Annotated in this window: 55 protein-coding genes and 1 tRNA gene (2 of these 56 cut by a window edge); 17 read left to right on the top strand and 39 right to left on the bottom strand. The window is 66.6% G+C overall.

Going from position 1 to position 56,203, the window contains the following annotated elements:
* The 4 genes from RI03_RS24010 to RI03_RS22625 form a co-directional block, all read left to right on the top strand.
* A protein-coding gene (locus RI03_RS24010) for a hypothetical protein (RefSeq protein WP_157136909.1) crosses the window boundary here: on the top strand, positions 1 to 43 show its final stretch. It extends 101 nt beyond the left edge of the window; 43 of the gene's 144 nt are visible here — the last part of the coding sequence; its start codon lies beyond the left edge, outside the window; it ends in the stop codon at positions 41 to 43.
* A gap of 94 nt (positions 44 to 137) precedes the next feature.
* Positions 138 to 596 carry a hypothetical protein gene (locus tag RI03_RS05965; RefSeq protein WP_238542288.1) on the top strand — a complete coding sequence of 153 codons (459 nt, stop codon included), beginning with the start codon at positions 138 to 140 and terminating at the stop codon, positions 594 to 596.
* A gap of 100 nt (positions 597 to 696) precedes the next feature.
* Positions 697 to 2,175, top strand: a complete 1,479-nt coding sequence (locus tag RI03_RS05960) for a DEAD/DEAH box helicase (protein ID WP_010215906.1) — start codon at positions 697 to 699, stop codon at positions 2,173 to 2,175.
* A 10-nt stretch (positions 2,176 to 2,185) separates the two neighbouring features.
* A complete protein-coding gene (locus RI03_RS22625; RefSeq protein WP_010215904.1) occupies positions 2,186 to 2,407 on the top strand; it encodes a DUF1289 domain-containing protein in 222 nt (73 codons plus the stop codon).
* A 75-nt stretch (positions 2,408 to 2,482) separates the two neighbouring features.
* Here RI03_RS22625 and RI03_RS05955 read toward each other — a convergent pair whose 3' ends face one another.
* From RI03_RS05955 to RI03_RS05910, 10 genes are all read right to left on the bottom strand, one after another.
* On the bottom strand, positions 2,483 to 3,115 hold the full coding sequence (locus RI03_RS05955; protein WP_010215901.1) for a glutathione S-transferase family protein: 633 nt from the start codon (positions 3,113 to 3,115) through the stop codon (positions 2,483 to 2,485).
* An 83-nt stretch (positions 3,116 to 3,198) separates the two neighbouring features.
* Complete coding sequence (locus RI03_RS05950; protein WP_010215899.1) at positions 3,199 to 4,071, bottom strand: dienelactone hydrolase family protein; 873 nt, start codon at positions 4,069 to 4,071, stop codon at positions 3,199 to 3,201.
* Between the two features lie 47 nt (positions 4,072 to 4,118).
* Positions 4,119 to 5,210, bottom strand: a complete 1,092-nt coding sequence (locus tag RI03_RS05945) for an MBL fold metallo-hydrolase (RefSeq protein ID WP_010215897.1) — start codon at positions 5,208 to 5,210, stop codon at positions 4,119 to 4,121.
* Between the two features lie 32 nt (positions 5,211 to 5,242).
* A complete protein-coding gene (locus tag RI03_RS05940; protein ID WP_010215896.1) occupies positions 5,243 to 5,902 on the bottom strand; it encodes an HAD hydrolase-like protein in 660 nt (219 codons plus the stop codon).
* Between the two features lie 54 nt (positions 5,903 to 5,956).
* The gene (locus tag RI03_RS05935) at positions 5,957 to 6,457 is read right to left on the bottom strand and encodes a calcium-binding protein (protein WP_010215894.1); all 501 of its coding nucleotides are present in this window, start codon (positions 6,455 to 6,457) and stop codon (positions 5,957 to 5,959) included.
* 2 nt (positions 6,458 to 6,459) lie between these two features.
* Entirely contained in the window at positions 6,460 to 7,494 is a 1,035-nt protein-coding gene (queA, locus tag RI03_RS05930) for a tRNA preQ1(34) S-adenosylmethionine ribosyltransferase-isomerase QueA (RefSeq protein ID WP_010215892.1), read from the bottom strand.
* A 34-nt stretch (positions 7,495 to 7,528) separates the two neighbouring features.
* Entirely contained in the window at positions 7,529 to 8,278 is a 750-nt protein-coding gene (locus RI03_RS05925) for a peptidylprolyl isomerase (RefSeq protein WP_026046490.1), read from the bottom strand.
* Between the two features lie 131 nt (positions 8,279 to 8,409).
* Complete coding sequence (coaD, locus tag RI03_RS05920) at positions 8,410 to 8,934, bottom strand: pantetheine-phosphate adenylyltransferase (RefSeq protein ID WP_010162878.1); 525 nt, start codon at positions 8,932 to 8,934, stop codon at positions 8,410 to 8,412.
* The gene (locus RI03_RS05915; protein ID WP_010215888.1) at positions 8,931 to 9,830 is read right to left on the bottom strand and encodes a polyprenyl synthetase family protein; all 900 of its coding nucleotides are present in this window, start codon (positions 9,828 to 9,830) and stop codon (positions 8,931 to 8,933) included. The genes coaD and RI03_RS05915 overlap by 4 nt, the downstream gene beginning before the upstream one ends.
* 4 nt (positions 9,831 to 9,834) lie before the next feature.
* Positions 9,835 to 10,074, bottom strand: coding sequence for an exodeoxyribonuclease VII small subunit (locus tag RI03_RS05910; RefSeq protein WP_010162875.1), 240 nt, complete (start codon positions 10,072 to 10,074; stop codon positions 9,835 to 9,837).
* Positions 10,075 to 10,182: 108 nt separating this feature from the next.
* On the opposite strand from RI03_RS05910, the gene RI03_RS05905 reads away from it, so the two are divergent.
* Positions 10,183 to 11,529: an NAD-dependent succinate-semialdehyde dehydrogenase gene (locus tag RI03_RS05905; RefSeq protein ID WP_010215886.1), complete on the top strand. Its 1,347-nt coding sequence runs from the start codon at positions 10,183 to 10,185 to the stop codon at positions 11,527 to 11,529.
* A gap of 127 nt (positions 11,530 to 11,656) precedes the next feature.
* On the opposite strand, the gene leuB is transcribed toward RI03_RS05905, so the two are convergent.
* The 7 genes from leuB to RI03_RS05870 all read right to left on the bottom strand — a co-directional run bounded on the left by leuB (position 11,657) and on the right by RI03_RS05870 (position 19,640).
* On the bottom strand, positions 11,657 to 12,709 hold the full coding sequence (gene leuB / locus RI03_RS05900) for a 3-isopropylmalate dehydrogenase (RefSeq protein ID WP_010215884.1): 1,053 nt from the start codon (positions 12,707 to 12,709) through the stop codon (positions 11,657 to 11,659).
* A 52-nt stretch (positions 12,710 to 12,761) separates the two neighbouring features.
* Complete coding sequence (recO, locus tag RI03_RS05895) at positions 12,762 to 13,388, bottom strand: DNA repair protein RecO (protein ID WP_010215882.1); 627 nt, start codon at positions 13,386 to 13,388, stop codon at positions 12,762 to 12,764.
* A gap of 226 nt (positions 13,389 to 13,614) precedes the next feature.
* The gene (locus tag RI03_RS05890; protein ID WP_010215880.1) at positions 13,615 to 14,559 is read right to left on the bottom strand and encodes a polysaccharide deacetylase family protein; all 945 of its coding nucleotides are present in this window, start codon (positions 14,557 to 14,559) and stop codon (positions 13,615 to 13,617) included.
* 82 nt (positions 14,560 to 14,641) lie between these two features.
* The gene (locus RI03_RS05885) at positions 14,642 to 16,045 is read right to left on the bottom strand and encodes an NAD(P)H-dependent flavin oxidoreductase (protein WP_010215879.1); all 1,404 of its coding nucleotides are present in this window, start codon (positions 16,043 to 16,045) and stop codon (positions 14,642 to 14,644) included.
* A 67-nt stretch (positions 16,046 to 16,112) separates the two neighbouring features.
* Complete coding sequence (locus RI03_RS05880; RefSeq protein ID WP_010215878.1) at positions 16,113 to 17,249, bottom strand: glycosyltransferase family 4 protein; 1,137 nt, start codon at positions 17,247 to 17,249, stop codon at positions 16,113 to 16,115.
* Positions 17,250 to 17,512: 263 nt separating this feature from the next.
* On the bottom strand, positions 17,513 to 18,640 hold the full coding sequence (locus tag RI03_RS05875; RefSeq protein WP_010215877.1) for a glycosidase: 1,128 nt from the start codon (positions 18,638 to 18,640) through the stop codon (positions 17,513 to 17,515).
* 124 nt (positions 18,641 to 18,764) lie between these two features.
* Positions 18,765 to 19,640 carry an alpha/beta fold hydrolase gene (locus tag RI03_RS05870; RefSeq protein ID WP_010215876.1) on the bottom strand — a complete coding sequence of 292 codons (876 nt, stop codon included), beginning with the start codon at positions 19,638 to 19,640 and terminating at the stop codon, positions 18,765 to 18,767.
* A 37-nt stretch (positions 19,641 to 19,677) separates the two neighbouring features.
* On the opposite strand from RI03_RS05870, the gene RI03_RS05865 reads away from it, so the two are divergent.
* The 5 genes from RI03_RS05865 (at position 19,678) to RI03_RS05845 (ending at position 24,999) form a co-directional block, all read left to right on the top strand.
* Positions 19,678 to 21,039, top strand: coding sequence for a protein adenylyltransferase SelO family protein (locus RI03_RS05865; protein WP_010215875.1), 1,362 nt, complete (start codon positions 19,678 to 19,680; stop codon positions 21,037 to 21,039).
* A 50-nt stretch (positions 21,040 to 21,089) separates the two neighbouring features.
* On the top strand, positions 21,090 to 22,502 hold the full coding sequence (gene astD / locus RI03_RS05860; protein WP_026046488.1) for a succinylglutamate-semialdehyde dehydrogenase: 1,413 nt from the start codon (positions 21,090 to 21,092) through the stop codon (positions 22,500 to 22,502).
* Between the two features lie 102 nt (positions 22,503 to 22,604).
* Entirely contained in the window at positions 22,605 to 22,985 is a 381-nt protein-coding gene (locus RI03_RS05855; protein WP_026046487.1) for a hypothetical protein, read from the top strand.
* Positions 22,986 to 23,143: 158 nt separating this feature from the next.
* Positions 23,144 to 24,094, top strand: coding sequence for an alpha/beta hydrolase (locus RI03_RS05850; RefSeq protein WP_010215870.1), 951 nt, complete (start codon positions 23,144 to 23,146; stop codon positions 24,092 to 24,094).
* 62 nt (positions 24,095 to 24,156) lie between these two features.
* Complete coding sequence (locus RI03_RS05845; protein WP_010215869.1) at positions 24,157 to 24,999, top strand: fumarylacetoacetate hydrolase family protein; 843 nt, start codon at positions 24,157 to 24,159, stop codon at positions 24,997 to 24,999.
* 96 nt (positions 25,000 to 25,095) lie between these two features.
* Here the strand turns inward: RI03_RS05845 and RI03_RS24005 are convergent, their stop codons facing one another.
* A complete protein-coding gene (locus RI03_RS24005; protein ID WP_157136908.1) occupies positions 25,096 to 25,257 on the bottom strand; it encodes a hypothetical protein in 162 nt (53 codons plus the stop codon).
* Positions 25,258 to 25,406: 149 nt separating this feature from the next.
* Positions 25,407 to 25,829 carry a TonB-dependent receptor gene (locus RI03_RS05840; protein ID WP_010215867.1) on the bottom strand — a complete coding sequence of 141 codons (423 nt, stop codon included), beginning with the start codon at positions 25,827 to 25,829 and terminating at the stop codon, positions 25,407 to 25,409.
* Between the two features lie 50 nt (positions 25,830 to 25,879).
* Between RI03_RS05840 and RI03_RS05835 the strand changes: the two genes are divergently transcribed.
* On the top strand, positions 25,880 to 26,812 hold the full coding sequence (locus tag RI03_RS05835; RefSeq protein WP_026046485.1) for an IS5 family transposase: 933 nt from the start codon (positions 25,880 to 25,882) through the stop codon (positions 26,810 to 26,812).
* A 204-nt stretch (positions 26,813 to 27,016) separates the two neighbouring features.
* Here the strand turns inward: RI03_RS05835 and RI03_RS05830 are convergent, their stop codons facing one another.
* Positions 27,017 to 28,681, bottom strand: coding sequence for a DUF5597 domain-containing protein (locus RI03_RS05830; RefSeq protein WP_010215862.1), 1,665 nt, complete (start codon positions 28,679 to 28,681; stop codon positions 27,017 to 27,019).
* Positions 28,682 to 28,725: 44 nt separating this feature from the next.
* On the bottom strand, positions 28,726 to 30,297 hold the full coding sequence (locus RI03_RS05825) for a GH39 family glycosyl hydrolase (RefSeq protein WP_443208546.1): 1,572 nt from the start codon (positions 30,295 to 30,297) through the stop codon (positions 28,726 to 28,728).
* Between the two features lie 94 nt (positions 30,298 to 30,391).
* On the opposite strand from RI03_RS05825, the gene RI03_RS05820 reads away from it, so the two are divergent.
* Entirely contained in the window at positions 30,392 to 31,924 is a 1,533-nt protein-coding gene (locus RI03_RS05820) for an alpha-L-fucosidase (protein ID WP_010215856.1), read from the top strand.
* A 41-nt stretch (positions 31,925 to 31,965) separates the two neighbouring features.
* Entirely contained in the window at positions 31,966 to 34,044 is a 2,079-nt protein-coding gene (locus tag RI03_RS05815) for a beta-galactosidase (protein ID WP_010215854.1), read from the top strand.
* Between the two features lie 20 nt (positions 34,045 to 34,064).
* Here the strand turns inward: RI03_RS05815 and RI03_RS05810 are convergent, their stop codons facing one another.
* Together RI03_RS05810 and RI03_RS05805 are read right to left on the bottom strand one after the other, a co-directional pair.
* Positions 34,065 to 34,886, bottom strand: coding sequence for an amidohydrolase family protein (locus tag RI03_RS05810; RefSeq protein WP_010215853.1), 822 nt, complete (start codon positions 34,884 to 34,886; stop codon positions 34,065 to 34,067).
* On the bottom strand, positions 34,877 to 35,239 hold the full coding sequence (locus RI03_RS05805) for an L-rhamnose mutarotase (protein ID WP_010215850.1): 363 nt from the start codon (positions 35,237 to 35,239) through the stop codon (positions 34,877 to 34,879). Before RI03_RS05805 ends, RI03_RS05810 begins: the two co-directional genes overlap by 10 nt.
* Before the next feature lie 119 nt (positions 35,240 to 35,358).
* On the opposite strand from RI03_RS05805, the gene RI03_RS05800 reads away from it, so the two are divergent.
* Positions 35,359 to 36,153 (top strand): IclR family transcriptional regulator, encoded by a 795-nt coding sequence (locus RI03_RS05800; protein WP_010215848.1) that lies wholly within the window; start codon positions 35,359 to 35,361, stop codon positions 36,151 to 36,153.
* A gap of 49 nt (positions 36,154 to 36,202) precedes the next feature.
* On the opposite strand, the gene RI03_RS05795 is transcribed toward RI03_RS05800, so the two are convergent.
* The 4 genes from RI03_RS05795 to RI03_RS05785 all read right to left on the bottom strand — a co-directional run bounded on the left by RI03_RS05795 (position 36,203) and on the right by RI03_RS05785 (position 40,547).
* Entirely contained in the window at positions 36,203 to 36,868 is a 666-nt protein-coding gene (locus RI03_RS05795; RefSeq protein WP_010215847.1) for a zinc-binding dehydrogenase, read from the bottom strand.
* 9 nt (positions 36,869 to 36,877) lie between these two features.
* A complete protein-coding gene (locus tag RI03_RS24550; protein ID WP_238542287.1) occupies positions 36,878 to 37,201 on the bottom strand; it encodes an alcohol dehydrogenase catalytic domain-containing protein in 324 nt (107 codons plus the stop codon).
* Positions 37,202 to 37,323: 122 nt separating this feature from the next.
* On the bottom strand, positions 37,324 to 38,103 hold the full coding sequence (locus RI03_RS05790) for an IclR family transcriptional regulator (RefSeq protein WP_010215845.1): 780 nt from the start codon (positions 38,101 to 38,103) through the stop codon (positions 37,324 to 37,326).
* Positions 38,104 to 38,192: 89 nt separating this feature from the next.
* Complete coding sequence (locus tag RI03_RS05785; RefSeq protein WP_010215843.1) at positions 38,193 to 40,547, bottom strand: glycoside hydrolase family 31 protein; 2,355 nt, start codon at positions 40,545 to 40,547, stop codon at positions 38,193 to 38,195.
* 259 nt (positions 40,548 to 40,806) lie between these two features.
* Between RI03_RS05785 and RI03_RS05780 the strand changes: the two genes are divergently transcribed.
* On the top strand, positions 40,807 to 42,420 hold the full coding sequence (locus RI03_RS05780) for a DUF5597 domain-containing protein (RefSeq protein ID WP_026046484.1): 1,614 nt from the start codon (positions 40,807 to 40,809) through the stop codon (positions 42,418 to 42,420).
* A 56-nt stretch (positions 42,421 to 42,476) separates the two neighbouring features.
* Here RI03_RS05780 and RI03_RS05775 read toward each other — a convergent pair whose 3' ends face one another.
* On the bottom strand, positions 42,477 to 43,490 hold the full coding sequence (locus tag RI03_RS05775) for an acyltransferase (protein WP_010215841.1): 1,014 nt from the start codon (positions 43,488 to 43,490) through the stop codon (positions 42,477 to 42,479).
* A 448-nt stretch (positions 43,491 to 43,938) separates the two neighbouring features.
* Here RI03_RS05775 and RI03_RS05770 point away from each other — a divergent pair, with 448 nt between their 5' ends.
* Positions 43,939 to 46,779, top strand: a complete 2,841-nt coding sequence (locus tag RI03_RS05770) for a TonB-dependent receptor (protein ID WP_010215840.1) — start codon at positions 43,939 to 43,941, stop codon at positions 46,777 to 46,779.
* A 93-nt stretch (positions 46,780 to 46,872) separates the two neighbouring features.
* On the opposite strand, the gene RI03_RS05765 is transcribed toward RI03_RS05770, so the two are convergent.
* The 9 genes from RI03_RS05765 to cpdR form a co-directional block, all read right to left on the bottom strand.
* Positions 46,873 to 48,072, bottom strand: a complete 1,200-nt coding sequence (locus RI03_RS05765; RefSeq protein ID WP_010215839.1) for a UxaA family hydrolase — start codon at positions 48,070 to 48,072, stop codon at positions 46,873 to 46,875.
* Positions 48,069 to 48,365, bottom strand: a complete 297-nt coding sequence (locus RI03_RS05760) for a UxaA family hydrolase (RefSeq protein WP_010162844.1) — start codon at positions 48,363 to 48,365, stop codon at positions 48,069 to 48,071. Before RI03_RS05760 ends, RI03_RS05765 begins: the two co-directional genes overlap by 4 nt.
* Entirely contained in the window at positions 48,362 to 49,321 is a 960-nt protein-coding gene (locus RI03_RS05755; protein WP_010215838.1) for an aldo/keto reductase, read from the bottom strand. The genes RI03_RS05760 and RI03_RS05755 overlap by 4 nt, the downstream gene beginning before the upstream one ends.
* Complete coding sequence (locus RI03_RS25235) at positions 49,318 to 49,959, bottom strand: hypothetical protein (protein WP_010215837.1); 642 nt, start codon at positions 49,957 to 49,959, stop codon at positions 49,318 to 49,320. The genes RI03_RS05755 and RI03_RS25235 overlap by 4 nt, the downstream gene beginning before the upstream one ends.
* 3 nt (positions 49,960 to 49,962) lie before the next feature.
* Positions 49,963 to 50,547 (bottom strand): MFS transporter, encoded by a 585-nt coding sequence (locus RI03_RS25230; protein WP_010215836.1) that lies wholly within the window; start codon positions 50,545 to 50,547, stop codon positions 49,963 to 49,965.
* Positions 50,544 to 52,172 (bottom strand): alpha-L-fucosidase, encoded by a 1,629-nt coding sequence (locus RI03_RS05745; protein WP_010215835.1) that lies wholly within the window; start codon positions 52,170 to 52,172, stop codon positions 50,544 to 50,546. The genes RI03_RS25230 and RI03_RS05745 overlap by 4 nt, the downstream gene beginning before the upstream one ends.
* Positions 52,169 to 52,972: an SGNH/GDSL hydrolase family protein gene (locus tag RI03_RS05740; protein ID WP_010215834.1), complete on the bottom strand. Its 804-nt coding sequence runs from the start codon at positions 52,970 to 52,972 to the stop codon at positions 52,169 to 52,171. Before RI03_RS05740 ends, RI03_RS05745 begins: the two co-directional genes overlap by 4 nt.
* Before the next feature lie 193 nt (positions 52,973 to 53,165).
* Positions 53,166 to 53,240, bottom strand: a tRNA-Val gene (locus RI03_RS05735).
* Positions 53,241 to 53,318: 78 nt separating this feature from the next.
* Positions 53,319 to 53,696: a cell cycle two-component system response regulator CpdR gene (gene cpdR, locus RI03_RS05730; RefSeq protein WP_010162838.1), complete on the bottom strand. Its 378-nt coding sequence runs from the start codon at positions 53,694 to 53,696 to the stop codon at positions 53,319 to 53,321.
* Between the two features lie 110 nt (positions 53,697 to 53,806).
* Here cpdR and RI03_RS05725 point away from each other — a divergent pair, with 110 nt between their 5' ends.
* Positions 53,807 to 54,661, top strand: a complete 855-nt coding sequence (locus RI03_RS05725; protein ID WP_010215832.1) for an N-formylglutamate amidohydrolase — start codon at positions 53,807 to 53,809, stop codon at positions 54,659 to 54,661.
* 227 nt (positions 54,662 to 54,888) lie between these two features.
* Here RI03_RS05725 and RI03_RS05720 read toward each other — a convergent pair whose 3' ends face one another.
* Together RI03_RS05720 and RI03_RS05715 are read right to left on the bottom strand one after the other, a co-directional pair.
* A complete protein-coding gene (locus RI03_RS05720; RefSeq protein ID WP_026046483.1) occupies positions 54,889 to 55,659 on the bottom strand; it encodes a SapC family protein in 771 nt (256 codons plus the stop codon).
* 58 nt (positions 55,660 to 55,717) lie between these two features.
* Positions 55,718 to 56,203 carry the 3' end of an FAD-binding oxidoreductase gene (locus tag RI03_RS05715; RefSeq protein WP_170318348.1) on the bottom strand. The gene runs 978 nt beyond the window's last position, so only the last 486 of its 1,464 coding nucleotides appear in the window; its start codon lies off the right edge, out of view; its stop codon occupies positions 55,718 to 55,720.

Here is a 56,203-nt window from a genome sequence, read left to right as displayed (position 1 = left end):
GTTGATGTGGGCAGTTATCGTGCTGGTCGCCATCGCGATCTGATAATCGTCGCACGCGCCCATCATAAGGGATTCCCGTTTGCTTTTCTGCCAGTTCAGCAACGGTTCAATCCGGTAGGGTAACGCAGTCGTTACCCATGCCTAATGCCGTCTTGCCCCTTTTCCTCATGCTCGCCCTCGTGCCGTCTGCTTCGGCAGACGTGCCGGTGTTCGATCGTCTCGAACTGGCACAGATGACGATCCACCAGCGGATCATCATCCGGATCCCGCGCGTCCTCGGCGGTCATCCAACGCAGCCCTTGCAGAGCGATCGTGCCATCCGCTGGACCGCGAAGAAGGGGCCGAAATGCATTTCCGCGGATCTGCTCGAAGGGGCGATCATCACTGGCGCGGACAGCGTGGATTTGCTGATCGCGGACGGTAGCCGCCTGCGCGCCGAACTCGACGATCAATGTCCCGCGCTCGACTTCTATTCCGGCCTGTATCTCAAGCAGACCAGCGACGGCCTGGTGTGCGCCGACCGCGATTCGATCCGCGCACGATCGGGCAGTGTGTGCCGGATTGACGGGTTCAAGCGGCTGGAAGCACGCCGCTGACCGTCAAAAGTGCCCTTTATCTTGACAATTGCGCCCCGATCCGCAAGCGCTTGACGCCGTTTACGGGCGCTCTCGCCCGGACGATCATTCCGGACACCGCATGACCTTTGCCGATCTCGGCCTTTCCGACGAACTCCAGCGCGCCGTCAACGAGTCCGGCTATACCGAGCCGACTCCGATCCAGGCGAGCGCGATCCCGTCGATCCTGATGGGCAAGGACCTCGTCGCCGTCGCACAGACCGGAACCGGCAAGACCGCCGCGTTCGTTCTGCCCATGATCGACATTCTCGGCGAAGGCCGTTCGCGCGCGCGGATGCCGCGTTCGCTGATCCTCGAGCCGACGCGCGAACTCGCCGCGCAGGTCGCGGAGAACTTCGAAAAGTACGGCAAATATCACAAGCTCTCGATGGCGTTGCTGATCGGCGGCGTGTCGATGGGCGACCAGACCGCCGCGCTCGAAAAGGGCGTTGACGTGCTGATCGCGACCCCCGGTCGTCTGATGGACCTGTTCGGGCGCGGCAAGATCCTGCTGACCGGCTGTTCGATGCTGGTGATCGACGAGGCGGACCGGATGCTCGACATGGGGTTCATCCCCGATATCGAGGAAATCTGCACCAAGTTGCCCAAGACCCGGCAGACGCTGTTGTTCTCTGCGACGATGCCGCCGCCGATCAAGAAGCTCGCGGACAAGTTCCTCGACAATCCCAAGACGATCGAGGTCGCGCGGCCCGCGACCGCCAACGTCAACATCAAGCAATGGCTCGTCCCCGTCACCGCCGCCAAGAAGCGCGACACGCTGATGAAGCTGTTGCGCTCGGAAGACGTGCAGACCGGGATCATCTTCTCGAACCGCAAGACGACCGTGCGCGAGCTCAACAAGGCGCTGCAGCGCGCGGGCTTCGCCTCGAGCGAAATCCATGGCGACATGGAACAGTCGCAGCGGATCGCCGAGCTCGACCGGTTCAAGAAGGGCGAGGTCAAGATCCTCGTCGCGTCCGACGTCGCCGCACGCGGGATCGACATCAAGGGCGTCAGCCACGTCTTCAATTTCGATGCACCCTGGCATCCCGACGATTACGTCCACCGGATCGGTCGGACCGGCCGTGCGGGCGCGACCGGAATCGCGTTCACCTTTGCGACGCCGGACGATGCCGAGAATATCCAGAACATCGAAAAGCTGACCGGGCTCAAGATCGAGCGCTACACCACGGGCGATCCCGCGCCGGTCGCGAAAGAAGCGCCGGTTGCCGAGGCCACCCCGACCGCGCCGAAAAAGCGCCGGACCCGGAGCAAGGCCAAGACCGACGGACCGTCGGTCGAGACGGCAGCCGTCGAGCCCGACGCGCCAACGGTCGATACCGCCGAGCCGGAGGACGTTCCGGTCGACGTCGCGCCCGCGACGCGCAGGGAACGCGCACCCCGCCGCGAGCGCGCGCCCGCTCGTGTCGAAGCCGCCACCCCTGCCCCTGCTCCTACCCCCGCGGCTCGACCGGAGCGCCGCGAAGATCCCGTTTCCACCGATGACAATGGTTGGAACGGCCCCGTCCCCGACTTCCTGCACGCGCGATTGACCTACTGAGTCCCGTTCGATGGATCGGCCCGCAGACCGCGCCGCTGGCCCGTCCATCGTAAGCCCCTGCGTGGCGCAGTGCCGGATCGATCCCGCGAACACCCTGTGTACCGGCTGCGGCCGCACGCTGGATGAGATCGTGCGCTGGTCGACAGGCACGGACACGTGGCGTGCCGAGGTAATGGCAGGGCTTGCGAAGCGGCTGAGCGGTACCGGAGAGGGAAACCCGGGAGCCCTTTGACGAGTAACACTTACCGGCTGATTGTAATCGGGATCAGCGTGACAGCCGTGTTGCCCGCCCCGGCCCCGGAGGTTTCTATTCCACCGCCTCCGCCACCGGCGCAGCAATCAACGCGTCGTCGATTTCACTCGCGCGACGATACGCCGGACGGTCCTTCACCCGCGCCGCATAGTCCTCGAACACCGCATTGGCTGGAATCGACCCGAACTGGAGCCCCCAGATCACCTGCGATCCGGCATAGACATCGACCGCACTGAACCGGTCCCCGCCAAAATATGGGTTGACCGTGATCGCCTTGGCAAACGTCTCGATCGTCAGGTCGAACGTGCCATAGCCCGCCATCCGTTGCTGCTGCGGCTCGTTGGTCGTGACGCCGAGCGACCGGTTGGTCACCGCCTGTTCGACCGGACCCGCCGCGAAGAACAGCCAGCGGTAATAGTCCGCCCGGTCAGCCAGCGGCGGCGCGAGCCCGGCCTCGGGGAACACGTCCGCGAGATACGCGCAGATCGCGGCGCATTCCGCGACGACGTGCCCGTCATGGACGATCGCCGGGACCTTCCCCATCGGGTTGATCGCTAGGAACGGCTCGCCCTTCATGCCCGAGGCATAGTCGAGCACGACCGTCTCATACGGCGTCCCGACTTCCTCGAGCATCCACCGCGCGATCCGCCCGCGCGACATCGGGTTGGTATACAGCGTGACCGACATGGTTTTTCTCCCGACTCGAAGATCAGAACAGGAGTAGAACATGGCGGCGATAGGCGGTCAACGCGATTTCGTTACGGCATCGTTTAGAGCGTCCGCCCGAACAGCGTGAGCATCCGACCCCACGCCTTGTCCGCCTGCGCCGCATCGTACACGCGGCTGTCGGGCGGGCACCAGCCGTGCTTGGTCCCGGCATAGACATCGATCTCGGCAGGCAGTTTCGCCGCCGCAAAATCCGCGCGCAGCGTGTCCTTGTCGCTCGGCGCGCGCTGGTCGTCATTCTCGGCGATCGCGATCAGATACGATGCCTTCATCCGCGGGATGAGCTTGTCGGGCGAATCCGCCTCGGTGCCGACGAGCCCGCCGCCGTGGAAGGTCGCGCCGGCCTTGATCCGGCCGGGGTTGGCCGCCGCGGTGCGCATCACCATCGGGCCGCCCATGCAATAACCGCTCGACGCCATCCCGCGCTTGCGGTCGACCTGTGGCTGCGCATCGAGGAACGCGACGAACGCGGTCGCATCGCGCACCGTTCCCGCCGGGTTCAACGCCTTGGTGAACGGCATGATCTTCGCGCGCACTTCGGGCTGGTCGTACGATTCGCCCGGTGCGAGGAACGGCGCCTTGGTGGAACGGTAGAATTGATTGACCACGAGCACGGCGTAGCCCGATTGCGCAAGCCGGTCCGCCATCTGCCGGAACGCCGGGCGCAACCCCATGATGTCGGGCCACATCAGCACTGCCGGATGCTTGCCCGTGGCAGGCGCGACGAAATAGGCGTCGGCGGTGCCGTCGGGGGTCTTCACGGTCACGTCGCGGCCCTTGATCGGCGCGGCATTGGCAGGCGCGGGCAGCAGCAGCGCCAGCCCGGCCGCCCCGCCCAGTGCGGCGAACTGTCGGCGCGAGATCGCGCCATCGCCGAGAAACGCGTCGTTATCGGCTGCGGTATGCTCGTCGCACATAATGGCCTCTCCTGATTCGTCCGAAGTCGTTGACCAAGGCTAGCGAATCACGCTGCCCGATACCACCGGACACCGTCGATCGTTTCGTGGACCGCACGCCGTTCGACCTCGAGCCGCCGCAGATGCGCGAGCGCCTCGCCCGTCGCCATGCCGAGCATGTCCGGCCCGATCGCGCGCCGGAACAGCCGCCCGAAACAATCGATCGCGCGCCGCGGTTCGGCGAGGAAGGCGTGGAGCTCGTCGAGCCGCTCCCGATGCTCGCGGTCCATCGCGTCGAGCCGCGGGTGCAGCCCCGTGAACGGGTCGCCATGTCCCGGCAGCACGAGCAGGTCGTCGGGCAACTGCCTGAGTCGCGCGATCGATTCGAACCATTCCCCCAGCGGGTCCGCCTCGGGTTCGGTCACGCCGAGCGAAACGTTGGGGCTGATCCGCGGAAGCACCTGGTCCCCCGCGATCAACACCTTGCCGATCGGGTCATACAGGCAGGCATGTTCCGGACTGTGCCCCGATCCGACCACGACCTGCCACGCGACGCCACCAATCGTGAGCGTGTCGCCATGCGCGATGCGGGTATAGCCGAGCGGCAGCGGCGTCACGATCCGACGGAACCCCGCCCAGCCGCGCGCCTCGGCGTGCGCGATCTGCGCCTCGTCCCACCCTGCCCCACGCCAGAAGGCAAGCATCTCCTCGGGCACCGCATCGCGCGCATCCGCGATCAGCATCCGCGCGGTCAGCCATTCACCGCGCGTCATCACCAGCGGCGCGGCGTGCCGGTCGCACATCCACCCGGCAAGCCCGATATGATCGGGGTGGAAATGCGTGCCGATCATCCGCGTCACGCGCACGCCCGACAGTTCGCCGCGCCACAGCGTCTTCCATGCATCGCGCGCGTCGGTCGTGTTCATGCCGGTGTCGATCAGCGCCACGCCATCGCCGCGCGGATCGGTATCGTCGAGCAGCCAGCAATTGACGTGCCGCAGCGGTCCCGGAATGTGCAGCCGGACCCATCGGATCCCCGCGGCAACCGGCATGGCGGTCCCCGGCGCGGGTTCGCGACCGCCGAACGGGTAGACGAGCCCCTTGTGGGTGGTCGGTTCGGGGGCCTGCTCCAGCAGGGCGGCGTCGGGCGCATCGGACATAAGTTGCAAGTAACAACGCGATAAGCGCGAAGTCACGCGCTATGTGCGACCACGGTTCCGCCGAGCACCAGCGCCGCAATCTGTGCCGGGGTCTCGAACGCGAGATCCGGCCGCATGGCCAGCAGCGCGTCGGGGCGCGCATAGCCCCACAGGACCGACCCCGCGACGATCCCGACCTTGCGCGCCGCGACGATATCGCGCGTCTCGTCGCCGATCGACAGCACCTCGCCGCGCAGCATCCCGCTCCGCCGCAAGACACGACGATAGCAGCGCGCCTTGCCGAACAGCGATGCGCCGCATTCGAGCCAGTCGAACGCCGCCACCGTCGGGCCGAGGATCGCGCGGGCATTATGCTCGGCGTTGGACGTGACGAGCGCCAGCCGTACGCCGCCGTCGCGCAATTCGTCCAGCAACGGAACGATCCCGTCGAACAACGCGATCCGGTCGGTCTGCTGCGCCAGCAAAGCATGAAGATAGCGCGCCATCGCCGGGAGCTTCCAGCGCGGGATGCCGAGCAGGCGGATCACCTCGCGCGTGCTCTTCCCGCGCAAGGACTCGACCTCGTCCGCGGACACCCGGCGGAACTTGAACCGGTCGGCGAGATGATCGACCGTCGACAGGAACCAGTCGCCGCTATCCGCCAGCGTCCCGTCGAAATCGAAGATCACCAGACGATAGCGCGGATCCCCCATGATGCCGTGCTCCTGCGATGGCTGACGACGTCCGGGAGCACCGCCTCCCGTTCGTTACGGTTTACGCTTCCGCTTGCCCGTGTCCACCGGGCGTAATCCGCTGCGGATCGTCAGCAACTCGGCGCGGGTGACCATGCCGTCGCGGTCGAGATCGAACCGCGCGAACAGTCGGCCAAACTCCTCCTGCAATTCCAGCATCGTAATGCGGTTGTCCTGGTTGGCATCGACTCCGAACGGGCTCGGCAGCGCGTTGCGATCGCCAAGCCACAGCAGCGCCCAGTCGGCGTAGCCGATATAACCGATCGTCCCGCTGTTTGCGGTGTCGATCCGCGCGAAGCTCCGCGCGACGCACGCATCGAGCTCGGCGCGGGTGGTTCGGCCGTCGCCATTCTGGTCGCAGGCGGCGATGAACAGGGCGGCGGGTTCGGCGACGATCGTCGCGGTGGGTTGCGCAGGCGCGACCGGCGCGGCGATGGCGGGCGGCGCGGTCTGCGCGCCGGCGCTTCCCCCGGCGAGGACGCCCAATCCCAATATCGCGGCAACGACCAGACGCATTCTCAGTCCTTCGACGGCAGCAGCAGACTGGCATCGCCATAGCTGTAGAAACGATACCCGTCTTCTATCGCGTGTGCGTAAGCGGCCTGCATCCGCTCGATCCCCATCAGCGCGCTGACGAGCATGAACAGCGTCGAGCGGGGAAGATGGAAATTGGTCATCAACCCGTCGATTCCCTTGAACCGATACCCGGGCGTGATGAAGATCGCGGTGTCCCCCTCGAACGCGCGGATCTGCCCGGATGCATCGGCGGCGCTCTCGATCAGGCGCAGGCTGGTCGTGCCGACCGCGATCACCCGCCCGCCGTTCGCGCGGACCGCGTTGAGCCGGTCGGCGGTGGCGGCGTCGATCCGACCCCATTCGGCGTGCATCCGGTGCCGCGTGGTGTCGTCCGCCTTGACCGGCAGGAACGTCCCCGCGCCGACATGCAGCGTCAGCGTGGCGTGATCGACCCCCGCCGCCGCAAGTCGTGCGAGCAGCTCGGGCGTGAAGTGGAGCGCGGCGGTCGGTGCGGCGACCGCGCCTTTCTCCGCCGCGAACATCGTCTGATAGTCGTCCTGGTCCTGCGCGTCGGCGGGGCGGCGCGCGGCGATATAGGGCGGGAGTGGCATCCGCCCCGCGCGCTCGAGCAGGAGTTCGACCGGCTCGTCGCCTTCGAAATCGAGCGCGAAGCTGCCGTCATCGCCGCGGTCACGCGCACGGGCGATCACGCCCGCGCCGAAATCGATCGCGTCGTCCTGCTTGAGCCGCCGCGCATTGCGGATGAACGCACGCCAGCGGCGCGGCCCCTCGCGCTTGTGGAGCGTCGCGCCGATCTTCGAATCGCCCCGGCGTCCCTCGAGTTGCGCCGGGATCACGCGGGTGTCGTTGAACACGAGCAGATCGCCCGCCCGCAACATCCCCGGCAGATCCGCGACCGACAGGTCGCGCGTGTCGGCCCCGTCGAGCAACAGCAGCCGGGCGCTGTCGCGGGGCACGGCCGGCCGCAGCGCGATCCGCTCGGGCGGTAGCGCGAAATCGAACAGGTCGACCTTCATGACGCTCCTCTTCCGCGCCGCAATCGCTGGCGGATTATGCCGCCTTCTTGTGCGGGGCCGCGACCGGCTTCGCGCGCGGTGCGAGCTTCAGCGTCGGCACGGGCGTCGGCAGCGCGACGGGGGCCGGCGGCGCAGGGACATAGGCAGGTGGATTATCGGTGCCGAGATAGGCGTGGAGGATCCGCGACGGGGCCGTCGGCGGCTCGCCGCGCGCGACCGCGTCGACATATTCCATCCCCGAGATCACGCGACCGAACACGGTATACTTCTTGTCGAGCTTCATCGTGGGGTTGAAGACGATGAAGAACTGGCTGTTCGCACTGTTCTCGGCTTTGGTGACGGCCTCGACCGTCGCGCCCTCGGCCGCGCCTTCACGCGCCGCCGACACTGCGCCGCGCACATGCGGCAGCCAGTTGAACTCGGCGGGAACGTTGGGAAGGGTCGAGCCGCCGGTGCCGTCGCCCTTGGGGTCGCCGGTCTGTGCCATGAATCCCTCGATCACGCGGTGGAACAGCAGCCCATCATAAAAATGCTGGCTGGTGAGCAGCTTGACGCGCTCGACCATCTTGGGCGCCGCATCGGGGCGCAGCCAGATGACGACTCGGCCACCGGTCGACAGGTCGAGATACCACAGGTTCGCGGGGTCGGTCACCGACGGTACGGCCGGCCGGTTGCTGGTCACGACCTTGGCGTCCTTGACCTCGACCTTCTCCTTCTTGGCGGCGAAGGCGGGGCCGGAAACCAGCGCGAGGATGAAGGCAAGAAGGGTGGCAACGAAACGCATCATGTCCCCGCGGAAAAGCTCGGTGGAAGGTCGCTTAGACCAAGTCGTCGCTTGCGCCAACGTGAACGTCGGTGCGGCAGTGCTGTGGTGGATGCCGGGGGAAAGCGACCATAATAGGGCCGCCCCATATTTCAGGGCCTGGCGCGATGCGCCTCGCCCTTGCGCCCGATCTTGTCGACCCGCTCGGCCACTTCAACGGCGACCGCAGGCGTGACGAACCGGTTGATCGGCCCGCCGTAGAGCGCGATTTCCTTGACCAGACGGCTCGCGATCGGCTGGAGCGAGACATCCGCCATCAGGAAAACCGTCTCGACCCGCGGATTGATCTGCTGGTTCATGCCGGCCATCTGATACTCATATTCGAAGTCGGCGACCGCGCGCAGCCCGCGGACGATGACCTTCGCCCCCTCGCGCTCGGCGAAATCCATCAGCAGCGAATCGAAGCTGACGACGTGGATCTCGCCCTCGACCCCCTCGACCTCGCGCTGGACCATCGCCATCCGCTCGTCGATCGTGAACATCGGCGACTTGGACGGGTTGGTCGTCACGCCGATGACCAGCCGGTCGACCAGCTTCGCGCCGCGCCGGATGATGTCCATGTGTCCGAGCGTCACCGGATCGAACGTGCCGGGATAGACCCCGGTGCGGATCGTCACCGATCGCGCTCGAGCGTGAAGCGCGCGATTTCGCGGAGCAGGTCGGCCTCGGAGCCGTAATGCTTGAGATGGTCGATCGCCTGGTCGACCAGCATCCGTGCCTGTTCGCGCGCCCGCGGCAGGCCGAGCAGCGACAGGAAGGTCTCCTTCCCCGCGCCCGCATCCTTGTGCAACTTCTTGCCGACCGCCGCCTCGTCGCCTTCGACGTCGAGGATGTCGTCGGCGATCTGGAACGCAAGCCCGAGGTCGCGCGCATACCCGCGAAGCCCCGTGCGCCCCTCCGACGGCAGCTTGCCGAGGATCGCACCCGCCTCGACCGAACAGGCAATCAGCGCGCCGGTCTTCATCGCCTGCAACCGGGTGACGGTCGGCAGGTCGAAGGTCGATTTCTCCGCCTCGAGGTCCATCGCCTGCCCGCCTGCCATCCCCGCCGGGCCAGCGGCGCGCGCGAGGTCGAGCACGAGCTCGCTGCGCACGAACGGGTCGGCGTGCGTCGCGGGATCGGCGAGGATCTCGAAGGCGAGCGCGTGGAGGCAATCGCCGGCGAGGATCGCGGTTGCTTCGTCGAACGCCTTGTGGACGGTCGGCTTGCCGCGCCGCATGTCGTCATTGTCCATTGCGGGCAGATCGTCGTGGATCAGCGAATAAACGTGGACGCACTCGATCGCCATGCCCGCGCGTCCCACGCAATCGCGATCGACCGCGAACAGCCGCCCGGTTGCCGCGACCAGCAACGGACGCAGGCGCTTGCCCCCGCCGATCGCGGCGTGGCGCATCGCGCGGTACAGCGGGGCCCGCGCATCATCGGGGATCGCGATCAGCGAATCGAGACGGGTATCGATGTCGGTGCCGACGTCGACAAGGGCGTCGGCGAGCGACAAAGGCGCGATGCTCATCGGGTCAGACTGCCGCAAAGGGCTGCGTGCCGATGGCCCGCCCCTCGCTGTCGGTCCGGATCGCCTCGATCCGTGCCTGCGCCGCATTGAGACGGTCGTCGCAGCGACGCCGCAGCTTGTCGCCACGTTCGTAGAGCGCGATCGCCTGATCCAGCGGCGCGTCGCCGCTTTCGAGCCTCGACACGATCCCCTCCAGTTCCTTCAACGCCGCTTCGAACGTCAGCTCTTCGATCGGTATATCCATGAGCAACCTATGCGGCAGGCATGCGACGGGGGTCAAGGATACGTCGCCAAGACTTTGCGTTTGATGGTCGCAATCCCATCTCTGGGCTTCCCCGCAGGAGCGATTTCCATGTTTACCAGTATCAACCCCGCCACCGGAGCCCCCGGTGAGAGCTATCCCGAGCTGACCGGGGACGAGATCGAGACCAAGGTGGCGCGCGCCGAAGCGACGTTCCGCGAGTGGCGGCTGACCGATGTTGCGACGCGCGCCGCGCTGCTCGAGAAGATCGCCGAGCAGTTCGATGCCAATGCGCACCGGCTCGCGGAGATCGCGACGCGCGAAATGGGCAAGACGCTCGCCTCCGCGCTGTCCGAGGTCGAGAAATGCGCCGCCGCCTTCCGTCACTATGCGCAGGAGGGCCCTGCGATGCTCGAACCCCGCGCCTTCCCGAACGCGACCGCGACGTGGCATCCGATGGGTCCGGTGCTCGCGGTGATGCCGTGGAACTTCCCGTACTGGCAGGTGGTGCGCTTCATGGCGCCGACGATCCTCGCGGGGAACGTCGGGCTGCTCAAGCATGCGTCGAACGTCCAGGGCTGCGGCGCTGCGCTCGAGGAGATGGTGATCGCGGCGGGCGGCCCGGCTGGGTTGTTCCAGAACCTCGCGATCAAGTCGGACAAGGTCGCCGCGCTGATCGCCGACGACCGGATCGTCGCGGTGACGCTGACCGGGAGCGAAGGCGCTGGCATGAAGGTTGCCGAGGCGGCGGGGCGCGCGCTCAAGAAGGTCGTGCTCGAACTCGGCGGGTCCGATCCGTTCATCGTGATGCCCTCGGCGGACCTCGACGAGGCGGTCAAGCAGGCGGTGACCGCGCGGGTGCAGAACACCGGCCAGTCGTGCATCTGCGCCAAGCGGATGATCGTCCATGCCGATATCTACGACACGTTCCTCGAGAAGTTCTCGGCGGGGATGCAGGCGGTGGTCGCGGGCGACCCGCTCGATGCCGACAGCACGATGGGCCCGCTGTCGAGCGAGGAGCAGCGTCAGACCGTGCTCGGCCAGTTGAAGCTGTTCGAACAGGCGGGTGCCAAGCTGCTGTTCGGCGGCGAGGCGCTTCCCGGCAAGGGGGCGTATATGTCCGCAGGGATCCTGGTCGACGTCCCGCTCGACGATGCGGTCGCGCATGAGGAACTGTTCGGGCCGATCGCGATGCTGTTCAAGGCGGACGATCTCGATTCGGCGATCGCGCTGGCCAATGCGGTGCCGTTCGGGCTCGGCTCGTCGGTGTGGACGAACAATGCGGACGAACGCGCGCGGTTCGAGCGCGATATCGAGGCGGGGATGATCGCGGTCAACGCGATGCTCGCGTCGTCGCCGGAAGCGCCGTTCGGTGGCGTGAAGCGCTCGGGCCACGGGCGCGAGCTCGGGCCGTACGGGTTGCATGAGTTCATGAACCTGAAGACCGTGATCGGGTAATTCTTACCTGAAGCCCCTCCCCTTCAGGGGAGGGGTTGGGGTGGGGAAGTCCAGCAGAGCGAGTTCTCGGTGAGACACTGCCCCACCCCCAACCCCTCCCCTGAAGGGGAGGGGCTTCAGGAAGTGGTCACTTCAGCGCCGCGAGCACCGCATCCCCCATTTGCGCGGTCGTCAGCGCGCCGCCCAGATCCACCGTCCGCGCACCACCAGCGATCGCAGCCTTCACCGCATTCTCGATCCGCTCCGCCGAAGCGTAATCCGACAGCGAATGCCGCAGCAGCAGCGCCGCCGACAGGATCGCCGCACACGGGTTCGCCTTGCCCTGCCCCGCAATGTCCGGCGCCGATCCGTGGATCGGCTCGTACAGCCCGCACGATCCCTGCCAGTCATTAAGCGACGCCGAGGGCAGCATGCCGATCGACCCGACGCACATGCTCGCCTGATCGGACAGGATGTCGCCGAACAGGTTGCTCGTCACGATCACGTCGAACGCGCCGGGGTTGCGCACCAGCTGCATCGCGGCATTGTCGACATACATGTGCGTCAGCTTGACCTCCGCATAGTCGCGCGCGATCTCGTTGACGATCTCGCGCCATAGCTGCGACGTCTCGAGGACGTTCGCCTTGTCGACCGACGTCAGCTTCCGGCTGCGCCGCGCCGCCATCTCGAACCCGACCCGCACGATCCGCGCGATCTCGACCTCGTCGTAGCGCATCATGTCATGCGCCTCGCGGAGGCCAGTGTGCGTAAAGCCACGGCTCTTTTCGCCGAAATAAACGTCGCCGGTCAGCTCGCGGACGATCACCATGTCGATCGCGCGGGCGATTTCGGGGCGCAGCGCGGACGAATCCTCGAGCCCCGGCAGCATCGTCGCAGGCCGGATGTTGGCGAACAGGCCGAGTTCCTTGCGCAGGCCCAGGATCGCCTGCTCGGGCCGCACCGACCGTTCCAGCCCGTCCATGTCGGGATCGCCGACCGCGCCGAACAGGATCGCGTCGGCACGATGCGCGAGGTCGAGCGTCTCGGGCGGGAGCGGATGGCTGGTCTTGCGATAGGCGGCACCGCCGACCAGGCCGTCCTCGAACGTGAGGTCGAGCCCGAGCGCCTCGAGCACGCGGCGCGCCTCGTGCGTGACTTCTGGGCCGATGCCGTCTCCGGCGAGGATTGCGATCAGTGCCATGGTCCGTCCCGATCCGTGTTTCGAAGGCGCGGCCATGCCGAGCCTTGGCGCATCACGCAACCGCCCTTTTGAGCCGATCGACCAGCCGGGCGCGTGCCTCGAGCGCGACGGCGCGCCGGTCGACCAGGATTTGCGCGCCCAGCGCTTCCCCCAGAATGCGCAGCGCGGCGAGGATTTCGGGCCATTCCCTGGCATCGGGATCGGTCAGCGCAGTTGGCAGCGCGTCGTCGTCAAGGCCATAGCCGAGCTCGGCGAGCAGCAACTGTTCGTAGCGCGCGAGCGTCAGCGCCCAGCCGCGCGCGGCGGGCGCAAGCGCAATCGTTTCGATTACCGCGTCGAGCGCGAGATAGATCCGCGGATAGGGCAAGGCCTCGGGCAATGCCGCCGCCGTCAGCGCGGTGACCCACTCGAGCGCGAGCGCGGGGAGCGGCTCCGCGTAAAGCGGCGCGCGGCTGGTGACGAGTTCGACCGTCAGGCTGGCAAGCTGGTCGTCGGTCCGCGCGCGCCATTCGCCCATGACGCGATTGGCGGGTTGCAGGATCGGCCGGATCCGGCTCGACCGCCCGCCGCGCACATAACCAGCCTGCAGGCCGTCATCCGGGGTGAGCGCACGGACGATCGCGCCATGCTCGCCGTGGTGGCGGACGCCGAGGATCAGGGCTTGGGTGCGCAGGTGCATCGCGGGGGTGTAGCGCGTGGTCCGCTATCATGGAACGGCAGGGATTGGGTGGTCGACAATGGAGCGCGCGGCACCCACCCTTCTACCGCTTCCCCGGCGAAGGCCGGGGCCCAGTAGAGCAGGTCATGCCAACTTCGCGCAGCGGTTGCATTCTCCTGCCTCACTACTGGGCCCCGGCCTTCGCCGGGGAAGCGCGACAACGAAAAAGGGACCTACCCGACGCGCCTCACCCCACGCGCTCCGCCACCAGGTTCGACCACAATTGCTCCGCCTGCCGCCACCGCGTGCGCAGCGGGTCCGGCGACAGCGGCGTGTCCGAATGCCCCGTGCGCAGCACCGGCATGTTGGCAAAATGCTGTGTCGGCATCGTCCCGGCCCGCTCGGCCAACTCCGCGCACAGGCCGTCGAACCGCCGGACATGCACCGCATTCGGCGCAACCCCCGATCGGTTGGCGAGCTCGAACCCGTGCGTCACGATCGTCACCGCGGCATGGTCGCGGTCGTGCGCGTGGTCGAGCGCGGCGCGCATCTCGCCGAGCGACAGCGCGCAGATCTGGAAATTGCGCAGATGCCCGGGCCGCTCCTCGATCAGCGTCACCGGAACCTCGACCAGCCCGAGCCGCGCGACCGGCGATATCTGGCGGATCGGCAGGTAGATCTGGCTCGGCCACGGATGTTCGCTGCCATTGTGGCTGCTGTCATAGGCGATCCCGTGCTGCACCAGCGCGCGCAGCGTATCGTCGTTCGCCGCATAGGAGCCGGCGCGAAACGCCACCGGCCGCGGTGCCCCCGCCGCCATCAGGAGATCGATCGCGCCCGCGATCAGGTCGGATTGATCCGCCAGCGAGTATTCGACCATCTGGAACCGGCTGTAGCGCGCACCGCCATCGTCCGCCGCCGCGCCCGACCAATTGGGGTGGAGATGGAGCTGCACCTCCTGCCCCGCCGCGAGGATCGTCTCGACGATCCGGCGGATATGCCCGAGGCCGAACACCAGCGCAGGCATCGGATCTACGAAGAAGCACGCCTTCAATCCGAAGCGCTTCAGCACCGCCAGCTTGTACGAAATGCCGACCCCGGCGGGTTCGATCGATCGCGCGAACAGCGCCTCGGTCGGCAAGCGCGCAGCGTGATGCCGCCACATCAGCTCGGTATCGACGGTCAGGAACACGGGGACACTCACCCCCTGCGCCTAAGCCGCAGGGGGTGAAGATTTCGCCAATCCGGCGGTGACGAAATGTTGCCGGGGGCGATCAGTCGCCGGTCAGGATGCGATCGACCAGTTGCTTGACCGTCGGCACGAAGCCGTTGGAGTAGAACGGATCGCGCTTGAACTGATATGCGCCGTGCCCGGCAAACATCAAATTCTGCTCAACATCCCCGCCATGCGCGATGTCCTGCAGCGTCTTCTGGATGCAGAAGCTGCGCGGATCGGCCAGACGCCCGGTCGAGTTGGTCTCGGTATCCGACCACGAGGAGAAGGCGCACTGGCTGAGGCAGCCCATGCAATCCGCCTGATCCTTGCGGATCACGCCCTTGTCCTCGGGCGTCACGAAGACGAGCGTGTTGTCCGGGGTCTTGAGCGCATCGGTGAAACCAGCACCGAACCACTCGCGCGCGCGGAGCAGGTCGTTGCGCGTGACCCAGAAGTTCTTGCCCTTGACGCCCACGTCGAGCTGGAACGTGTGATCGCCCGCGCTCTGCGTCGAAAAGGCGATCTGCCGTTCCGAGCGCGCCTGCAGGTGCCGCAGGAACGGGTTGAGCACCGCGCTCGAATAGAAGCCCGTTGGCGAGAAGCGATGCAACAGCACCTCGCCTTCCTGGATGTTGGTCAGCCGCGCCTTCCAGTCGTCCGGGATCGGGCTTTCCTGCGTCAGCAACGGCCGCGTGCCGAACTGGAACGCAATATTGCCGAGCTCGGGATTGTCGATCCAGTCGGACCAGTCGCGCAGATACCAGACACCGCCCGCCATCACGATCGGCACCTCGTCCGAAATCCCGCCCTCCCGCATCGTGTCGCGCAGCGCTTTCACGCGGGGGTAAGGGTCTTGCGGCTGTAACGGGTCTTCCGCGTTCGACAGGCCGTTATGGCCGCCAGCGAGCCACGGATCCTCATACACCACCGCCGACAGATATTCGGCAGCCTTGGCGTAGGCACGCTTCCACAGCGCGCGAAACGCACGGCCCGAACTGACGATCGGGAGATAGCTGACCTCATAGGACGAGGCGATCTCGCTCAATTTGTACGGCATCCCCGCGCCGCAGGTGACACCCGCAACGAGCCCGCGCGTCCGCTCGAGCACGCCGTTCAGGATCCGCTGCGCGCCGCCCATTTCCCACAAGACGTTGATGTTGATCGCGCCCTGCCCGCCCGACAGGTCATGCGCGCGGCGGACCTGCTGGACCGCCCCCTCGATCGCATAGTCGATCAGTTCCTCGTGCCGCTCGCGCCGGGTCAGCGCCTTGTACAGCTGCGGGATAATCTTGCCGTCGGGGTCGTAGCTGTCGGCGTTGACCGCCGAGACGGTCCCGATCCCGCCGGCCGCCGCCCAGGCACCCGCGCTCGCATGATTGGTCGCGGCGACGCCCTTGCCGCCCTCGACGAGCGGCCAGACCTCGCGGCCTCCATAAACGATGGGCTTCAAACCTTTGAACAAGTGAACGGCTCCCGGATTAACATACGTTCGATATACGCGTTGGACGCCCCATGCGGCAAATCGTGAATTATCCTAGTCGGTCTGGCTGCCCCAGCACGCTGGAATAAAGCGCGGCGTAGCGCGCGATCATGGTTCCCTCGTCATAGTCGGCGACCGCCTTCGCGCGGTTCTTCTCCCCCAGCCAGCCACGCTGCTCGGGCGTCGCGTCACATAGGGTCTGCAGCGAATCGCGCAAAGCCACTTCGTGGTCGCGGCGTTCGATAAAGCTGTGGTTGTCGGTCGTTACCATTTTCAGGATGTCGCCGACCGGGGTTGCGACGATCGGCAGCGCCGCCGCCATCGCCTCGATCACCGAGATCGGGAATTGCTCGCTCTTCGACGACAGCGCGAAAATGTCGAACAGCCCGATGTAGCGATGCGGCTCGGGCAGGAAGCCGGGGAGCACCAGCTGGCTCTCCATCCCCATCCGCTCGGCGGTATCGAGGATCACCTGCTTCTCCGGCCCCTCCCCGACGATCACGAGCCGGACGCGGCCCGACAGACCGCCGACCGCACGGACCAGCATCGGCAGGTCCTTCACCGCGCGCAAACCCGCCAGCGTGCCGATCACGACTTCGCCGGGCTTACGCTTGAACCCCGGGATCGCCTTGGGATCGGGCTTCCGGGCATAGAGCGCGGTGTCGATCCCGTTGGCGATGCGGTGGACTCGGTCGCGCGGCTGCTTCCACGTCTTGAGCGCGATCTGCTCGAGCGTCTCGGACGGCACCACCAGCGCCGCGGCCTTGGTCAGCGCGAAGCGGCGGTAGAGGTTGCGCTGCGGCTTCAGCCCGTCCGCCTCGTCGGCGTTGAAACCGTCCTCGTGGTGAATGACCGGGGGCATCCCCTTCGCCGAGACGCGCTTCGCCATCACCCCGTCGATCGCGCCCCAGTTATAGGTCAGCACGAGATCGAACCGGCGCATGTACGCCGCGATCGCCTCGTAGCGCTGAACCGAGGGCCCGCCCGTCAGCGGCGGCGGATTCTGTGCGATCTCGTAATCGATGCCGGGCGCGATCGCGGCCTGCGCGCCATAGTGCCCGTCCATGCTCGACACGATCGTATGCCGCGCGTTCGCGCCGAACGCGTTCATCAGACGGACCGCGCGCGCCTCTTTCCCGCCGAGCGAGAAGGTCGAGTGGAGGTGCAGGATGTTGACCGGGCGCATTTGCTGGAGTGCTTACTGACTCCGTCGCGCAAAACCAGCCCCATCCTCACGCCGCCACGCCACCGTTGCCCCGGCGAAAGGCTCGGTTGCGGTGATACGCGCCCGCACTTGCCTCAAGTGTCGTCATGCTGAACTCGTTTCAGCATCCACCGTGCAGCCGGCACGGACTGGACTTGGTCCGCGGTGGACCCTGAAACAAGTTCAGGGTGACGCTAAAGAGAGGATTTTCAAAGGTCTCGCCCCCGCCGCGTTGACGACGAGGATCAGTCGAACAGCGTCTTGGGCACATGCGAGATCCGGCACGCCAGATCCGCCTCGCCGCTTGCCACCACATAATGGTCGCCCGCGTCCGCGATCCCGGTCGTGAACACGACATTGTCGATATACATCGACTCGCGCAGCGGATCGGTCAGCGCCGGATTCGCCTCGATCAGCGGATCATGGCTCGTGCGCAGCACGCGGCTCGGGTCGTTGCGGTCGAGTAGCGACCAATAGGTGCGATAGATCCCGACCACCCCCATCGGCTCGACCCCGTGCCACAGGCTCAGCCAGCCACCGCCATCCGGCCCGTCGACCAGCATCGGCGGGGTGCCGCCCCCCATCCGCGCGGTCGCCATCGTCGCGGCGTGCGGGCGAATGCCGGGGCGCTCGAACGGTTTCCAGTGCAGCGCATCGGGCGAGGTCGACAGATTGATCGACGGCCCCGCCCGCCATTCGCTCCCCGGCGGGTAGGCGAAATACAGGTCGCCGAGCGGTCGCGTCTGTGCCCAGAACTTGCCGTCGACCAGCCCTTCGAAGATCAGCATGTCCTTGTTCTGGTGATCGAGCACGATCCCCTCGAGCGTCCAGTCGAGCGCATTGTCCGAGCTGTAGAGCGTAGTCGAATGCCGCTCCGGGCTGACCGAACAGGTCGTCATCAGATAGCGCTCGCCGACCTTGCTGATCCGCGCATCCTCGACGCCGTAGCATTGGTAGGACGCACGCGGCGCGATCGCCTGTTCGTAATGCACCGCCACCACCGCAGTCCCGTCGGCGTTGAGCTCGACCGGGAGCAGCCATGACAGCGAGGTGAGCGCCATCACCTTCCACCCGCCGCCGCGCATCATGAACTTGCGCGGGTCGGCGGTGTCGACGAACTCGATCGGCCACGCGTCGAGGCAGAAGCCGCCGTCGTGCCAGCGGATAGCGTGGATCTGCTGGTCCTTGATTGGCGTCCGCAGCGCCTCGGCGATCCGCACCATCAGCAGCAGATTGCCGTTCGGCAACCGCGTCATCCCCGGGTTGAACGCCCCGAGCACATAGGTTTCGGCGTCGATCTGCCCCGCGAGCGGGGACTTGCTCAGGTCGACATCGGCGGGGGTGAAGATCAGCGCATCATGGGGGAAGGTCATTCGGACTCCTGGTTCCGCGGCGTGACGGTCTGCTGCTAAATCACCGTTCGGCGCGGCTGCGGCAGGATGTACTGCACCCCGACCGCAATGTCTTCCACGCCGCGGCAGACTTTCCGCATCGATCTCAGCCTGATGCCGGTTCCGCCGAAATCCGCGCGAGCAGCCGCTCGATCGCGGCGAACACCTCCGGTTCGTCGAGCGTCGGGGCGTGGCCGGTGTCGGCAACCGTCACGAGTTCGCCCGCGTCCAGCACCGACGCCATCCGTTCGGCCACGCTCGCCGCCAACACGTCCGACGTCGCGCCGCGCACGACCAGCGCGGGCACGGTCTTCAACCCGTCGAGCGCGCGCCACATGTCGGGCCCCGCCTCGTTGCCGGGGACGCGGAACGGCTCGGCGATCTTCATGTCGTAATCGAGCACGATCCGCCCCGCACTTGTCAGCCGGTACAGCCGCTTCGCCATCGCCAGCCAGTCCTCGAGCTGGAAATGCGGATAGACGTCGCCATTCGCCTCCGCCACCGCACGCGCGGCGTGGAGCCAGGTCGGCCAGCTGTTCGACTTGCCGACATAGCTGCGGATCCGCGACAGCCCCTCGGGCATGATCTCGGGGCCGACATCGTTGAGCAGCACCCCCATCAGCGTCTCGCGCGCGGTCCCCGCGAGCAGCATCGCGACGATCCCACCGAGCGACGTCCCGAACGCGATGTAGCGCGACACGCCCAACTCACCGAGCAACGCCTCGATATCCTGCACATACGTGAGCGGGACATAGGTCATCGGGTCCTTCGCGTAACCGCTGTCGCCGCGGCCACGCAGGTCGACCGTGATCACGCGCCATTCCGGCGACAGCCGTCGCGCGAGATCGTCGTAATCGCGCGCATTGCGCGTCAGCCCCGGCAGGCACAGGATCGGGGGGCGCTCGGACGGGCCTGGATAGTCCCGATAATGCAGCCGCAATCCATCGTTGGACCACCAATATCGGTTTTCATAGGGTGGCATGGTTGCGTCCTGCGGTTGGCGCCCTCCATATCCACGCATGGACACGACCCCGCAACCCTATCGCCCCGAAACCGCGATCCTCGATCTCGGCGACGCTTTCTATGATGCTGTCTCCGCGGCGCATTTCCCCGAAACGCACCTGCGCTTCCGCAACGATCGCGCCGCTGCGGCAGTTGGGCTGGAAACGCTCGGCGGGGCCGAATGGATCGAGCATTTCGGGCGGTTCGTGCCGCTGCCCGGCAGCCTCCCGCACCCCCTCGCGCTGCGTTACCACGGGCACCAGTTCCGCAACTATAATCCCGAAATCGGCGACGGACGCGGCTTCCTGTTCGCGCAGCTCCGCGACGGCGAGGATCGGGTGATGGACCTCGCCACCAAGGGTTCTGGAACGACGCCGTGGAGCCGGTTCGGCGACGGACGGCTGACGCTGAAAGGCGGCATGCGCGAAGTGCTCGCCACCGAGATGCTCGAGGCGCTGGGCGTCAAGACCTCGCGCAGTTTCTCGCTGGTCGAGACCGGCGAGCAACTCGAGCGGAACGACGAACCCTCGCCGACCCGCGCGGCGGTGCTGGTCCGGCTGAGCCACAGCCATATCCGCATCGGCACGTTCCAGCGGCTCGCCTACAATCGCGAGGCCGAGAACATGACCAAGCTCGTCGGCTATGTCCTGCACACGCTTTACAACGAGGAACCCGGCGACGATGCCCCCGCGCGGCTGCTCGATCTTGTCGTCGGCCGCACCGCGACGCTGGCGGCGAGCTACATGGCGGCGGGGTTCGTCCACGGCGTCCTCAACACCGATAACATCAACGTGACGGGCGAAAGCTTCGACTACGGCCCATGGCGCTGGGCGCCGACGTGGGACCCCACCTTCACCGCCGCCTATTTCGATCACGCCGGGCTCTACGCCTTCGGGCGCCAGCCCGAGGCGATCCACTGGAACGCAATGCAACTCGCGGTCGCGCTCCGTACGATCAGCGAGGCGCAGCCGCTGATCGACATCCTCGAGACCTTCCCTGAGCGCTACCAGCGTGCAGTCTCGGGCGCGATCCTGTGGCGGCTCGGCGTCGTCCCGCAGGAGCCTGTGCGGGATCGCGCTCTGGTGCAGGCGATCGAACAGGGGCTGGTGGAAAGCGGTGCTGGGATCGACCGTTTCTACTCCGATGCGTTCGGCGGCACCCTGCCCGAGGACGACGCCTTCGCCGACGCCCGCGCCGCACTCGTCGGCTACGCGCCGCGCAAGACGCGCGACCATCCCTATTGGGCGGGCGAACCCTGTTCGATGCTGATCGACGAGGTTGAGACGCTCTGGTCCGCGATCGACGAGCGCGACGACTGGCACCCGTTCCACGCCAAGATCGCCGCGATCCGGGAAATGGGCGCGGCGCTCGCTGACTGAGCGCTGTTCGGTGAGTGGATTCCCGCACCAATCTGGGGCAAGACCGCACGATGTCGAGTAACCTGCTTTCCTACGAACCCGCCACCGGCGCCCTCCTCTGGGAGGGTGCGGTCGGCGATGCCGATGCCGAAGTCGCCGCCGCGCGCGCGGGCTGGCCGGCCTGGGCGGCGCAACCGCTCACCAACCGGATCGAGACGCTGCGTCGCGTCGCCAATGTCGTCCGCGCGCGCGCCGACGCCTTTGCCGACTTGATCGCGCGCGAGACCGGCAAGCCTTTGTGGGAAGCGCGCACCGAGGTCGAATCGGTGATCGCCAAGGTCGACATCTCGGTCACGGCCTATGCCGATCGCACCCCGCAGCGCCGGCTCGATACGCAGATGACCGGGCGGATGGCGCTCCGGCACAAGCCGCACGGCGTGCTCGCGGTGCTGGGGCCGTATAATTTCCCCGCGCATCTGCCCAACGGCCACATCGTCCCCGCGCTGCTCGCAGGCAATGCGGTCGTGTTCAAGCCGTCCGAAAAGACCCCCGCGACCGGCGCGTTCCTCGTCGACTGCTTCCGCGCGGGCGGCGTCCCCGAAGGGTGCATCCGCCTGCTGGTCGGCGGCGCGACCGAAGGCAAGGCGCTCGCCGCGCATGACGGGATCGACGGGCTGCTGTTCACCGGCTCCGCGCCGACGGGGATCGCGCTCAACCGCCAGTTCGCGACGCGGCCCGAGAAGATCCTCGCGCTCGAGATGGGTGGCAACAACCCGATCATCGTGTGGGACTCGCCCGATCTGCACGCGGCGGCGGTCATCATCGTCCAGTCCGCCTTTACCAGCGCCGGGCAGCGCTGCACCGCCGCGCGCCGGCTGATCGTCGACGAGAAGCTGTACGATCCGCTGATGGACGAGGTGAGCAAGCTTGTCAGCCGGATCATCGTCGACGAACCGCATGCCACCCCCGCGCCGTTCATGGGCCCGGTGATCGACAACCAGGCCGCCGATCTGCTCAGCGAAAGCTTTCTCGAACTGATGATGCGCGGCGGACGCGCGATCCGTCATCTCGAACGCCCGGTTCCCGACCGTCCGTTCCTCCGCCCCGCGCTGATCGACACGACCGACCTCAACGACCGCCCCGACATCGAGCTGTTCGGCCCGATCCTCCAGGTGATCCGCAAGGCGAGCTTCGAGGATGCGATCGTCGAGGCGAACAACACGCGCTATGGCTTGTCCGCGTCGCTGCTCAGCCAGAACCCCAAGCTCTACGACCAGTTCTGGGCGAACGCGCGTGCCGGGATCGTCAACTGGAACAAGCCGACCAACGGGGCCTCCTCGGGCGCACCGTTCGGCGGGATCGGCTGGTCGGGCAACCACCGCCCGAGCGCGTATTACGCGGCGGATTACTGCGCCTATCCGGTCGTCTCGAACGAGGCCGAACAGGCGCGCGCGAGCATCGGCGTGGGGTTGCGCGACGGTTGAGTTGATCCGTATCAGTGCAATAGCCGCAGCCCCAAACGGACATTATTTCGGCAACCCGGCGTTTCACCGATCGACACCACAACGGTACGTCGGAGATGCAACATGGCCCTTAAATTCGCCGGAACGATGAACGCGATCAACCGCGGACTGGATGCGACCAAGCCCACAAAGGGCGCGGATATGGTCGAGGATTGGGAAACCGCGCTGGCGGATAGCGACGTCTCCGGCTCGAAGGGAATCCTCCGGGATCTCGCGGCACTGCGCAAGCAGCTCGAGCGCGACGAGCCCGACGCGGACCGTGTTCACGCGCTGCTCCACCGCCTCGGTGCCGCGACGACCAAGATCGCCGACAAGGCCGATGGTTCGCAGGAAAAGCTGAAGGCGCTCGGCGAGGCGCTGACCGAAGCTGGCGAGGATTCGCCGGACGAGGAAGAGGACACCGCAGCAGCAGCCGCCCCGAAGCGCGCGCGCAAGAAGGCCTGATCGTAGCCGGATCGGAGCCATCGGCGCGCCGGTCTGCTCAAAAGCCCACCGTCTCCCCCGAGACGGTGGGCTTTTCTTTGAAACCCGCCCCGAAATCGGCATGATGGCCGTTTGGTAGCGAAGGACCTGACATGCCGATTTTCGATCCTACGCGACGCATGCTGCTGGCCGGCGGTGCGGCGCTGTCGCTGCTCCCGCCCGCCCGCGTGCTGGCGCAGTCCGGCAAGGCCGACGAGGTCGTTCCGCTGTGGCCCGGCGCAATCCCCGGTGATCGCCACACCGTGATCAAGCCGAGCATCGAGGAACGCAGCCGTGACCCGCAGCATCCCGACCGCTGGGTCCGCGGGGTTGCCCGCCCCAGCCTCACCGTAAAGCGTGCCGCCAAGCCGAACGGCGCGGCGGTCCTGCTGATGCCGGGGGGCGGATATGGCTTCCTGTCCTATGACAATGAAGGGCTCGAACAGGCGGCGTGGCTCAACGCGCGCGGTGTCACCGCGTTCATCCTGCAATATCGTCTTCCCGGCGAGGGATGGGACCAGCGCGCGCTGGTCCCGTTGCAGGATGCGCAGCGGGCGATGCGGCTGATCCGCGCGGGCGCGGCGCGCTACGGCATCGATCGCGCGCGGATCGCGGTGCTCGGCTTCTCGGCAGGCGGGCACCTCGCGGGATCGCTCGCGACGCGCCATGCCGAGGCGACCTACGCCCCGGTCGATTCCGCCGACACACAGTCGGCACGGCCCGATTACGCGGGGCTGATCTACCCGGTGGTCAGCCTGGAAGCCCCCTTCACCCATGGCGGCTCGCGCGATGCTTTGCTCGGCCCGGACGCGGCACCCGCGCTGCGCCACGCCGCCTCGGTCGAAACGCGCGTAACCGCCGACACCCCGCCGATCTTCCTCGCGCAAGCCGCGGACGACGATCTGGTCCCCGTCGCCAACAGCATCGCGATGTTCTCCGCGTTGAAGGCGCAGGCGCGGCCCGCCGAACTCCATGTATTCGAGGCGGGCGGGCATGGCTTCGGCGTGCGGCTTACGGCGACGCGCCCCGCCTCTGCCTGGCCCGGGCTGTTCATGGCGTTCGGCACCAGCAAGGGTATCTTCCCCGCCTAGTCAAAGCCGCCGCCCCGGCGGCGGAACGCCACGCATTTCCGATTTCTGACAGGAGCCTCCCCATGAAACTCGTCCGCTATGGCGCCCCCGGCGAAGAACGCCCCGGGCTGCTCGACGCCAATGGCACGCTGCGCGACCTGTCGGGCGAGATTCCCGACGTGGTCGGCGCGACGCTCGCACCCGCGATCCTCGCCGAGCTGGCTGCGCTCGATCCCGAGGCGCTCCCCCCGGTCGAGGGCACGCCGCGCCTCGGCGCCTGCGTCGGGCAGGTCGGCAAGTTCCTGTGCATCGGCCTCAATTATTCGGACCATGCGGCCGAGACCGGCGCCACCGTCCCGCCCGAACCGATCCTGTTCACCAAGCATACCAGCGCAATCATCGGCCCGAACGACACCGTCCGGATCCCGCGCGGTTCGGTCAAGACCGACTGGGAGGTCGAACTCGGGATCGTCATCGGCACCGCCGCCAAATATGTCAGCGAAGCCGACGCGCCTGCACATATCGCGGGCTATTGCGTGATCAACGACGTGTCCGAACGCGCGTATCAGCTTGAACGCCACGGAACCTGGGACAAGGGCAAGGGCTGCGACACGTTCGGTCCGGTCGGCCCGTGGCTGGTGACCCCGGACGAGGTCGGCGATCCGACGCAGTTGCGGCTGTGGCTCGAGGTCAACGGCCATCGCTATCAGGACGGATCGACCGCGACGATGGTCTATCAGCCCGCGTTCCTGGTAAGCTACCTCAGCCAGTTCATGACGCTCTACCCGGGCGACATCATCTCCACCGGCACCCCGCCCGGCGTCGGCATGGGTCAGAAGCCGCCGGTGTACCTGAAACCCGGCGACGTGATGACGCTCGGGGTCGAGAAGCTCGGCGAACAGCGGCAGGACGTCGTGGCGGACTGATCCCCGCAAGCCGCTCTCTGCGTGAGCGGCCCCCGATGCCTTTGACAAAAACGGGACGGGATGATGCCGGCCGGCATCATCCCGCCAAACTTTCCGTTACGCGCCAGCGTCGGGCTTTTTCGTGTCCCCTGCGGCGGGTTCGGGATATTGGTCGGGCGTCACGACGCTCTGGTTCTTGACCGCCTGCCGGTCCTCGACGCTCCGCGCATCGCCCTTGTCGTCGATGGCACCGTCGGGCTTGTTGGGTTGCTCGGTCATGGAAGGTCTCCTCGCTTGGGGTGGTCCATGGTCTAACGCGCCATCGGTGGATGCGTTCAGCCAGTGCCGCCGTCCCTCCCGACGCAAAAAGGGCGGCCGTCGGAAACGGCCGCCCCTTTCGGTATGCTTTCAGGTTGTGACGCGACAGGTCAGAACTTGAAGTTCGCCCCTGCGCGGAAGCTCCGCCCGATCAGGCCCGGCGTGTGCCAGCTGGTCAGATAGTTGGGCGAGCTGGTGTAGCCCGCCGGTGCCACCGGCGCGCGCGCGTCGAGGAAGTTGCCGACGTTCAGGAACACCTGGAACTTGTCGTTCACCGCCACCGTCGCGTTCAGGTCGACGTAGATGAAGCTGTGGACATAGCAGAACTTGTCCGAGCCATCCGCCGCCTTGTACAGCGCCGCCGCGCACGACGTGTCGAGCGTGCCTTCGTCCGCCGCGACTTCCTTGATTCGGCTGACGTAATAGGCCGTCGCGGTCAGCGAGACCTTGTCGAGCGCGATCGTGTTCTGCCAGTTGCCGCGCAGGCGCGGCGTCCCGTTGCCCGACGACAGTTCCTGCGGGCTTTGTTGCAAAACTGACGCTGGGGATTCCCCAAGGGAATCGAGCGAGATAGATGGGCGCGATGCCCAAACCTGCCGCACCGAAATATCGCACGACGAACTGGCCGGAGTATAATGCAGCGCTAAAGCGGCGCGGGTCACTGGAAATATGGTTTGATCCGCAGATGCACTGGTTGTCGAAGCCGTGCGGTCGTCCTGGTCGGCCGATGCGGTTTTCGGACAGCGCGATTGAGCTCTGCCTGACGCTGAAATCGCTATTCAATCTGCCATTGCGGCAAGTGACAGGGTTGGTAGCGAGCCTGATCAAACTTGCCGGGCTGGACTGGCCGGTGCCGGATTATACGACGCTATGCCGACGGCAGAAGACGTTGGTCGTCGAGCTTGGCGGGCGGCCCAGCTCAGGCGGCCTGCGCCTTCTGGTCGACAGCACGGGCATTAAGATGACGGGTGAAGGTGAGTGGAAGACACGCAAGCATGGCGCTTCCTATCGCCGCCAGTGGCGCAAGGTGCATCTTGGGATCGACGCGGCAACGCTGGATATCCGGGCCATCGAAGTCACGACGAATGCCATCGGCGATGCGCCGACCTTGCCCGATCTGCTGGCGCAGATCCCGCAGGACGAGCAGATACTCAGCGTCGGCGGAGATGGCGCTTACGATACCAGGGCGTGCCATGCTGCCATTGCCGAACGTGGTGCAGAGGCGGTCATCCCGGTCCGTCGCAACGGCCAACCATGGACGAAAGACGGTCCCGGCGTCGATGCTCGCAATGAAGCGCTACGCGCTACAAAGCGCCTTGGCCGCGCGATCTGGAAGAAGTGGAGCGGCTATCATCGCCGCAGTCTGGTCGAGACCAAAATGCACTGCTTCAAGCTTCTGAGCCAACGCGTTGTGGCTCGTACCTTCGATCGTCAGATCACCGAGCTCAAAGTCCGTGCTGCAATCCTCAATCGCTTCTCCAAAATGGGAACGCCGATCACTGTCCGCATCGCATAATATCTTTAAGTAAAAGGGCGGTTATGCTCTCGAGGCGTTATGCAACAAAGCCCGCCGGACGGGAAATCGTATCAGTCAAAACCGCCTACTCGGGAGAACCGCAACCTTCCCGGCATTTAGGCATTCGTCCGCCTCCCCGCAACGCAAGCGTGCGGTCGCCCTGCGGAACTCGACCGAACCTGGCCCCGAGGCCAGGCTCCATGCTCAGCGATAGCGCCCCATCGTGACCTTGAGGACTTGCGGGCGGCCGACGAAATTCAGGCCATAATCGGTCTGGTCGCCGTTCCACACCCGGCGCATTACCCAGGACCCCTTGTCGAACCGCCCCTCCTCGACCCGCACCATGACCCCGTTCGATCCGGTGCCGGGCGCCCCCGCAAAGGAGACGCGGACATGGTCGCCCATCACGAGGAATTCGTTCGCCGACAATTGCGCGACCGCGACCCCGCCGACGGGCTCCTTGCCCCATGGTGCCTGATCGCTCTTGAGCCATGCCCAGTCCTTCATCCCGAACTGCCACTCGCCCCAGGCGGCGGTGATCGACCAGTCCCCCATGCGCGTCGACTGGACCGCGCCGTCGTCGGGCTTGGCCGCGCCCCACGTCGGCTTTTCGAACGCGATCCGTGCCCAGTCGCGCATCATCGAACCGACCGCCGCATAGGGCAGCGCGAACGCGCCCAGCGTGGCGGGCGACAGGTCGAGCGCACCGAGCGGGTAATTGGCGTAGCCGGTATCATCCATGCCGAACGGCGAGAAGCCGATCGCGCCGCGCCCGATCGTCGGCCAGAAGAAGCGCGCGAAATCGCGGGTATTGCCCATTTCGGGGACCATCAGCGCATTGTCCGGGCGGGCATATCGGTCGAGATACTTGATCACATTGGCGCTGGTCTTGTCGTAGATATCGGGTGCCTGGAAATCGATCGCGGGGGCTGCCGCCTTCCAGATGTCGAGCACGTCCTGCTGCGGGCCGCCGCTCGCCACTCCATAGGGGTCGGGCACGTTGGACGGCCCCGAGAGCGAGGCGTTGACGTACATCGGCAACGGTTTGACCGCCTTGCCCGCCGCCGCAATCGCGTTGACATAGCTGCCGACGTACCAGGTGTTGAAGGCCCGATCGGCCTGCGCGCCGAACGCCGCACTCCAGGTGCCGGTCTTGTGCACGCGCTGTGCCAGCGCGGGCGGGATTGGCTTTGCGAACAGAGCATTGCCGGTGGGCGAGAAATCGCGCGGGTTCTTGTAGCTGCCGGTCTCATTCTCGACCTGCACCATGATGACGGTATTCTGCGGGTCGTGATCGCGCAGATAGGTCATCATTTGCACGAACGCGCGCTTGTCCGCCGCGAGCGTCGCCGCGCCATGCGCGCTCAGCACGCCGTGGTCCGTGCCGTCCTTCGTTTTCATGCGGGGAAAGCGGCGGTTGTCGAGCTTGACCCAGTCGGGGGTGTACGAAAACGACGTGTTCTTCCATGTGCCGAACCAGAGCAGGACGACGCGCTTGTCATGGCTGCGCGCCTGGTCGAGCAGGGTCTGCAGGAAGCTGAAATCGAACGTCCCCTCCTTGGGTTCGACCTGCTCCCACGCGATCGGCACCTCGACCGTGTTGGCGCCGATCCGGTCGAGCACCGGCCATGCGGTCGCCAGCGGCTCGGCATAGTTGCTCGAATTGTTGACCTGCGCGCCGAGCATGAAGAAGGGCGCACCGTCGACGATCAGCGCATGCCGGCCGTTACGCGTCTCGATCCGCGGGACCTCGTGCGACGCCTGCGCAGATGCCGCCGAAGCGCCGGCCAGAAGGAAACCCGCCAAAAGCGCGGATGCCATCATGGCGCGACGGTAGCGCGCGGTGCGGCCGAGGGGAAAGCTGCTCATCTGGGTTCTCCACGTATCTTTTAAGGCAGTCGGAATGGGCGCGCTCAACCGCGGGTGGCCGGCTCGAGCGTCATCAGCACGACGTCGTTGGTGTCGAGCGGCACCGTCGCGGCGTAGCGTCCGGTGGCGTCGATCCGCACGACCCGGTCCTGCTCGGGCTTGTCCTGCGTCAGCGCCTGGAGCCGTGCGAGTTGCGAGGCGCTCAGGGCGTTCGGTAGCCCCATGTCGATATAGGCCGAATAGGCGTCGTTGTGCCGATAGCCGGTGCGATAGGTCCGCAGCCGATAACGACCGGGCGCGAGGCCCGCGAACCGCACCGCGGCGGGTGCCTGCCGCGTGCTCGGCACCAGCTTGGTGTAGAACGGGCGGTTGCTGACCTTCTGGTCGGGCTGGTGCCAGTCCCACACGACCAGGCTGGTCCGCCGCCCCTCGGTTGCCGCCCAGCTGTTGGCGTCGACGGTCGGCACGGCCTTGCCGCGGAGCGCGTTCAGATATTTGTACGCGAACCAGGCGGGCTTGCGGATGCCCTGCGGGTTCATCAGCCCGAAGCCACCCTGGAACGGCGCGGTCGGTGGGCCCGGCTCCTCGAACAGGTCGCTATAGGTCCAGTAGCTCATGCCGTGGACGATGCCCTGCACCGCCTTCAGCTTGCTGAGGATGTAGGGCGCGCTGACATAGCTGTCATGCACCGGGTCGCGCGGGGTGTAGCTGGTGCTCCATTCGGTGAAATAGAGCGGCAGGTTGGGGAATTTCGACACCGCGATCTCGGCGCGCACCTTGCGCGCGTCGGCGATGATCGCATCGGGCGCGGGGGACAGCTTGGTGTCGCTCTTGCCCTGCTCGTCGAGGAAACCGCCTTCGACGCCGTAGGTGTGCGTGGTGACGAAATCGACCGGTGCGCCGCTCCTGGCGACATGATCGAAAAATTCCGGCACCCACGCCGCTCCGGCGGTCGAAGGGCCGCCGACGCGCAGCGCCGGATCGACCGTTTTCAGCGCGCGCGCGGTCACGTCGTACAGTTCGAAATAGGCCGGCTTGTCCGCTTTCTCCCAGAATCCTTCGAGGTTTGGTTCGTTCCACACCTCGAAATACCAGCTCCGCACCTCGGCCGCGCCATAGCGCTGCTGCAGGTGGCGCGCGAACGCATCGATCAGCGCTGCCCAGCCATCGAGCCGCGGATGCGAGGTGTTGCCCTTCCAGTAGAAGATCGAGAGGTCCGAGGTCTTCAGCGCCTGCGGGGTGAAACCGAGCTCGACGAACGGCTTGATATGCCGCCGCAGCATGGCGTCATACAGCCGGTCGATCCCGGTCCAGTCGTAGACGGTGCGCCCGTTCTCGACGCGGACGGTCTTGAGCACGTCATGGAAGATCGCGTGGAAGCGCAGATAGCGGAAGCCGAGTTCGTCGGTCGCGGTCTTGAGCTGCGCCTGGCTGTCGGCGCGGATCAGCGTGCCCGGATAGTCGGAGCCGACCGACAGATCGTAGAAGCGGTCGACCGGTCCCTGCGCCTGCGCGACATCGACCATGACCACCCGCCCGGGCGATGCGACCACGGGATACGCGATCATCGTCGCTGCGGCGATTGCACCGCGCGACCCCAAAGCGATCCAACGCATCGTATCCACTCCCGAAAGTCTGCTGCCTGAGTAGCGTCACTTGCACGAAAGAGAATTCTATTGCACCAGTGAAACCAGCCCGCGGGAGAGAAAGATGACCACCTTCAGCAAGCGTGAGATCCTGAGCGGCCCGCTTGCCGCGCTCGGCGTCGGGGCGTTGGTCCGCGCCGCGCCCGCGATTGCGGCGGGCGCGCTTCCCCGCGGTCAGTTCGATTCGACACATGAGTCGCTGTCCACCTACAACCCGCCCGAATGGTTCAAGGACGCCAAGTTCGGCATCTGGGCGCATTGGGGCCCGCAGGCCGTGCCCGCGCGCGGCGACTGGTACGCGCGCTGGATGTATGTCCCGGGCCACCCGCATTACGAGCATCATCTCAAGACCTACGGCCACCCGTCGGAGCGGGGCTATAAGGACATCATCCCGCTGTGGACGGCGGAGCGCTGGGACCCCGAGGCGCTGATGGCGCGCTATGCCAAGGCGGGCGCGAAATACTTCGTGTCGATGGGCGTCCACCACGACAATTTCGACCTGTGGAATTCGAAGCACAACCGCTGGAACGCGGTTGCGATGGGCCCGAAGCGCGACGTGGTCGGCACGTGGAGGACCGCGGCCAAACGCCACGGCCTGCGCTTCGGCGTATCCGAACATCTCGGCGCGAGCCATAACTGGTGGTATCCCAACCATGGCTACGACCAGTTCTGGCCGAAGCTCGGCATCCCCTATGACGGTGCCAATCCGGCCTATGCCGATCTCTATCACGACAACCGGACCGAACCGTACCTCGACACCAAGGCGAGCTGGTACACCACCAACCCGGCCTATCATCAGCTGTGGCTGAAGCGGATCCGCGATCTGGTCGACGGCTATCAGCCCGACCTGCTCTACTCGGACGGCGGGCTGCCGTTCGGCGAAGTCGGTCGGAGTCTCGTCGCGCACCTGTACAACAGCAGCATCGCGCGTAGCGGGCGGCTCGAGGCGGTCTACAATTGCAAGGATTCCGGCACCGGCGAGTTCTTCAAGGAAGGCATGGTGCAGGACGTCGAGCGCGGCGTGCTCAAGGGCATCAACCCGCTTCCCTGGCAGACCGACACGTCGAACGGCGACTGGTTCCACAACGAAAACGAGACGTACAAGACGTCGAACCAGATCGTGACGATGCTTGCCGACATCGTCAGCAAGAACGGCAACATGCTGCTCAACGTCGTGCTGCGCGGCGACGGTTCGCTGCCGCCCGAATCCGACAGCCTGCTGACCGACCTCGCCGCCTGGATGGCGGTCAATGGCGAGGCGATCCACGGCACGCGTCCGTGGACGCAATATGGCGAGGGGCCGACCGAGGCGGTCGAGGGCATGTTCAAAGAAAAGGCCGATTATTCGCCGCGCGACATCCGCTTCACGACCAAGGGCAAGACGCTGTACGCGATCACGCTCGGCGAGCCGCGCGGGGTGACCGAGATCGCCGCCTTGCGTAGCGGCACCCCGCAGGCGCGCGGTCGCGTGGTCGGGGTCGACCTGCTCGGTGCCGGACCGGTACGGTTCCGCCAGACCGCCACGGCGCTGTCGATCGACGTCCCCGCGCGCCTGCCGACGCGCCATGCCAGTGTGTTCCGCATCCATCAGGCCTGACAGGCGCACCCCTCCCCGATTAGCGTTACGAAGGACCCAGCATGTATCGTCGTCCCACCCGCCTCGCCGGCGTAACGCTCGCGCTCGCGCTTGCGATCGGCGTCACCCCGACCGCGATCACGCCGACCGCGTTTGCGCAGAGCGCGGCGGGCCATCCCGGCTGGCCCGGCAAGGGCGAGCTGTTCGTCGGCACCTGCTATCAGCCGATCGACCGCAGCCCCGCGCAGATCCGCGCCGATATCGCGATCATGAAGGCAGCGGGCATGACGATGGTGCGGATGGGCGACCTGTCGTGGGATTCGTTCGAGCCCGAGGAAGGCCGCTTCGATTTCAAATGGTTCGACGACGTCATCGCCCAGATGCACGCCGCGGGCATCCGCGTGATCGTCGACATTCCCGGGCAACCCGCGCCGATCTGGCTGCACAAGAAATACCCCGGGGTCGACATCGTCAACCAGGACGGCGCGCGGATCAACGCCGCGAGCCGCTATTGGGACAATATCAGCGACCCCGACTATCGCCGCCTCGCCGCGCGCCTCGCGCAGAAGATGATGGAGCGGTACGCGCACAACCCGGCGGTGATCGCGCTCGGCTATGACAATGAGATCGGCAACGGGCACATGTCCTATTCGCCCGCCGATCGGACTCGCTTCGTTGCGTGGCTCAAGCGCCGCTACGGGACGATCGAGGCGCTCAACACGGCGTGGGCGACGCAGCGCTGGTCACGCCGGATCAACACCTGGGACCAGGTCGACCTGCCCTATGAACGCGGCCCGGGACCGAACGAGCGGTATCTCGACCTGCATCGGTACTGGTCGGACGACACGGTCGGCGCACTTCAGGAGCTGGAGGCAGTGCGCAAGCAATACGCCCCCAACCTGCCGGTCGCGTCCAATTTCTGGCCGAACGCGGGGTCGAAAGGCTTCGATTATCTGCGCAGCTGGGACAAGATCTCGACCTATGGCGCGCAAGGGTTTTACCCGGGCGACCCGCTCGGCGCGGCGTTCGACGTGATGTCGAACCGGGCGGGGCACGACACGCCCGTGTGGTTCAACGAATTTACCGCAGGCGGCGGCGGCTATTACGGCACGCCGGGCCGGTCGCGGATGTGGGCCTATTTCGGGTTGCTCTATTATACGCAGAGCTTCCTTGCCTGGACCTTCAATTCGCACAGCGGCGGGGAGGAACAGGCGCTGTTCGGGCTGGTCGATCATGACGGCCGGGCATCGTGGAAGGTCGACGAATTCGCGCAGATGGCGCGCGAGTTCAAGACGCTCAAGACGCTGGGCTTCCCGCGCTACGATCCGCCGCAGGTCGCCGTGAACTTTTCGTATCAAAGCTACTGGCTGACCAACCCGCCCCCCGGCCCCAATACGATGCAGGAATATTTCAAGGGTGATTACAGCAAGTTCGGGCAGGCAGCCTATCGCCCGATGTTCGAGGACAATATTGATACCGCGGTGATCGACTTCGGCCACGACGCGCTCGCGAAATACAAGCTCGCGATCCTGCCGAGCGCCTATGTGATGGACGCGCCGACCGCGGCGGCGGTCCGCAAATATGTCGCGGACGGCGGCACCGTCATCATGACCGGCTATTCGGCCAAGGTCGACGAGACCGGCAAATGGTTCGAGACGCCCCTGCCCGGTCGGCTCGGCGACGTGTTCGGCGTGCGCACCAATGCCTTCTATCGCGCCGAGCAGCCGCTCAAGGTGACCTTCAACGGCGCGACGCTGACTGGCAGCGACCCCTATTACGAGATCCTCGAACCAAGCACCGCGACTCCGCTCGCGACCTTCGCCAATACTCCGCAGAAAAGCGCCGCGATCACGATCAACCATTACGGCAAAGGCCAGGCGATCTACGTCGCGACCGCGCCGCAATCCGAACTGCTCGGTCCGCTGGTGCTGTCGCTCTATCCGTCGCTCGGCATCAAGCCCGGGCCGAAGACGCCCGCCGGCGTGGTCGCGCGCGTGGTCGAGGGGCGGACGCTGTACGTCAACACGACGCAGGCGCCGGTCAGCGTCTCGTTCGGCGGCACCAGGCGCGGATTGCTGTCGAACAAGGCGTATGCAGGCACACTCCCGCTCGCGCCCTATGGCGTCGAGGTCGTCCAGTAGCGCGCGCGGGCGCGCCGGCCCTACAGGCCGTAGAAGGCGATTGCGGCACCCCCGAACAGCTGGTCGAGATCGGCACCCGCGCGGGCGGCAAGGTGGCGTGCGTCGTCGTGCCAGCGTCGCCAGTCGTCACCCGACAGGCGGACGACCGGCCAGTCGCTCCCCCACATCAGACGCGCGCCGAACGTTTCGACGAGATGCGCGACATAGGGCATCAATGCTTCGGCTGGCTGGCCCGGCGCCTGCTCGGTCCGCAGGCCCGACAGCTTGCAGGACAGGCCCAGCCCGCCGAGCGCCGCGATATCGCCGCGCCACGGGTCGAGCGTCATCCGCGCGGCGTCGGGCTTGGCGGCATGGTCGATCACGATCGGCAGGTCGGGCCAGCGCGCGGCGAACCGCGCGAGCATCGGGAGGTGCCGCGGCTGGACCAGCGCATCGAGGCGCAGTCCCTCCACCCGCATCGCCTCGAGCGCGGGCGTCAGCGCGTCCTGCAACAGCCAGTCGGGATCGGGGATCGCCTGCAGCATCGGGCGCAGCCCGCGCAGCTTGGGGTGCCGCGCGAGCGCAGCGATGCGCACGGGCGCATCCGGCTGCAACAGGTCGACCCAGCCAACCACCGCGCGCACCAGCGGCGTGCGCGCCGCCAGCGCGAGCATCCAGTCGGTGTCGCGGTCGGTCGGCTGCGATTGCACGAGCACCGTCCCGTCGAGCGTCACCCCGGCGCTGGCGTTCCGCAGGTCGTCAGGACCGAAATCGCGGTGGATCGCGCCTTCCGCGGCGGTCGGCCATATGTGTCCCGGCGTGGCAAGCGACCAGAAATGCTGATGCGCGTCGATCAGGGGCATGATGGTTGATCAGCCAGCGCGTAGATCCGCTCTGCCTCGACCCATTTCTGCCCGTCGCGTGCAAAGGGAAGCGGCCGCTGGAAGCGGTCCATCAGCGTTTCCCATGCCTGCACGTCCGGGTCGGCGCTGTCGCGCACCGCCTTGGCGGCGAGGTCGAACTCGGGCGTGGTCTCCATCAGCATCACCAGCCGGTCGCCGACGTGCCAGATCTCCAGCGCGGTGATCCCCTCTGCCCGGATCGCGCGCGAGACCGCCGCGGGCGGGCCGCCCGGGCGATGCCAATGGCGGTACGCGGCAATCGCGGCGGGATCGTCTTGCAGGTCAAGGAGGAGGACGTGGCGCGTCCGGGTCATAGGCTCACCTCTTCATGCGCAACCCCGGCGGATCGCGCCGGGATCACCAATTGCCACCGCCAGCTCTTTCCTGCGGCAGATGCCGCCGGTATGCCCGGGCCTATACAGAGAGGACCCACGTGACGCGAACCGGACCGAAAGGCGTATATGCTGCGCCAGCGCTCGAGAAGGCGTTCGAGATCATCGAATTGCTCGCCGACTATCCGGACGGCGCGCTCGTCAGTGAAATGGCGGCCAGCCTCGGCCGCTCGGTCGGTGAATTGTTCCGCATCGTGATCGTGATGGAGCGGCTCGGCTATCTGCGCAAATCGGCGAACACCGATCGCTACACCGTGTCGTACAAGCTGCTCGAAACCGCCTATCGCGCCACACCCGCGCAGAACCTGGTGCGGGCCGCGCTGCCGCAGATGCAGGGCCTCGCGCTCGCCGCCGGACAATCGTGCCATCTGGTGGTGGCGAGCGAGGATCACGGGCTGGTCATCGCCTGCGAACAGCAACCCGGCGTCCGGGGATTCTCGCTGCGCGTCGGGGCGCGGATCGACATCGTCACCAGCTGTTCGGGGCAAGTCCTGCTTGCCTATGCCGCGCTTCGCCGGCGTGAACAGATCCTCGATGCCGTCGTCGCGCAGCGGGCGGACCCGATCGACCGCGCGCATCTGGCGGAGCGCTTCGCAACGATCCGCGCGGCGGGGCATGACAGCCGGCAAAGCCCGGTCACCTACGGCGTGACCGACATCAGCTTTCCCATCTTCGGCTTCGACGGACGCGCAATCGCGGCGCTGACGATTCCGTTTCTCGACCTCATCGACGGCTCGCAGAAGGTCGGGCTGGAGGCGGCGCGCGAGTTGCTCCGCACGACGACCGCGGCGATCTCCGATACGCTCGGCTATCCGGGCGCGCCATCGGACGCTTGATCGCGTCCCCGGCGTCGCATCGCCGGATCGGACCGGTCCCGCCACGCCGCTAGAAATATGCGATCGCCTTCAGGACGTGATCCGCCTCGGCCATCAGTTGCGGCAGGCGCGTGGGCATGTCTTCGGCGGGGAAGCTGTGGGTCTGCAACGCATCGATCGGAATATGCCCCGCCGCGATCGCCGCTATGACGTGCGCGAAGTCGCTCGCCAGCGCGTTGCGACTGGCCAGGACGCAGGTTTCGCGCTTGTGGAATTCGGGATCGGAAAAGACGAGGTTGCCCGGCGCCACCCCCACCAGCACCAGCGACCCGCCATGCGCGACATAGGCGAGGCTTTGCGTCATCGCCGCAAGCACGCCGGTCGCATCGAACACCGCGTCGAACATATCGCCATCGGTTCGCGCCGCCAACGCCGCCCCGACCTGCTCGTCGACTGGCAGAACGTCCTCGAAACCAAGCTTCGCGCGCGCATGGTCGAGCCGGGCGAAGCGCGTGTCGATCAGCGTCACCGTCGCCCCCGCGAGGCGCGCGAACAGGCCGGTGGCGATGCCGATCGGCCCCGCGCCGACGATCAGCACACGGCTCCCGGCCGCGAGCGTCGCGCGCGAGACCGCGTGTGCGCCGATCGCGAGGAACTCAATCATCGCCGCATGGTCGAGCGACAATCCCGCAACGTCGATCACCGCACTTTCGGGAACCGCGATCAGCTCACACATCCCGCCATCCTAATGGACGCCGAGCACGGAGATGGTGACGCACGCGTTCGGCTTACCCCCGCGGCACGCGATGCAGATCCCGCAGGACAGATACGGATTGATCGCGACGCGCTGGCCCGGGGTGAACGCCGAGCCTTCGGGCACCTGCTCGACCTCACCGGAAAGCTCGTGCCCCATCACGCGCGGATAAGACAGGAAGGGATGGCGTCCGGCGTAGATATGATAATCGGTGCCGCACAGGCCGATGCGCCGGATCCGGACCAGCACCTCGCTCGCGCGCGCGGACGGCGGCGGCCGATCGACGAGATCGAGGTGCTCTGGCGCTTGGCACACGATGGCTTTCACAGGTTCGGCAGCTCCGGGGAAACTCCAGCAACCTTACGAACGAGATGTCATATGTGCAACCGAACTTTGACCTGTGCAAACCGCTCGTGCTGCTCCCCCGCGACCGGGCCTCAGAGGCGTTCGTCGCTCTGTACCAGTTGCTCCGCGATCCGCCGGGCCGCGGCCAGCACCATCGCCCCGACCTGCTCGGCAGTGTGCACCGGCTCGCGCCGTTCGAGATACGGCACGGTCAGCGCAGCGGCGGCCGCCCCGCCGCGCATGATCGGCGCGGAAATGTCGGTGACGCCCGCGACCAGCGGGCTCTGCGTCAGCTCGACCTCGCGCGTGCGGACCAGATCGGCATAGGTGCGAAAGGCGTCGAGCGCGGCGGCGTCGAGCGGCGGCGCGAACAGACCCTCCCAGCGGCGGCGCACCTCCTCGGGCTGGAAGGCGTACAGGACGGCGCCGGATGCGGTCTTCGCAATCGGCCGACGATAGCCGACCCGGACCGAGAAGCCGACCTGCTCCCCCGATTCGACCCGCGCCACCACGACCATTTCGCCGCGGCTGTGGAACGCGAGGTGACAGGATTCGCCCGAATCCTGCACCAGACGCCGCATGACGGGAATCGCCAGCTCGATCAGGTTGCGGGTGCGCGGCTGCCGCATCCCCAGCGCGAACAACCGGTCGGTCAGCCGATAGCCCTCGGAGCCGGGATCCTGGTCGATATAGCCGCGGAACTGCAGCACCTGCACCATCCGGTGCAACTCGCCGCGCGACCGATCGAGCTGATCCGCGATCGCCGCGAGCGGCAGGGGATCGGTCGCATCGGCCAGCAACTCGAGGATATCGAGCCCCTTCTCCAGCGCCGGGGCCTTGTAGCGACGGTCCTCGTCTTCGAACGCGTCCATCCTGCCCCCCCTATCCAGCCAAATTATCCGACGTCGTTGCGCCGCCTCGACCATAGGATGGGCCGCGAGATTGGAAAAGGGATCGGGCGCTAGCGCCCGATCACCTTGACCAGCGTCCGGACGTCCTGCCCGCTCGGCAACTTGCCCGAGGCGGTCAGTTGCCCCCTCGCATCGTCCCAGCGCAACGTCGCGGTGCTGCCGCCCTTGCGATAGGCGTTGCTCACGCCGTCATCGTCGTACAGCGTGAAGCTGGTCGAGCGACCGGGATAGACGCGGATGCTCTCGAGCGGCTGGCGCGTCGCGGTGCTCGGGACCTGCACCCCCATCGGCACGATCGACCCGGCGCGCACGAACAGCGGGATCTTGTCGATCGGCGCGGCGGCGGTGATCGTCTGGCCACCGGGATGCCGCTCGTTGGTCCAGTAATCGTACCAGTCGGCCCCGGCGGGCAGATAGACCGATCGGCTGGTCGCGCCCTGCTCGGTCACGGGGGCGACGAGGAAGGCGGGGCCGAACATATATTCGTCGCCCATGTCGGTGACCTTGGGATCGTTCGGGAAATCCATGAACAGCCCGCGCATGAACGGTGCGCCGGTCTCATAGGTCTGGTGGCCCATCGCATAGAGATACGGCACCAGCGTGTAGCGCAGCTTCAGATATTGCGCGAGCACGGGCTCGGCCGCCTTGCCGTAATCCCAGATCGCGGTCGCCGGGCGCTGCCCGTGGATGCGCAGCGTCGGGGTGAAGGTATTGTACTGGAACCAGCGCACGAACAGCTCGGGGTAATCCGCATAGCTCGGCGCCATCGCGGTCGCGCCGGCGGGATCGAGCAACACCGGATGCTCGGCCTTGGGGCCGTTCGGATATTGCCACCCGCCCGTGTCGCTGCTCCAATACGCCAGGCCCGATGCGGTGAAGTTGAGCCCGGTCGGCACCTGGCGCTTGAGCGCTTCCCACGTCGCCTGCACGTCGGACGACCAGAACAGGCAGCCGTTGCGCTGCGTGCCAAGATAGGCCGCGCGGCACAGGATCAGGTTGCGGAAATCGGGCCGGTCCTTCGCCGATCCCTCGGCGACGCCGGCGGTGTGCACCAGCGGGAAGAGGTTGTGATACCGGTCGCCCGAGCCGATCGCGAACTGATGGCCGTCGGGGACGAGGTCGGGCTCGGTTTCGTCGAGCCAGAACCAGTCGAACCCCTGCGAGGCGATGTTGTCGCGGATGCGGTCCCAGAACCAGCCGCGCGCATCGGGATTGGTGCTGTCGAGCAGCGCGCCCGCGCGATCCGCGCGGATCGGCAGCCCGTCGACGACCGTGCCGTCGGCATCGTGGAGCAGCCAGCCCTTGGCGGCGAGCGTGTTATAGTAACGCGATTCTTTCTCGAAGCGCGGCCACACGCTGATGATGCTGTGCATGCCGAGCCCCTTGAGCTTGGCGTTCATGCCCGCAGGATCGGGGAAATAGGTGCGGTCGATGTCGAGCTGCCCCATCCGGGTCCAGTAGAACCAGTCGAGCACCATCACGTCGAGCGGATAGCCGCGGCTGCGATAGCCCTCCGCCACGCCGAGCAGTTCGGCCTGCGTCTCGTAGCGCGCCTTGCTCTGGATGAGCCCGAACGCCGCCTTGGGCGGGAGCGGCGTCTTGCCGGTCAGCCTGGCATACCCCGCGTACAGCGCATCGGTGGTATCCCCGGTGATGACGAAGAACGACACGCGCTCGCCGACTTCGGACTGCCAGTGCGTGCTGTTGTGCAGCCCCGGCGAGACCGTCGCGGTCGAGGGATTGTCCCAGACGATGCCATAGCCCTTGTTGGTGACCATGAACGGCACGCACACCGTCTCGCCGGCGGGCGCATCGTAATTGTGGCGGCAGTCGATCGTCCGCCCGCGCAGGTCGAGCCGGCCCTCCTGGTTCTGCCCGAGCCCGTAATAATGTTCGTCGAGCGGGGCGGCGAAGCTCGCGCCGACCTTGAAGGTCTTCTCGCCCGCGACGGTGTGCGGTGCCATTTCCCACCCGGTCATCTGCGTGATGAGATGGCCGTCTGCGCCCTTCACGCTGATCGACACGGGCGGCAGCGACGGCGCGAAATAGCGCTCCATCTGCGACGGTGCCTTGGGCCAGGGCTGCGCGGCGACGGTGAGCGACAGCGCCGAGGAGGCGAACACGTCGCCCGACGCATCCGCGCGGTGGCTCCAGCCCGTTGCGTCGGACTTGGCATTGGCGCCTGGCCCGGGTGCGGCATCCGCGAGGTCGCGGTCGAGCGCGATCGTGACGCGGACGATGTTGGGCGCATAAGGCTCGATCGAGACGCGGCTGCCGTTGCGGTCGAGCGAGGCCAGCGGTTCCGCCTGTGCTGCGGCGAGCGGGAGCAGCGCCGGGATCAGGGCGATGACCGCAGCGCCGGTCCACTTTGCGAGGGCGCGTTTGCGCACCGATACCATTGCCATGTCGCAGATCCTCTTCATCGATGCCGGTGGTTGACGCTTGTGCATCGTCCGGCCAGTTGCGTTCACCTATGAGCAATCGTTTCACTGGCGCAAGCGACAATGCGATTCGATTTCGGTGCCGGGACACGGCCTGCGGCCGACCGATCGCGTTGACAACCGCTCCGATGGTCGCGGCTGCGACGATACCGGCATCCCGTTACCCTTGGCGCGATCGCGTGGCTGGCATCGCGCACGCCTCCTCCCCGCAAAAGGATCTGACATGAAGAGACTGCCCGTGTTTCTCGCCGCGCTGGCGACCGCCGCGCCCGCCTTTGCGCAGTCCGTCGCGCCATCGGGTGAAGTGCCGCACATCGTCTCCCGGGGCGGCCATCATGCGCTGATCGTCGACGGCGCGCCGTTCCTGATGCTGGGCGCACAGGTCAACAATTCGAGCAATGCCGCCTCCGCCCTGCCCGCGGTGTGGCCGATGCTCGACCGGATCCATGCCAATACCGTCGAAGTGCCGATCGCCTGGCAACAGGTCGAGCCGGTCGAGGGGACGTTCGACTTCACCTTCCTGCAGACGCTGCTCGACCAGGCACGCGCGCATGACAAGCGGCTCGTCCTGCTGTGGTTCGGCGCGTACAAGAACACCGGTCCCGGCTATGCGCCCGACTGGGTCAAGCAGGACAACCGCCGTTTCCCGCGGATGAAGACGCGCGACGGCAAGGACCACGGCGTGTTCAGCCCGAATGCCCGCGCCACGCTCGAGGCGGACAAGCGCGCGTTCACCCGCTTCATCACCTATCTGCGCGACCACGACCGCCAGAACACCACGATCCTGGTACAGGTCGAGAACGAGACCGGGAGCTATGCCAACCCGCGCGATTTCGGCCCCCAGGCGCAGAGGCTTTTCATCGGCCCGGTCCCGGCCGCGCTCGGCAAGCGCGGGACGTGGTCGCAGGCGTATGGCGCACAGGCCGACCGCGCGTTCAACAGCTGGTATACCGCGGCCTATTGCAACGCGCTCGCGGTGGCGGGCAAGGCGATCAAGCCGCTGCCGATGTACGCCAACGCCGCGCTGGCCGACCCCTTCAAGGTCCCGAACCCGAACGACGTCGCGAACGGCGGTCCGCAGCAGGACGTGCTCGACATCTGGAAAGTCGCCGCGCCTGCGCTCGATTTCGAGGCACCCGACATTTACGACCGCAAGAGCGCCGACGTGTTCGCATTCCTCGACGGCTACAAGCGCCCCGACAATGCACTCGCAGTGCCCGAGATCGGCAACGCCGCCGAATATGCGCGCTTCTTCTGGGCGGCGATCGGTCGCGGCGCGATCGGCTTTTCGCCGTTCGGAATGGATTCGACCGGCTATTACAATTATCCGCTCGGCGCGATGCGGCTCGACGACGCCACGCTCGACGCCTTCGCGGTCCCCTATAAACTATTCGCCGGCATGCAGCGCGACTGGGCGAAGATCGCGTTCGAACACCCGACCTGGGGCACCGCCAAGGGCGACGATGGCGCGCCGCAGTCGACCACGTTGGGCAACTGGAAAATCACCGCGAGCTATGGTGAGTGGCAGCTCGGGCGTCGTACCGACACCTGGATCCAGTCCGTGCCGCCGCCCTGGGCGAGCGAGCCCGTCGGCGGCGCGGTCGTCGCGCAGGTCGCCCCCGACCAGTATCTCGTCGCGGGCGATCACATCCGGATCGAGTTCACGCCAGGCAAGGGCGCGCCGAAAAACGCGTTCGTGCTGCGCGTGGAGGAAGGACGGCTCGTCAAGGGAGCGTTCGTCGTCGATCGCGTGTGGAATGGCGACCAGACCGATCACGGACTCAATTTCATCGACCAACCGACGCTGCTGCGCGTGACCGTCGGGCACTACGAGTAAGACGCACGCGGACTGAAGACCCCGGCGGTGCCGGGGTCGAAGTGCCGCCCGCGCGATCAGGTGACAAACCGACGCAGTAGCGGCACGCGAATGGCAAGCAGAGCGGCGAGCGTGGACGACACGGCGACGGTCGCTCCGAGGGAAACGAACTGCCACGGGCTGGTGTCGACCGTATCCCGGAACATCCAAATGAAAATCACGTGAATGAGATATACCGCCAGGCTGATTTTGCCGAGGCTGCGCAAACGCTCCGCCAGAGCGGTCGTATTCAGGGCGCGCGCAAGGTTGAAGACCGAGGCACCATAGGGAAAGACCGACAACAGACTTTCCGCGTCGCCGATCGCCGTGTTTCCGACGATCCTGATGACGGTGTACCGCTCCACGAACATGGCAGCAATCGCCAGCGCGCAGAGCGCGAACGCCGTCGAGCCGCGCGGTGATTGCGTTCCGCGGAACAGGTAGCCGATCACCACGAACGCCGGAGCGGCAAGTTGCCGCTTGAAGTCGTCGAGGTGCGGCGGGTAGCGCGCCAGCCCGACCAGCGTGTGATAGTCGGCCAGGAACGGCCCCAGGACCGCCAACAGGACAGCGACGGCGATCGCTAGCATTCGGCCACCAAGCGCGAGCGTCACCGTCAGCGTCACCAGCCCGAACACCAGGGCGGGAAGGAACCACAGGTGGAAAGCCGGTCCGCCGTCGATCGTCATCAAGAGACGCCAATGTTCGGGCAGCTTGCCAGAAACGCGCGATGCGGCCACGAGGTACACCGCGTACCAGACCAGATAAATCGGAGCGATCCGAACGACCGGACGCGTGAGGTTGGACCAAACGCCGCGTTCCGGCCGGAAATAATAGCCGCTCGCGATGAAGAAAAACGGCACCGCGCACCGGCAGATGATGTCGATCACGACTGCCCAGCCCGGCAAACCGAACGGGCGATCCGGCCCGACCGCGACCGGCGGCAAAATGTGAATGCCGATCACCAACACCGCCATTGCGTAGCGGAACGCGTCAATCCCGCCATCGCGCGCCGGGGGCGCAACGGTCGACTTCGTATCTTCGCGCGACATCGTCGCAGACCGGAGGAACGGTTTTCTGACTGACCGGGGCATTCCCTCTCACCTGAATGCCGGACCGGAATAAACGCGAAATCAGCTTTCGCCAAGGGGTGAACGAACCCCGATCGCCCCCCTCCGCACGGCAAACGCCTTCCGCACGGGAGGTTGATCGTTGCCCCGGCTGTTCCTTCAACTGGACAACCGCCAATCGCCCGCTGGCACCCCGATTGGCCCGTCACAATCGTTTACCTATAAACACTTTGCGCATAGGTCGACAAATCAGTTGACCCGTGGGCACGGCGCGCGTAGCCGACCGCCACTGGAGACTGGCTCGACACCGTGGGTGACGCGAAGCCAGCTCGATGGGAGAGGCGCGGCACGAGCGATCGCCGAAACCTTCCCGGGTAGATTTAGGACTCTCGCGCTGGCGAGAATTTTTCATGCTGTGGAAGGAATATGAATGTCTGCTGCCGTTGAGGTCCGCCGTACCGGAACCAACAAGGCGCTGCTGCTGAGCGCGTCGATCCTGCCGTTCCTGATCGCCGCCGCCCCCGCGGTCGCGCAGACCGCCGCGACGTCGACGGCACCGTCCACCGACCAGACCACCGCGCCGACCGGCCCCGCGCTTCCGGCGAGCGACCAGTCTCCCGCCGCTGCCCCCGCGGTCGAGGCACCCGCCGCCCCCGCGGTCGGCCAGGACATCGTCGTCACCGGCGTGCGCGCGAGCCTGCGCTCCGCACAGAACATCAAGCGCAACGCCGATCAGGTCGTCGACTCGATCGTCGCCGAGGACATCGGCAAGCTGCCCGACCGCAACATCGCCGAAGCGCTGCAGCGCATCTCGGGCGTCCAGATCCAGCGCAACTTCGGCGAAGGCAGCGCGGTCGCGATCCGCGGCCTGACGCAGGTGCGCACCGAGCTCAACGGCCGTGACATCTTCACCGCGAGCGGATCGGGCAACGCGCTGAGCCTCGAGGACGTGCCCTCCGAGCTGCTCGCCGGGATCGACGTGTACAAGAACCCGTCGTCCAACCTGATCGAGGATCAGCTCAGCGGCACGATCAATTTCCGCACCCGCAAGCCGTTCGATTTCGACGGTTTCAAGATCTCGGGCTCGGTCGCCAACACCTATTACGACCTGATCGGCAAGAGCCAGCCCGCCGCATCGCTGCTGATCAGCGATCGCTGGAACACCGGCATCGGCGAGATCGGCATCCTGGCGAGCGCGTCATACCAGAAGACCAATTTCCGCCAGGACACGATCTCGACCGAGCCGTTCTACACGCTCGACCAGAGCCGCAAGGCCGATGGCACGTTCACCAGCCCGAGCGACGCCGCGACCGCAGCGCTGCTGGGCCGCACCGGCCAGACGACCACGCTGCCGCACGGCACCGGCATCGGCGAGGTCATCGGCGACCGCCGCCGCCTCGGCGTCGACGTGTCGCTGCAATGGCGCCCGAGCAGCACGCTCGAATTCACCGGCGAGTATTTTCACAACGATTATAAAATCCGCGATTATGGCTACAGCTACTTCGCCTATACCAGCGGCGCGGCGATCACGCCGCTGGCGGGGGCACCCTTCACCTACGCCCCGAATGGCGATTTCCAGAGCGGCACCTTCACCAACGTCCCGATCGGCGACAACACCTCGATCGGTTCGCGCCATTCGGTGACGAGCGATTACTCGCTCAACGGCAAGTGGAAGCCGTCGGCCAATCTGACGATCACCGGCGATTTCCAATATGTCGACTCGAAGACCAACAATCTCAACTCGATCGTCGGGCTGAGCGGCACCGCGACGACGTTGCAGCAGAACATCGCGGGCACGACCCCGTCGTTCCAGATCGCATCCGCTGCCGGTCTCGCCAACCCCGGCACCTATAGCAACGGCTTCTACCTCGACGATCTGAACAATTCCAAGGGCACCGACACGGTCGGCCGCCTCGATGGCGAATATCGCTTCAACGGGGGCATCCTCAACTCGATCAAGGTCGGGTTGCGCTATGCCAATCGTGAGAACACGACGAACGACACGGGCTATCGCTATATCGGCCTGACCGGGCCGGCGACCAACCTGACCTATGTCGACCTGAGCGACTTCTACCGCGGGCAGGCGAACCTGTTCGGCGACATCCAGGCGTTCTCGCTGCCGACCGTGCTGAACTATGACGCGACGCGCGCCGCCCTCGGCGTCACGACGACGCCGCCGTTCGCGCCGAGCGGCACCAACTCGCAGTCGCAGAAGAGCTATGCCGGTTATGCGGCCGCGTTCTTCAAGGCGAGCAACCTGCCGGTGCCGATCGACGGCAACATCGGCGTCCGTGTCGTGCGCACCCAGGCGGCGGTGGCGGGCTTCTACCAGCAGATCGACCTGATCACCGCGCCGGATGGCACTCAGTCGACCGCAGCGCCGACGTTCACCGCGATCGGCGAGACGAACAGCTACACCTCGGTGCTGCCGAGCCTCAACCTGCGCGCGCATTTGACCGAAAAGCTCCAGTTGCGCTTCGCCGCGTCGAAGAACATCTCGCGCCCGCGCTTCGATCAGGTCAATCCGGCGCTGACGATCACCGAGCCGGGCACCGCGCAGATCAACCAGCAGCACACCACCTCGAGCGGCAACCCGTTCCTCAAGCCGATGAAGTCGACCAATTTCGACGTCTCGGCCGAGTGGTATTTTTCGCGGACCGGCTCGCTCACCGTTGCTGGCTTCTACAAGGACATCTCGAACTACATCCAGACCGTCATCAACCAGCGTAACGTCACCTTCACGGACAACGTGACGGCGACCTACGACGTGACTACCTACAACAACGCCGCCAAGGCCAAGGTGAAGGGCGTCGAAGTCGCCTATCAGCAGTTCTTCGACTTCCTCCCCGGCGCGCTCAAGGGTCTGGGGGTCCAGGCCAACGCCACCTATGTCGACTCGCAGGCGCCCAGCCCCGCAAGCCAGGGCCCGGTGACGCAATTGCCGCTCGAGGGCCTGTCGAAGTACAACTTCAACCTGGTCGGCATCTACGAGCACGGGATCATCTCGGCGCGCGCGGCGTACAACTGGCGCAACAAGTTCCTGGTCACGACCTCGGCGAACGGGACCGGCAACCTGCCGATCTTCCAGAAGGCGTCGGGCCAGCTCGATGCGTCGATCACCGCGAACGTCACGCCGCACCTGTCGCTTACGGTCAACGGCACCAACCTCACCAACACGGTGCGCTCGACCTATTACGGCATCCTGACGCGCCCGCGCGATTCGATCATGAGCGATCGCCAGATCAGCGGCGTGGCGCGCATCACTTTCTAAGGTTCCCCGCCCGGCGACGGGCGGTCCAGAGGTTCCTCCCCCCCTGCCCGTTCGGACGGCATCGCTTCGGTGATGCCGTCCGGACGGGTTTTTTTATGCGGCGCGGCGCGGGAGGCAGGCGGGGCCGACGGGCTCGAACTGCTTGTAGGTCAGGATGAACTCGCGGTGCCCGAGTTCCTCCGACACGCTCCGCGCACCCTGCGCGACCGCGACCATGCGCGCGTAGATCTCGTCGCTGACCTCGGCCAGCGTCGCCTCGCCATCGAGGATCCGGCCGGCGTTGACGTCCATGTCGCCCGCCAGCTTGCGCGCGGTCTCGGGATTGGCGCAGATCTTGAGAACGGGTGAGATCGCCGAACCGACAACCGACCCGCGCCCGGTGGTGAACAAGGTGAGATGCGCCCCGCACGCGATCAGTTCGACGATCTCGGCATTGTCGGAGATGTTGGGGAAGCCGAAGCGCGGCTCCCCGTCCGGAACGACGTCGAGCATGTACAGCCCCGGCGAAGGGGGCACGTCGCCCGGCTTGACGATCCCCGAGATCAGCGAGCTGCCCGACTTGGAATAGGCCCCCATCGACTTCTCCTCCTGCGTCGTCAGCCCGCCCTCGGCATTGCCCGGGGCAAAGCTGCCGAAGCCGAGCACGGTATAATAATGCTCGGCCTTGCGGACGCTGGCGATCAGTTCCGCGCCGAGCTCGGGGGTCAGCGCGCGATCGGCCATGATGTTCTCGCAGCCGACCAGTTCGCCCGTCTCCTCGAAGATGCACGTCGCGCCCTCGGCGACGAGCCGGTCGAACACGCCCCCGACCGCGGGGTTCGCGGTGATCCCGCTGGTCCCGTCCGATCCGCCGCAGATCGTGCCGACGATCAGCTCGCTGACCGCCATCGGCACGCGCGGCCCCGCGTCGGCGATCGCCTTGACGCGCGCGACCGCCTCGAGCCCCGCCGCGATCGTCGCGGCGGTGCCGCCGGTCTGCTGGATCACCAGCGTCTCGGCCGGCCGTCCGCTTGCCGCGACGGCGGCGGCCAGCCCCTCGCGGTTGAAGCTCTCGCACCCGAGCGACACGATCACCAGGGCGCCGACATTGGGGTGCGTCGCGATCGCCTTCATCACCGTGTCGGCGTAGCTGTTGGGAAAACAACCGGGAAAGCCGATCAGATGGACGTCGGGATCATCGACCTTGTCGACGATACGCCGCGCGACATGGTGCGCGCATTCGACGAGATAGGCGACCGCGATGACGTTGCGGATCCCCTTGCGGCCATCGGCACGGCCCCAGGCTGAAATCATGATGTGCTCCGTTCGAGCGTGTCGCGCAGGTGCATCGCGATATAGTCGCTCTTCATATTGTGCAGGTGGACGTGATCGCCGCGTACCGCGGGCGCGGTCATCGAGCCGATCGGGGCGCCGTATTTGATCACCGTATCGCCGGTGGCGAGCGCGTGTCGGGCGATCTTGTGACCGACCTCGATCGGCACCGCCATGCGGATGGGCGCACCGTCGATCGCGACCGTATCCCCGACCGCCAGCGCAGTGGTGACGACGAGGATCGTGTCGTTCGGATGCAGCAGCAGCGCGCTCATGCGACGGGCTTGGACACGCCCAATGCGTCCCATAGCGCATCGGGGATCGGCCACGCGGCGTAGCGGAGCGTGTCCGCGACCTGCGCCGCCCCGACCAGGCCCGGGATCACGCAGGCGACCGCGGGGTCGCGCAGCAGATACTGCAGCGCGGCGGCGGGCAGCGGCACGGCGAACGTCGCGCAGATGCGCTCGAGTTCCGCGACCCGTGCGACGATCGCGGGCGGCGGCGGGGCGTAGTTGAAGTGGCTGGCGGCGCGACTGCCTTCGACGAGGATGCCGCTATTATATGGTCCCCCGATCACGAGTTGCGTGCCGGTCGCGCGGCACCGGTCGATCAGCCCCCCCGCGCCCTGTTCGAGCAGGGTATGCCGCCCGGCGAGCAGGATGACGTCGAGCGCGACGCGGTCGAGCAGATCATGGCACACCGCGACTTCGTTGACGCCGAGCCCGATGCCGCCGATCTCCCCCGCCTCGCGCAGCCGGCGCAGCGCCGGATAGCCGCACGCAACAAAGTCGGCCAAATGCCGCGCGGCTTCGCTCCCATGCGTCACCGTGCCCAGATCGTGCGCAAACAACAGGTCGATGCGGTCACGCCGCAGCCGCGCGCGGCTGGCCTCGACGCTGCGCAACACGCCGTCGTGCGTATAATCGAACACCGGCTCCAGCGCGGGCGCGGCGACGAATCCGTGCCGCTCGACGGCGGCGTCTGCGGTCGGTTCGAGCAGGCGGCCGACCTTGGTCGACACGAGTGCGCGTCCGTGCGGATCGTGCGTCGCGAGTGCTTCGCCGAGCCGCGTCTCCGCTAGCCCGAAACCGTAATGCGGCGCCACGTCGAAATAGCCGATCCCCGCCGCCAGCGCCGCCGCGACGGTCTCGTCCGCCACGCGGTCATCGACCGCGCGATACAGGTTGCCGATCCCGGCGCACCCCATGCCAAGCCCGGGCAACGCGATCATGACGGCTTCCGCGCGCTGAGCAGGCCGAACAGCAGCACGACGAGGAAACACGCCGCCGGCACGATCATCGCCCGCAGGATCGACCCGGTCGCGTCGGAGACCAGCCCCATCCCAGCCGTGAACACCGCGCCGCCGATGATCGCCATGACGAGCAACGCCGACCCCGCCTTGGTCCGCACACCGAGGCCATCGACCGTCTCGGCGAAGATCGTCGGGTACATGATCGACATGAAGAAGCTGCTCGCGACCAGCGCCACCACCCCCGCCATGCCACCGACCGAGGCCGCGAACAGGCAGCAGGCGCAGGCCGCCGCCGCAAAGGCCGAGAGCAACGGGAGTGGCCGGATCCGGCCCATCAGCCCCGCGCCGACGAACCGCCCGACCATGAACACGACCAGCGATACGGTCAGATATCCCGCCGCCTCGGTCGCGCGCGTCCCCGGAAGCGCGACTTCGGTGTAGCGGATCATGAAGCTCCACACCCCGACCTGCGCGCCGACATAGAAGAATTGCGTAACAACCCCGGCAAGGAAGCGCGGCATCCGCAGCAGCGCGGCGAAATCTCCCGTTGCGCCAACTCCCTCGTTACGGTCGGGCTCGGTCACCGCTGGCGGGAATGGCGCGAGGAAGATCAGCAACGCTCAGAACAATACGCCGAGTCCGATCACGAGATACGGGATCTGCACCGCCGCCGCCTGCGTCGCGCGATCGAGCGTGGCGGGCGAATCCGACAGGATGAACGCGCGACCGATCAGCACGCCGCCGATCGACCCGAGCGGGTTGAACGCCTGCGCGAAGTTGAGGCGGCGCGACGCGGTCTCGGGGCTGCCGAGGCGCGCGATCAGCGGGTTGGCCGAGGTCTCGAGAAAGGCGAGCCCGCTGGCGATGACGAACAAGGCGGCGAGGAACCCCGGATAGCTGAGCGCCCCCGCCGCCGGCCAGAACAGCAGCGCGCCGACGCCGTACAGGCCCAGCCCGAGCAGCACCGCGGCGCGATAGCCATACGCGCGCATGAACAGCGCGGCGGGGATCGCGAGGCAGAAATAGCCGAGATAGAAGGCCGATTGCACCAGCCCCGCGCCGAAATCGCCAAGGCTGAACAGCCCTTTGAAATGCGTGATCAGCACATCGTTGAGATTGTTCGCTGCGCCCCACAGGAAGAACAACGCGACGATCAGCACGCGCGGCACGATCCGCGCGGTGCGGGAGGGGGATGCGGTGCTCACACCAGCCCCCGCCCGTCGAGCCGGATGACGGGGACGAAACCCCCATCGGGCTTGCGCGGCAGGTCGAAATGCGTGCCCGCGGCGTCCTGCCGATGCGGCACCGGCCCGCCGCCGAGCAGGGTCGCGCGCTCGATCACGCCCGCAAGCCGCCCGCGCGCGAGCGACGCGACCGAGGCGGTTCCGCTCGGCCAGCCAAGAAACAGAACATACAGCGCCCCCTTGTTGGTGGTGAAGCGGACGTCGCGCGGCGTGAACATCCCCGCGCCTGCTTCATTCTGCATCCCCGGGGTCAATCGGGTAGGCCCCTCCCCGTAGCGCCGCCACGGTCGCGAGCCGAAGATCGCCTCGTCGTTGATCGCGGTCCATTCGCCCAGCCGGTCGAGGATCCGTTCCTCCTCGCTGTCGATCGCGCCGTGCCCCGGTTGCGGGACCGAGAGCAGCAAATTGCCGTTCTTCGAGACGACATCGGCCAGCCGCTGGACGACCTGCTCGGCAGTCTTGTAGCTTTTGTCGTTCAGCCGCGCGACGTTGTAAAACCAGTCGCCGAGGCAGGTGTCGGTCTGCCACGGCTCGTCCCAGATATGATCGGTAAAGCCGCGCTCGACATCCTGCACGACGCCGAACCGCTCGTGCGGCTTGAGCTGCTTGGCGAACAAAGCGACGTCGATCTTGCCCGACCACTGGATCGAGCGGTTATAATAGTCCGCCGCCGCGGCAAGCCCGACCGAGCCGAACGGCAGCCCGTAATCGTCGAAATAGACGAGGTCCGGCTTGTACTTGGCGACGAGGTCGGTCTGGCGGAGCAGCCAGCGCGTGACATAGGCGGGATCGTCGGTCGGGCCGGTCTCGATCCATTGGCCATCGTGCGTGTCGTGCCACGCTTCCATGCCCGCGATCGTGTCGATCCCGTCGGGCATGACGGCGTGGCCGCCGGTGTAGAGCTCGCGCGGATCGAGCCCGTCCCACCACTGCCCCTTGCCGTCGGCCTCGCGCAGCCGGAACGCGTCGTAGCGCTCGCCGCGCTTCGGCCCGGTCGGATCATAGCCGTAGGCGGTCTGGTACCAGTGCCAGCTGTGCGCCGAATGGTTCGACACGCCGAACTTCAGCCCCGCCGCGCGCGCCGCCTTTTCCCACGTGCCGACCACGTCGCGCTTCGGGCCGACGCGGAGCGAATTCCACGCGTGGTAGCGGCTGTCGTAGCAATCGAGATTGTCGTGATGATTGGCGAGCGCCATGAAATAGCGCGCGCCGACCTTCTTGTAGCGCGCGACCAGCGCCGCGGGATCCCAGCGGTCCGCGGTCCACAGGTTCTGGATGTCCTTCATTCCCGTGACCGTCGGGTGACCGTAGGTCTTGCGGTGATGCTCGTACATCGGATGCCCCTGCATATACAGGAAGCGACCGTACCAATCGCCTTGCTCGGGCACCGATTGCGGCCCCCAATGCGCCCACAGGCCGAGCTTGGCGTCGCGAAACCAGTCGGGATAGCGGTAATTGGAAACGAGCGACGGCCAGTTCGGCTCGACCGGACCGCGCGCCAGCCCCATCGGGCTCTGCGCAAGCGCCGCGCGCGCCATCGGCAGTGCGGTTATGCCGGCGAGGACCGAGCGGCGGGTCAAGCTCATTTTGCGAACGTCCGCGCAATCGCGGCAAGCGCGAGCGGCCGCATCACCGCATAGCCCTGTGGCGTCGGATGGACGCCGTCGCTGCTGAGACCCGGCTTCATCGCGCCCTCGGGGGTCGCGAGCGCGGCGAAATAGTCGACATAACCAAAGCCGTTCGCCTTCGCATAGCCACGCAGCCACGCATTCATCGCGGCGATCTGCGGCACCGGGCGCTTGCCCGGACTCCACGGAAACGCGGCGGCGGGCGGGATCGAGGCGATGACGACGCGGATGCCGTGCGCGCGCGCCAGTTCCGCCATGCTCGCGATGTTGCCCTTGACCGTCTCGATCATCGCCGCGCCCGTATTGCCCGCGATGTCGTTGGTGCCTGCCATGATATGCACCGCGCGCGGCTTGAGCGCGATCACGTCGGCGCGGAACCGCGCGAGCATTTGCGGCGTGGTCTGCCCGCTAATCCCGCGATCGACCACGCCGTCGCTGAACAGGTTCGCATCGGCGTGGATCCAGTTGTCGGTGATCGAATCGCCCATGAAGACGACCCGCACCGTCTGCCCGCTCGCCACGAGCACGCGGTTGGCCTCCGCATAGCGACAGAGTTGTCCGAAATCGCGGGTCAGCATGTGCAATTTCCAGACGTCCCAGCCGGGGCCATCGGTCGGGTCCGGATGCTGTGGACATGGATTCTCGACGATCCCGACCGGATCGCCCGCATGCGGATCGCCCGGAACGTTGGTCTGCGCGTACGCCGTGCCGGGGGCCAGCGCCACGAGCACCGGTAGCAACCACGATCGGTGGGCCATGCGTCATCCTCTCCATGTTCGGGCTCGGCAACGCGTGGACGCGACTACACGGCGGTCGATTACCTGTGCAGTCATAAAGCGGGAATTCATATACGAACAGGGGGAAGATGCCGCGCGGGCTGACGCCAAAGCCGGCCAGACCGTCAGGAGACGCAAAAAAGCCCGCCAACGCGATGCGCTGACGGGCCTTTAATGGTGGGCGTGGCAAGGATTGAACTTGCGACCCCTGCGATGTCAACACAGTGCTCTACCACTGAGCTACACGCCCACTTCGCCGCGGCGGTGCCGGGCGAGGGGTGGCCTTTAGCGAAGGCTATTCCCCCGCGCAAGCACCTCTTGCGCGAATTCAGAAATTTCCGCCGACCCGCTCGAGCTCGAACATCCGGTCCACCTCGAGCACGAGGTCGCGCAGATGGAACGGCTTGGACAAGACCCGCGCCTGCGGCATCGACTTGCCCGCCTTGAGCGTCACCGCGGCAAAGCCGGTGATGAACATCACGCGCAGGTCGGGTGCCATTTCGCTCGCCTTTTGCGCGAGTTCGATCCCGTCCATCTCGGGCATCACGATATCGGTGAGGAGCAGGTCGAAACGCTCCTCCTCGAGCAGCGGAATCGCCGCGGTCCCGCGGTCGACCGCCGCAACCGAATAGCCCGAGCGCTCGAGCGCCCGCGTCAGATACTCGCGCATCACGCGATCGTCTTCCGCTAACAAGATCCGAATCATGCCATTAATGCCCTGGCGGGCAAAACCACCCGCATTTGCGGTATTGTATGCGCGAAGGCCTTAAGATTTTCCAGCCGCTACGGGTCGGATGCATGCTACCATCGGCGGAGATGAGCCCCGCCCCGCCCCCGTTCGACCGTTATGGCGACGCCGTCCCGCGCAGCCCGGTGATCCTGTCGGTGCCGCACGCCGGGCGCGAGTATCCGCCGGCGCTGCTCGCGGCGCTGCGCGTGCCGCTGGCCGCCGCGACGGTGCTGGAGGATCGCCACGTCGACGCCCTCGCCTTCGCCGCGCACGGGGACGAGACGTTGCTGGTCCAGCGCCGGGCGCGCGCGTGGATCGACCTCAACCGCAGCGAACAGGAACGCGACCCCGCGATCGACGAGGGTGCGCGCGCGATCGCGCTGCCGGCGCCCTCGGCAAAGGTGCGCGGCGGGCTCGGGCTGGTGCCAAGGCGGGTCAATGGCGCGGGAGAACTGTGGCGGCGGCGCTTCACGGCGCGCGAGATCGAGGCGCGGATCATCGACGATCACCGCCCCTATCACGCCGCGCTCGCCGCGGCGCTCCAGGCGGCGCGGGAGCGGTTCGGCATGGCGGTCCTGCTCGATATCCATTCGATGCCGAGCCTCGGCCCGGGCGGCCCCCGGATCGTGATCGGCGACCGCCTCGGGCGGAGCGCGGATTCGCGCTTCGTCGACGCAGTCGAGCGGATCGTGCGCGACGCGGCCATCCCGGTCGCGCGCAACACGCCTTACGCGGGCGCGCACATCCTCGACACGCATGCGCGCGGGGGCACGGTCCACGCGATCCAGCTCGAATTCGACCGGGGGCTGTATCTCGATCCTGCCGGGGATCTGCCGGGGGACGGACTCGCCCGCATCGCCACGATCCTTCGGGACGTCATCGCTACGCTCGCCCGCGAAGCGACCGGCTGGCGCGGCCAGACCGCGATCGCTGCCGAATAACCAAAAAAAACCACCGCGTGCAGAACACGCGGTGGCCAAGGTTCAGGGAGGAGACACTCCCGAAGGAGCGTCGCGCGGCCCCGCGAAAGGGGGGAACACGAAACCGCGTGACAGCGATATAGGTAGGCGGTTTTCGCGGTTCAAGGGATTAATTTACTGCCGCATCGGCCCATTCGTGCGGTTTTTTCCCTTCCCCGGCCCACGCGGCAGACCGGGGAAAGCGCGGATCAGTTGATCAGCTGCGGCGCGGGCACCTTGCCCAGCTTGACCTGGCGATCAAAGATCTGCGGCAGCGTGGTCAGCGAGAACAGGTGCGCATAGACCAGCGGGAGGAGACCCGACTTCTGGATCTTGCGCAGCTGGTCCCCGCGCAGGTCGTTGAGCTTTTCCTCGTTGACGATCTGGAAGCCGCGGTAGACGAACGGCTGGTCGTTGCCCGCCATGTTGAGCGTGAACTCGCCGTCCATCAGCAGGTCCAGTTCGCGCAGCTCGGTCATGAAATTGGCGGTGCGCGCCCCGGCCTGCTCGAACTGCTCGTTGAAGCCGAGGATGTTCTGGACGAGCTCGGTGGGCTTCCCCTCGGCGAACAGCGGCTCGCCCTGCTCGAACGCGCCGATCGTCTCGCTGGTCGGGTCGAAGCACAGCGACAGCTCCTGCGCATCGGGGCGAAGCCGCGCGAGCATGAACGGATAGCGGCGGATATACGCGGGGACGTAGACCTTGTCCTCGATCAGCTTGCCGTCGTCGCCGACGAATACGTTGACGCCCTCGTTGAGCCCCATCAGCGCGATCGGGATCGAATCCGCCCCCGTGGTGAAGACGATCGGCAGCCACGGCTGCGCCGCGACGAATTCGTCGACGGTCACCGGAATGGCATGCTGGTTGACGAGGAACGGTGCCGAATCCCCCGCGGCGAAGCGGAAGTTGGCATGCGTCTCGCTCGAAAGCGGCTCGAGCGCATTGTAGAACAGGGGAAGGGCTTGCGGCGCGCTGGCCATGGTCGTCTCCATCGGTGAAAGTAGCGCGCAGGTCCCCCACGCCTTACGGACGCTGGCTCTATGGCGCGCGCGGCTTTTCCGCAAGAGCGAGGAGCTTGCCGGGATTCATCAGCCCCTGCGGATCGAGCCCCGCCTTGATCGCGCGGAGCGCCGCGAGCCGTGCGGGCGAGGACAAGCGCTCGAGTTCGTCGCGCTTCATCTGGCCGATGCCATGCTCGGCCGAAATCGACCCGCCCGCCGCGACGACCAGGTCATAGACCATCCGGCTCGCGGGCGCGCCGACTTCAGCGCGCCAGCGTTCCGCGGCGGCGGGGTCATGCTGCAGTCCGGCGGGCGCGTTGACGTGGAAATGGACGTTGCCGTCGCCAAGATGCCCGAAGCCCGTCGCATGGACCCCTGGATAGGCCGCCTCCACCGCCGCGGCGGCATCGACCATGAAGTCGGGCATCGCCTCGACCGCGACCGAAATGTCGTGCGCGATCGTCGGGCCTTCGGCGCGCTCGGCCTCCGAAATCGAATCGCGCAGCCGCCAGAAGGCGCTCGC

It is taken from the genome of Sphingomonas sp. PAMC 26621, from assembly GCF_000251145.1.
Classification (GTDB): Bacteria; Pseudomonadota; Alphaproteobacteria; order Sphingomonadales; family Sphingomonadaceae; genus Sphingomonas.
The sequence above is the reverse complement of the archived record's forward strand: the minus strand, read 5'-3'. Positions and strand labels throughout refer to the sequence as shown.

Excerpts from the sequence above, each read along its gene's own strand:
- recO (WP_010215882.1), bottom strand. The coding sequence starts at position 13,388 with ATGCACCTGCGCACCCAAGCCCTGATCCTCGGCGTCCGCCACCACGGC.
- RI03_RS05880 (WP_010215878.1), bottom strand. The coding sequence starts at position 17,249 with ATGCGCCCGGTCAACATCCTGCACCTCCACTCGACCTTCTCGCTCGGC.
- RI03_RS05845 (WP_010215869.1), top strand. The coding sequence starts at position 24,157 with ATGAAACTCGTCCGCTATGGCGCCCCCGGCGAAGAACGCCCCGGGCTG.
- RI03_RS05875 (WP_010215877.1), bottom strand. The coding sequence starts at position 18,640 with ATGACCTTCCCCCATGATGCGCTGATCTTCACCCCCGCCGATGTCGAC.
- RI03_RS05745 (WP_010215835.1), bottom strand. The coding sequence starts at position 52,172 with ATGAGCTTGACCCGCCGCTCGGTCCTCGCCGGCATAACCGCACTGCCG.
- RI03_RS05830 (WP_010215862.1), bottom strand. The coding sequence starts at position 28,681 with ATGAGCAGCTTTCCCCTCGGCCGCACCGCGCGCTACCGTCGCGCCATG.
- RI03_RS05855 (WP_026046487.1), top strand. The coding sequence starts at position 22,605 with ATGGCCCTTAAATTCGCCGGAACGATGAACGCGATCAACCGCGGACTG.
- RI03_RS22625 (WP_010215904.1), top strand. The coding sequence starts at position 2,186 with ATGGATCGGCCCGCAGACCGCGCCGCTGGCCCGTCCATCGTAAGCCCC.
- RI03_RS05905 (WP_010215886.1), top strand. The coding sequence starts at position 10,183 with ATGTTTACCAGTATCAACCCCGCCACCGGAGCCCCCGGTGAGAGCTAT.
- RI03_RS05950 (WP_010215899.1), bottom strand. The coding sequence starts at position 4,071 with ATGTGCGACGAGCATACCGCAGCCGATAACGACGCGTTTCTCGGCGAT.
- RI03_RS05870 (WP_010215876.1), bottom strand. The coding sequence starts at position 19,640 with ATGCCACCCTATGAAAACCGATATTGGTGGTCCAACGATGGATTGCGG.
- RI03_RS05795 (WP_010215847.1), bottom strand. The coding sequence starts at position 36,868 with ATGTGTGAGCTGATCGCGGTTCCCGAAAGTGCGGTGATCGACGTTGCG.
- RI03_RS05720 (WP_026046483.1), bottom strand. The coding sequence starts at position 55,659 with ATGGCCAGCGCGCCGCAAGCCCTTCCCCTGTTCTACAATGCGCTCGAG.
- RI03_RS05935 (WP_010215894.1), bottom strand. The coding sequence starts at position 6,457 with ATGCGTCTGGTCGTTGCCGCGATATTGGGATTGGGCGTCCTCGCCGGG.
- RI03_RS05810 (WP_010215853.1), bottom strand. The coding sequence starts at position 34,886 with ATGCCCCTGATCGACGCGCATCAGCATTTCTGGTCGCTTGCCACGCCG.
- RI03_RS05765 (WP_010215839.1), bottom strand. The coding sequence starts at position 48,072 with ATGATTTCAGCCTGGGGCCGTGCCGATGGCCGCAAGGGGATCCGCAAC.
- RI03_RS05790 (WP_010215845.1), bottom strand. The coding sequence starts at position 38,103 with ATGGACGCGTTCGAAGACGAGGACCGTCGCTACAAGGCCCCGGCGCTG.
- RI03_RS05815 (WP_010215854.1), top strand. The coding sequence starts at position 31,966 with ATGTATCGTCGTCCCACCCGCCTCGCCGGCGTAACGCTCGCGCTCGCG.
- RI03_RS05755 (WP_010215838.1), bottom strand. The coding sequence starts at position 49,321 with ATGATCGCGTTGCCCGGGCTTGGCATGGGGTGCGCCGGGATCGGCAAC.
- RI03_RS24005 (WP_157136908.1), bottom strand. The coding sequence starts at position 25,257 with ATGACCGAGCAACCCAACAAGCCCGACGGTGCCATCGACGACAAGGGC.
- RI03_RS05910 (WP_010162875.1), bottom strand. The coding sequence starts at position 10,074 with ATGGATATACCGATCGAAGAGCTGACGTTCGAAGCGGCGTTGAAGGAA.
- queA (WP_010215892.1), bottom strand. The coding sequence starts at position 7,494 with ATGAAGGTCGACCTGTTCGATTTCGCGCTACCGCCCGAGCGGATCGCG.
- RI03_RS05770 (WP_010215840.1), top strand. The coding sequence starts at position 43,939 with ATGTCTGCTGCCGTTGAGGTCCGCCGTACCGGAACCAACAAGGCGCTG.
- RI03_RS05825 (WP_443208546.1), bottom strand. The coding sequence starts at position 30,297 with ATGCGTTGGATCGCTTTGGGGTCGCGCGGTGCAATCGCCGCAGCGACG.
- RI03_RS05940 (WP_010215896.1), bottom strand. The coding sequence starts at position 5,902 with ATGGGGGATCCGCGCTATCGTCTGGTGATCTTCGATTTCGACGGGACG.
- RI03_RS05760 (WP_010162844.1), bottom strand. The coding sequence starts at position 48,365 with ATGAGCGCGCTGCTGCTGCATCCGAACGACACGATCCTCGTCGTCACC.
- RI03_RS05850 (WP_010215870.1), top strand. The coding sequence starts at position 23,144 with ATGCTGCTGGCCGGCGGTGCGGCGCTGTCGCTGCTCCCGCCCGCCCGC.
- RI03_RS05835 (WP_026046485.1), top strand. The coding sequence starts at position 25,880 with ATGCCCAAACCTGCCGCACCGAAATATCGCACGACGAACTGGCCGGAG.
- leuB (WP_010215884.1), bottom strand. The coding sequence starts at position 12,709 with ATGGCACTGATCGCAATCCTCGCCGGAGACGGCATCGGCCCAGAAGTC.
- RI03_RS05925 (WP_026046490.1), bottom strand. The coding sequence starts at position 8,278 with ATGCGTTTCGTTGCCACCCTTCTTGCCTTCATCCTCGCGCTGGTTTCC.
- RI03_RS05780 (WP_026046484.1), top strand. The coding sequence starts at position 40,807 with ATGAAGAGACTGCCCGTGTTTCTCGCCGCGCTGGCGACCGCCGCGCCC.
- RI03_RS05785 (WP_010215843.1), bottom strand. The coding sequence starts at position 40,547 with ATGGCAATGGTATCGGTGCGCAAACGCGCCCTCGCAAAGTGGACCGGC.
- RI03_RS05960 (WP_010215906.1), top strand. The coding sequence starts at position 697 with ATGACCTTTGCCGATCTCGGCCTTTCCGACGAACTCCAGCGCGCCGTC.
- RI03_RS05955 (WP_010215901.1), bottom strand. The coding sequence starts at position 3,115 with ATGTCGGTCACGCTGTATACCAACCCGATGTCGCGCGGGCGGATCGCG.
- RI03_RS05820 (WP_010215856.1), top strand. The coding sequence starts at position 30,392 with ATGACCACCTTCAGCAAGCGTGAGATCCTGAGCGGCCCGCTTGCCGCG.
- RI03_RS05725 (WP_010215832.1), top strand. The coding sequence starts at position 53,807 with ATGAGCCCCGCCCCGCCCCCGTTCGACCGTTATGGCGACGCCGTCCCG.
- RI03_RS05915 (WP_010215888.1), bottom strand. The coding sequence starts at position 9,830 with ATGAGCATCGCGCCTTTGTCGCTCGCCGACGCCCTTGTCGACGTCGGC.
- RI03_RS05965 (WP_238542288.1), top strand. The coding sequence starts at position 138 with ATGCCTAATGCCGTCTTGCCCCTTTTCCTCATGCTCGCCCTCGTGCCG.
- RI03_RS05805 (WP_010215850.1), bottom strand. The coding sequence starts at position 35,239 with ATGACCCGGACGCGCCACGTCCTCCTCCTTGACCTGCAAGACGATCCC.
- RI03_RS05775 (WP_010215841.1), bottom strand. The coding sequence starts at position 43,490 with ATGTCGCGCGAAGATACGAAGTCGACCGTTGCGCCCCCGGCGCGCGAT.
- RI03_RS05865 (WP_010215875.1), top strand. The coding sequence starts at position 19,678 with ATGGACACGACCCCGCAACCCTATCGCCCCGAAACCGCGATCCTCGAT.
- RI03_RS05945 (WP_010215897.1), bottom strand. The coding sequence starts at position 5,210 with ATGTCCGATGCGCCCGACGCCGCCCTGCTGGAGCAGGCCCCCGAACCG.
- RI03_RS05740 (WP_010215834.1), bottom strand. The coding sequence starts at position 52,972 with ATGGCCCACCGATCGTGGTTGCTACCGGTGCTCGTGGCGCTGGCCCCC.
- cpdR (WP_010162838.1), bottom strand. The coding sequence starts at position 53,696 with ATGATTCGGATCTTGTTAGCGGAAGACGATCGCGTGATGCGCGAGTAT.
- astD (WP_026046488.1), top strand. The coding sequence starts at position 21,090 with ATGTCGAGTAACCTGCTTTCCTACGAACCCGCCACCGGCGCCCTCCTC.